This is a genomic window from Streptomyces sp. NPDC058619, from assembly GCF_042717785.1.
Classification (GTDB): domain Bacteria; phylum Actinomycetota; class Actinomycetes; order Streptomycetales; family Streptomycetaceae; genus Streptomyces.
The window spans coordinates 1-57,671 of record NZ_JBHXQN010000007.1; the positions used below are offsets into that span (position 1 = coordinate 1).

At 70.7% G+C, this 57,671-nt stretch carries 48 protein-coding genes and 3 pseudogenes (1 of these 51 running past the window's edge); 29 read left to right on the forward strand and 22 right to left on the reverse strand.

Annotation, left to right across the window (positions count from 1 at the left end):
- Window positions 1-88 (forward strand): annotated as a pseudogene (locus ACFWTC_RS09365) (transposase); the annotation flags it as partial.
- A 188-nt stretch (window positions 89-276) separates the two neighbouring features.
- On the opposite strand, the gene ACFWTC_RS09370 reads toward ACFWTC_RS09365, so the two are convergent.
- From ACFWTC_RS09370 to ACFWTC_RS09385, 4 genes are all read right to left on the reverse strand, one after another.
- On the reverse strand, window positions 277-1,551 hold the full coding sequence (locus tag ACFWTC_RS09370) for a HesA/MoeB/ThiF family protein (protein ID WP_384074126.1): 1,275 nt from the start codon (window positions 1,549-1,551) through the stop codon (window positions 277-279).
- Window positions 1,545-2,162, reverse strand: coding sequence for a hypothetical protein (locus ACFWTC_RS09375; RefSeq protein ID WP_384026451.1), 618 nt, complete (start codon window positions 2,160-2,162; stop codon window positions 1,545-1,547). The genes ACFWTC_RS09370 and ACFWTC_RS09375 overlap by 7 nt, the downstream gene beginning before the upstream one ends.
- Window positions 2,159-2,440: a hypothetical protein gene (locus ACFWTC_RS09380; RefSeq protein ID WP_384026454.1), complete on the reverse strand. Its 282-nt coding sequence runs from the start codon at window positions 2,438-2,440 to the stop codon at window positions 2,159-2,161. The genes ACFWTC_RS09375 and ACFWTC_RS09380 overlap by 4 nt, the downstream gene beginning before the upstream one ends.
- A gap of 80 nt (window positions 2,441-2,520) precedes the next feature.
- Window positions 2,521-3,147, reverse strand: coding sequence for a hypothetical protein (locus ACFWTC_RS09385; RefSeq protein ID WP_384026457.1), 627 nt, complete (start codon window positions 3,145-3,147; stop codon window positions 2,521-2,523).
- A 582-nt stretch (window positions 3,148-3,729) separates the two neighbouring features.
- Between ACFWTC_RS09385 and ACFWTC_RS09390 the strand changes: the two genes are divergently transcribed.
- Together ACFWTC_RS09390 and ACFWTC_RS09395 are read left to right on the forward strand one after the other, a co-directional pair.
- Window positions 3,730-4,785: a hypothetical protein gene (locus tag ACFWTC_RS09390; RefSeq protein WP_384026460.1), complete on the forward strand. Its 1,056-nt coding sequence runs from the start codon at window positions 3,730-3,732 to the stop codon at window positions 4,783-4,785.
- Window positions 4,786-5,096: 311 nt separating this feature from the next.
- Window positions 5,097-5,288 (forward strand): annotated as a pseudogene (locus ACFWTC_RS09395) (CorA family divalent cation transporter); the annotation flags it as partial.
- 52 nt (window positions 5,289-5,340) lie between these two features.
- On the opposite strand, the gene ACFWTC_RS09400 reads toward ACFWTC_RS09395, so the two are convergent.
- The 4 genes from ACFWTC_RS09400 to ACFWTC_RS09415 all read right to left on the reverse strand — a co-directional run bounded on the left by ACFWTC_RS09400 (window position 5,341) and on the right by ACFWTC_RS09415 (window position 8,758).
- A complete protein-coding gene (locus tag ACFWTC_RS09400; protein ID WP_384026463.1) occupies window positions 5,341-6,522 on the reverse strand; it encodes an amidohydrolase family protein in 1,182 nt (393 codons plus the stop codon).
- 13 nt (window positions 6,523-6,535) lie between these two features.
- Complete coding sequence (locus ACFWTC_RS09405) at window positions 6,536-7,675, reverse strand: MAB_1171c family putative transporter (protein WP_384026466.1); 1,140 nt, start codon at window positions 7,673-7,675, stop codon at window positions 6,536-6,538.
- Window positions 7,672-8,187 carry a hypothetical protein gene (locus tag ACFWTC_RS09410; RefSeq protein ID WP_243339093.1) on the reverse strand — a complete coding sequence of 172 codons (516 nt, stop codon included), beginning with the start codon at window positions 8,185-8,187 and terminating at the stop codon, window positions 7,672-7,674. Before ACFWTC_RS09410 ends, ACFWTC_RS09405 begins: the two co-directional genes overlap by 4 nt.
- Window positions 8,188-8,248: 61 nt before the next feature.
- A complete protein-coding gene (locus tag ACFWTC_RS09415) occupies window positions 8,249-8,758 on the reverse strand; it encodes a helix-turn-helix domain-containing protein (RefSeq protein WP_384074129.1) in 510 nt (169 codons plus the stop codon).
- 284 nt (window positions 8,759-9,042) lie between these two features.
- On the opposite strand from ACFWTC_RS09415, the gene ACFWTC_RS09420 reads away from it, so the two are divergent.
- The 13 genes from ACFWTC_RS09420 to ACFWTC_RS09480 all read left to right on the forward strand — a co-directional run bounded on the left by ACFWTC_RS09420 (window position 9,043) and on the right by ACFWTC_RS09480 (window position 23,586).
- Window positions 9,043-9,516, forward strand: coding sequence for a GntR family transcriptional regulator (locus tag ACFWTC_RS09420; RefSeq protein WP_384026469.1), 474 nt, complete (start codon window positions 9,043-9,045; stop codon window positions 9,514-9,516).
- A 259-nt stretch (window positions 9,517-9,775) separates the two neighbouring features.
- A complete protein-coding gene (locus tag ACFWTC_RS09425; RefSeq protein WP_107069644.1) occupies window positions 9,776-9,895 on the forward strand; it encodes a keywimysin-related RiPP in 120 nt (39 codons plus the stop codon).
- A 181-nt stretch (window positions 9,896-10,076) separates the two neighbouring features.
- Complete coding sequence (locus tag ACFWTC_RS09430; protein ID WP_384074132.1) at window positions 10,077-11,693, forward strand: asparagine synthase-related protein; 1,617 nt, start codon at window positions 10,077-10,079, stop codon at window positions 11,691-11,693.
- Window positions 11,694-11,703: 10 nt separating this feature from the next.
- On the forward strand, window positions 11,704-11,955 hold the full coding sequence (locus ACFWTC_RS09435; RefSeq protein WP_384026475.1) for a lasso peptide biosynthesis PqqD family chaperone: 252 nt from the start codon (window positions 11,704-11,706) through the stop codon (window positions 11,953-11,955).
- Window positions 11,952-12,392, forward strand: a complete 441-nt coding sequence (locus ACFWTC_RS09440) for a lasso peptide biosynthesis B2 protein (protein ID WP_384026477.1) — start codon at window positions 11,952-11,954, stop codon at window positions 12,390-12,392. Before ACFWTC_RS09435 ends, ACFWTC_RS09440 begins: the two co-directional genes overlap by 4 nt.
- Complete coding sequence (locus ACFWTC_RS09445) at window positions 12,389-14,266, forward strand: ABC transporter ATP-binding protein (RefSeq protein ID WP_384026481.1); 1,878 nt, start codon at window positions 12,389-12,391, stop codon at window positions 14,264-14,266. Before ACFWTC_RS09440 ends, ACFWTC_RS09445 begins: the two co-directional genes overlap by 4 nt.
- Window positions 14,263-14,583 (forward strand): response regulator transcription factor, encoded by a 321-nt coding sequence (locus tag ACFWTC_RS09450; RefSeq protein WP_384026484.1) that lies wholly within the window; start codon window positions 14,263-14,265, stop codon window positions 14,581-14,583. The genes ACFWTC_RS09445 and ACFWTC_RS09450 overlap by 4 nt, the downstream gene beginning before the upstream one ends.
- Before the next feature lie 165 nt (window positions 14,584-14,748).
- Window positions 14,749-14,934, forward strand: a complete 186-nt coding sequence (locus ACFWTC_RS09455; protein WP_243339085.1) for an FDLD family class I lanthipeptide — start codon at window positions 14,749-14,751, stop codon at window positions 14,932-14,934.
- A gap of 140 nt (window positions 14,935-15,074) precedes the next feature.
- Window positions 15,075-16,373, forward strand: coding sequence for a lanthionine synthetase C family protein (locus ACFWTC_RS09460; protein ID WP_384026487.1), 1,299 nt, complete (start codon window positions 15,075-15,077; stop codon window positions 16,371-16,373).
- A 5-nt stretch (window positions 16,374-16,378) separates the two neighbouring features.
- Entirely contained in the window at window positions 16,379-19,513 is a 3,135-nt protein-coding gene (locus ACFWTC_RS09465; protein ID WP_384026667.1) for a lantibiotic dehydratase, read from the forward strand.
- Window positions 19,510-21,294 (forward strand): ABC transporter ATP-binding protein, encoded by a 1,785-nt coding sequence (locus ACFWTC_RS09470; protein ID WP_383921206.1) that lies wholly within the window; start codon window positions 19,510-19,512, stop codon window positions 21,292-21,294. Before ACFWTC_RS09465 ends, ACFWTC_RS09470 begins: the two co-directional genes overlap by 4 nt.
- 10 nt (window positions 21,295-21,304) lie before the next feature.
- Entirely contained in the window at window positions 21,305-22,270 is a 966-nt protein-coding gene (locus tag ACFWTC_RS09475) for an LLM class flavin-dependent oxidoreductase (RefSeq protein ID WP_384026489.1), read from the forward strand.
- A 74-nt stretch (window positions 22,271-22,344) separates the two neighbouring features.
- Window positions 22,345-23,586, forward strand: coding sequence for an erythromycin esterase family protein (locus ACFWTC_RS09480; protein ID WP_383921210.1), 1,242 nt, complete (start codon window positions 22,345-22,347; stop codon window positions 23,584-23,586).
- 7 nt (window positions 23,587-23,593) lie between these two features.
- On the opposite strand, the gene ACFWTC_RS09485 is transcribed toward ACFWTC_RS09480, so the two are convergent.
- Together ACFWTC_RS09485 and ACFWTC_RS09490 are read right to left on the reverse strand one after the other, a co-directional pair.
- Window positions 23,594-24,127 carry a hypothetical protein gene (locus tag ACFWTC_RS09485; protein WP_384026492.1) on the reverse strand — a complete coding sequence of 178 codons (534 nt, stop codon included), beginning with the start codon at window positions 24,125-24,127 and terminating at the stop codon, window positions 23,594-23,596.
- Between the two features lie 364 nt (window positions 24,128-24,491).
- Window positions 24,492-25,709 (reverse strand): IS256 family transposase, encoded by a 1,218-nt coding sequence (locus ACFWTC_RS09490; protein ID WP_384026495.1) that lies wholly within the window; start codon window positions 25,707-25,709, stop codon window positions 24,492-24,494.
- Between the two features lie 294 nt (window positions 25,710-26,003).
- Between ACFWTC_RS09490 and ACFWTC_RS09495 the strand changes: the two are divergent.
- Window positions 26,004-26,186 (forward strand): annotated as a pseudogene (locus ACFWTC_RS09495) (CorA family divalent cation transporter); the annotation flags it as partial.
- A 123-nt stretch (window positions 26,187-26,309) separates the two neighbouring features.
- On the opposite strand, the gene ACFWTC_RS09500 reads toward ACFWTC_RS09495, so the two are convergent.
- The 5 genes from ACFWTC_RS09500 to ngcE form a co-directional block, all read right to left on the reverse strand.
- Window positions 26,310-26,813, reverse strand: coding sequence for a hypothetical protein (locus tag ACFWTC_RS09500; RefSeq protein WP_384026498.1), 504 nt, complete (start codon window positions 26,811-26,813; stop codon window positions 26,310-26,312).
- Window positions 26,810-31,429 (reverse strand): putative T7SS-secreted protein, encoded by a 4,620-nt coding sequence (locus tag ACFWTC_RS09505; RefSeq protein ID WP_384026501.1) that lies wholly within the window; start codon window positions 31,427-31,429, stop codon window positions 26,810-26,812. Before ACFWTC_RS09505 ends, ACFWTC_RS09500 begins: the two co-directional genes overlap by 4 nt.
- The gene (locus ACFWTC_RS09510) at window positions 31,430-32,074 is read right to left on the reverse strand and encodes a hypothetical protein (RefSeq protein WP_383932415.1); all 645 of its coding nucleotides are present in this window, start codon (window positions 32,072-32,074) and stop codon (window positions 31,430-31,432) included. It lies immediately after the preceding gene.
- Window positions 32,071-32,577, reverse strand: coding sequence for an SseB family protein (locus ACFWTC_RS09515; RefSeq protein WP_384026504.1), 507 nt, complete (start codon window positions 32,575-32,577; stop codon window positions 32,071-32,073). The genes ACFWTC_RS09510 and ACFWTC_RS09515 overlap by 4 nt, the downstream gene beginning before the upstream one ends.
- A 216-nt stretch (window positions 32,578-32,793) precedes the next feature.
- Window positions 32,794-34,089, reverse strand: coding sequence for an N-acetylglucosamine/diacetylchitobiose ABC transporter substrate-binding protein (gene ngcE, locus ACFWTC_RS09520; protein ID WP_384026506.1), 1,296 nt, complete (start codon window positions 34,087-34,089; stop codon window positions 32,794-32,796).
- Between the two features lie 347 nt (window positions 34,090-34,436).
- On the opposite strand from ngcE, the gene ACFWTC_RS09525 reads away from it, so the two are divergent.
- The 5 genes from ACFWTC_RS09525 to ACFWTC_RS09545 all read left to right on the forward strand — a co-directional run bounded on the left by ACFWTC_RS09525 (window position 34,437) and on the right by ACFWTC_RS09545 (window position 39,065).
- Window positions 34,437-35,027: a dienelactone hydrolase family protein gene (locus ACFWTC_RS09525; RefSeq protein ID WP_384026509.1), complete on the forward strand. Its 591-nt coding sequence runs from the start codon at window positions 34,437-34,439 to the stop codon at window positions 35,025-35,027.
- 826 nt (window positions 35,028-35,853) lie between these two features.
- Window positions 35,854-36,366 carry an XRE family transcriptional regulator gene (locus tag ACFWTC_RS09530; protein WP_383932420.1) on the forward strand — a complete coding sequence of 171 codons (513 nt, stop codon included), beginning with the start codon at window positions 35,854-35,856 and terminating at the stop codon, window positions 36,364-36,366.
- 198 nt (window positions 36,367-36,564) lie between these two features.
- A complete protein-coding gene (locus ACFWTC_RS09535) occupies window positions 36,565-37,257 on the forward strand; it encodes a hypothetical protein (RefSeq protein WP_383932422.1) in 693 nt (230 codons plus the stop codon).
- A 42-nt stretch (window positions 37,258-37,299) separates the two neighbouring features.
- Entirely contained in the window at window positions 37,300-38,472 is a 1,173-nt protein-coding gene (locus ACFWTC_RS09540) for an MAB_1171c family putative transporter (RefSeq protein ID WP_383932423.1), read from the forward strand.
- Complete coding sequence (locus ACFWTC_RS09545; RefSeq protein ID WP_383932425.1) at window positions 38,469-39,065, forward strand: hypothetical protein; 597 nt, start codon at window positions 38,469-38,471, stop codon at window positions 39,063-39,065. Before ACFWTC_RS09540 ends, ACFWTC_RS09545 begins: the two co-directional genes overlap by 4 nt.
- 384 nt (window positions 39,066-39,449) lie before the next feature.
- On the opposite strand, the gene ACFWTC_RS09550 is transcribed toward ACFWTC_RS09545, so the two are convergent.
- Window positions 39,450-39,983, reverse strand: coding sequence for an SMI1/KNR4 family protein (locus ACFWTC_RS09550; protein WP_384026512.1), 534 nt, complete (start codon window positions 39,981-39,983; stop codon window positions 39,450-39,452).
- A 631-nt stretch (window positions 39,984-40,614) separates the two neighbouring features.
- Complete coding sequence (locus tag ACFWTC_RS09555; RefSeq protein ID WP_384026515.1) at window positions 40,615-42,237, reverse strand: ATP-binding cassette domain-containing protein; 1,623 nt, start codon at window positions 42,235-42,237, stop codon at window positions 40,615-40,617.
- A gap of 360 nt (window positions 42,238-42,597) precedes the next feature.
- Here ACFWTC_RS09555 and ACFWTC_RS09560 point away from each other — a divergent pair, with 360 nt between their 5' ends.
- The gene (locus ACFWTC_RS09560) at window positions 42,598-42,858 is read left to right on the forward strand and encodes a hypothetical protein (RefSeq protein WP_384026517.1); all 261 of its coding nucleotides are present in this window, start codon (window positions 42,598-42,600) and stop codon (window positions 42,856-42,858) included.
- A gap of 81 nt (window positions 42,859-42,939) precedes the next feature.
- Here the strand turns inward: ACFWTC_RS09560 and ACFWTC_RS09565 are convergent, their stop codons facing one another.
- The 5 genes from ACFWTC_RS09565 to ACFWTC_RS09585 form a co-directional block, all read right to left on the reverse strand.
- Window positions 42,940-45,582 (reverse strand): SpoIIE family protein phosphatase, encoded by a 2,643-nt coding sequence (locus tag ACFWTC_RS09565; RefSeq protein WP_383925295.1) that lies wholly within the window; start codon window positions 45,580-45,582, stop codon window positions 42,940-42,942.
- Between the two features lie 206 nt (window positions 45,583-45,788).
- Window positions 45,789-47,642 (reverse strand): VanW family protein, encoded by a 1,854-nt coding sequence (locus ACFWTC_RS09570; protein ID WP_384026520.1) that lies wholly within the window; start codon window positions 47,640-47,642, stop codon window positions 45,789-45,791.
- 210 nt (window positions 47,643-47,852) lie between these two features.
- A complete protein-coding gene (locus ACFWTC_RS09575; RefSeq protein ID WP_383925300.1) occupies window positions 47,853-48,866 on the reverse strand; it encodes a TolB family protein in 1,014 nt (337 codons plus the stop codon).
- On the reverse strand, window positions 48,863-50,596 hold the full coding sequence (locus tag ACFWTC_RS09580) for an MFS transporter (protein ID WP_384026523.1): 1,734 nt from the start codon (window positions 50,594-50,596) through the stop codon (window positions 48,863-48,865). Before ACFWTC_RS09580 ends, ACFWTC_RS09575 begins: the two co-directional genes overlap by 4 nt.
- 189 nt (window positions 50,597-50,785) lie before the next feature.
- A complete protein-coding gene (locus ACFWTC_RS09585; RefSeq protein ID WP_384026525.1) occupies window positions 50,786-51,721 on the reverse strand; it encodes a glycosyltransferase in 936 nt (311 codons plus the stop codon).
- A gap of 507 nt (window positions 51,722-52,228) precedes the next feature.
- On the opposite strand from ACFWTC_RS09585, the gene ACFWTC_RS09590 reads away from it, so the two are divergent.
- From ACFWTC_RS09590 to ACFWTC_RS09615, 6 genes are all read left to right on the forward strand, one after another.
- Window positions 52,229-53,329, forward strand: a complete 1,101-nt coding sequence (locus ACFWTC_RS09590) for a Gfo/Idh/MocA family protein (protein WP_384026528.1) — start codon at window positions 52,229-52,231, stop codon at window positions 53,327-53,329.
- Between the two features lie 163 nt (window positions 53,330-53,492).
- Entirely contained in the window at window positions 53,493-54,500 is a 1,008-nt protein-coding gene (locus ACFWTC_RS09595) for an NAD-dependent epimerase/dehydratase family protein (RefSeq protein ID WP_384026531.1), read from the forward strand.
- Entirely contained in the window at window positions 54,497-55,702 is a 1,206-nt protein-coding gene (locus ACFWTC_RS09600; RefSeq protein WP_384026534.1) for a DegT/DnrJ/EryC1/StrS family aminotransferase, read from the forward strand. The genes ACFWTC_RS09595 and ACFWTC_RS09600 overlap by 4 nt, the downstream gene beginning before the upstream one ends.
- Complete coding sequence (locus ACFWTC_RS09605) at window positions 55,699-56,466, forward strand: NeuD/PglB/VioB family sugar acetyltransferase (RefSeq protein WP_384026536.1); 768 nt, start codon at window positions 55,699-55,701, stop codon at window positions 56,464-56,466. The genes ACFWTC_RS09600 and ACFWTC_RS09605 overlap by 4 nt, the downstream gene beginning before the upstream one ends.
- Entirely contained in the window at window positions 56,463-57,578 is a 1,116-nt protein-coding gene (locus tag ACFWTC_RS09610) for a DegT/DnrJ/EryC1/StrS family aminotransferase (protein ID WP_384026539.1), read from the forward strand. The genes ACFWTC_RS09605 and ACFWTC_RS09610 overlap by 4 nt, the downstream gene beginning before the upstream one ends.
- Window positions 57,579-57,604: 26 nt before the next feature.
- Window positions 57,605-57,671: the beginning of a DUF4082 domain-containing protein gene (locus ACFWTC_RS09615; RefSeq protein ID WP_383925321.1), read on the forward strand. 3,233 nt of this gene lie beyond the right edge of the window; 67 of the gene's 3,300 nt are visible here — the first part of the coding sequence; its start codon is at window positions 57,605-57,607; its stop codon lies off the right edge, out of view.

Genomic DNA, 57,671 nt, shown 5'->3' on the forward strand with positions numbered 1-57,671 from the left:
CATGATCCGCCGCTACGTCATCTGGCGAAACCGCCACGCCGACGACCGGCGCCTACGCGCCGTCGTCGACAGGGCAAACGTTGCCTGACGCGGCAGTAGGCGTCTGGATCGCGCCGGGTCCGGGGGTTCCTGCGTGCCGGACGATCACCGTGTCGTCGGTGTGGTGTCCCAGCAGGATGCCTCCGGTTTCCCTGGTGGAATCAGCTGTTCTGAGTTCGTCGCTGATGACCCGGGCAGCTTGCGGCGTGAGGTGTACAGCGGTAACGGGCTGCAGCATCATGCGGATTCGCAGGTGGCGCAGCCGGGGTGCGGAGGCGTGGCGGGGAGCCATCGGATCTCCCCGGTCCGGGTGAGGTCGAAGGGAGGTGCGCAGTCGGGTTGTCGGCGCAGGCTGACAATGCAGTGCTCGCCGGGAAGGCGCTGGTCGGGGTGCCCTTCGCGTTCGAGGAGGGTGGCGATGGCGATCTTCGCGGCCAGGTGACCGACAATGTGGAGGTCGGGACCGACCGCAGTCATCGGCCGGTGCGTGGTGCCGGTTCCGTATCCGGCGTCGAGTGCGGGTTCGGGGTCCATGCCGCCCTGTACGGCAAGAGCCTCGCGCCGACAGGTGAGGCATCCATGTTGGGGCCAGGGCCGCAGTCGGAGGACTTCGCCGATGGCTCCGTTCTGCAGGACGCAGGCCAGGACCGCGGTGATACCGGCGCGGCGCGCGAGGTGTCCCGTCACGCGACGCGCAGCAACGCCGTCGGCAGCGCAGACTACGAGGTCGCTGTCGTTGAGCAGCGGTCTGACCTGGTCTGCGTTGTCGACAATGTCGAGGGCGAGGGGCACGACCTTGGTGTCGGGGCGCAGGGGGGCAAGCTCTTCGGCGAGGGCGGTGACTTTGGGGCGGCCGACGTGACGGCGGGCAGTGGTGTGGCGTACGAGGTTGTGCCAGGAGAGCCGGTCCGGGTCGACGAGGGTGAGGCGTCCGATGCCGTAGCCCGCGAGGGCATGTGCGGTTGCAGATCCGATGCTGCCGGTGCCGACGAGCGTGACATGGGCGGCCTCGAGATCTTTGACAGGCCAGTGGTCCTGGAGCTGGCTGATGCCAGTGGTCTCGGGCTCGACAAGGGAGTTGAGGGGGTACGCGCCATCGCGCCCGACGCGCCAGGCCACAACGTCGGGCACGTCGTGCTCGGGAAAAGTGCCCTTCAGGTCCGGGGCGCAAGTCAGAGCGATGTACGGGTTGAGACCGGGGTTCTTGAACCCGCTGGTGAGGTGCTCCTGAAATGCGGACAAGGGGATGCCTGCGCCTAGCCTGCCGCTCAGCTGACGCCAGTAGAGGTGGAGCATGGGAGCTACTCGGTACCAGCAGCCTGCCAAGCTGCCGTCGCCAGCGGCGAGCAGGTTTGGGCCGGGTGTTGTGTCTACGGGGAGAACTGCGCCATCGCGGGTGGAGATTCCCCGGATAACGGCCAGATTCTCATGGTTGCGGCGCAGAGCTATCTGGCCCCAAGGTCCGGCCTCGCGGATGGTGACTGCCGCCTGGCGGGGAACGAGGATCAACACGAAGGCTCGCTCCGGGCGTCTTGGTCGTCCGGCGTCGTGCCAGGCGGAGCGGTCTGGCTGTCATGGCTAGCGCCAGCGGGGGGCGGGTTGGTAAGGAAGTGGTCGAAGCGGTCATCTTCGGCGATGCCGCATTCGGACATCTGCGGGATCACCCCGTGCTTCATCAGCGCGTACTCCACTCTCCAGGCGGCGGCTTTAATAAGCAGGTCGACGACGGACGCGCGGCCTGTCCACAGATCGTCGGAGCGCAGCAGACAGAGGGTGCCGTCGCCGTTGACGTGCCAGCGTGACTGCGTCCACTCGGCCAACTCAGGAAGCGGGTCGAGGGGAAGGATGTGGGGCGGCACCATGGGATAGGAATGCCGGTAGGCCATGAGAAAACGGAGCCCTGTGTCGCCCGTCCAGTTGGTCAGGTGTGCAGGCTGGGGCCGGTCAAACGGCCACAGGGGCAGTGTGCCCTGCCAGCTTCCGCCGCCTTCGGCGTCGTAGGCGAGGTCGGGGAAGGCGGCGGGGATCTCATGCTGGTCTCGTTCGAAGCGGCGTGGCTCGGCGGCCCACCACGGGATGGGCGCCGGCCGTATGGGCCTTTGAGGGCCGGGAGTGGCCGTCATCCCTGGGGTGCGTCCTTGATCGGCCGGGGGGTGATGAGCGCCGGTGCGCTGGTGATGAGGGCCGGGGCTGCGGTGATGGGGCTCGCGGGCTTGGACGGTGCGGGGAAGGAGTCGCCCAGGATCTCCTGCCACAGCCGAAGAGCATCGTCGGTGTTGCCTGCCGCGGCGGCCGCGCAGGCCCGGTCGGCGAGCTCGGCGGCTTCGGTGAGCGCAGTGTGCAAGGCGATGTAGTCGAGGTCGGGCTGGATCGCACCGCACAGGCCAGCGGGGTCGCTCACGCCCTCGTGGACACGTGCTGCGGCGGCGGTGAAAAAGATACGCAGCCCATTGGACCGGTTACCGGACGAGGGCATGCAGTTCAGGGCGAGGACTTCCATGACGAGTGACTTGACGCGGCCGGTGACCGGAACGTCGTGGCGCACTGCTTGAGGACGCGGACGAGCGGGCGGAAGTGCTCCCAGTCTCGCTGGCGTTTGGCCACGAGGTTGATCAGGTGCTCGGGATCGGCGGGTACCCAGGTCTGGGTGAGCTTCTCCGGGATGAGGAGGGTGCCGTCAGTCTGCCGGAGGGCAGGCATCACGTCGACGGTGAACCCTGACTCGTCCTTGGGGTCGTCGAGGAAGCACTTGACTGCGTGGTTCCTCGGCAGTGCCAGTCTGACTTCGTTGCCGTGAGTGCCGTTGGTCTTGCCCAGGAGTCGGTTGACCTGGCCGCGGGTGTGGTCCAGGGCATGTTCGGCACTCAGGCCGGCGCTACCCCAACCGGGGTGGTGGGAGGCGTCGTGGACAACGATGATGTCGACGTCGTGGATGGGCCTGAGCTGGGTGCTGCGGCTGAGGGACCCGGAACCGAACGCCTCGGCGACGTCGGGCTCGCTCTTCAGCGCCGCCTTGAACAGGTCACGCCGGTCTCGGGCGAGCCTGGTCTGGCCCACGTCCTCGTTGACGCTCTTCTGGAACTCGTCGAACGATTCGTCGATCCCCATACCTGCCTCCTCGGCCTTGCGGGTCCAGCCCGTGTTCCACACCGAGTTCGGCCGCCTGGTGGGGCAGGCTTCGTCCGTGTTCGGGAGGCATCGGGCCGCTCTCATCCAGCGTAGGCGTCGCCACTGACAACGCACCCAAGTGGACGATGCGCAATCGGGCGTCCGGGGCCGAGTAGACGGGGCCCGTTCTCGTTGGGCGGCCGGCGGGTGGAATGGCGACAGGGTCGGGAAAGCGCGTGAGCACCCAGGGCAGCGCCGCAGACGCTCCGCTTGGTGCCGGATGGGCTCGCGACCTCGAGGTAGGGACCGGTCGAGGGTGGGAACTCCCTTATCGGCGGAACCGAAACGCTATGCAGACCGGATCAGGTGTCCGACCAATCCGGGCGCGGCGCTGGACTGTCGCAGACCAAAGGGTCACTGCCTTCTTCTCCGCGTCCGGATACAGCAGGAAGGTGCCCGTTCTTGGGGGCACTTCAGGGACACTTCGGTCGACTGACGGCAGGTTCGATGGGAGCGGAAATGCGGGATAGCGGTCTGCGGCAGCTGAGACGTCTGCTGTTGTCACGAGAAGGCGGGGGAACAGTGCTGATGGCGGGCGCTACGGCGGTCGCCCTGGGCGTCGTGCCAACCATCCTCGAGCAGTGGACAAGCCAAGTCTGGATCTTCGGGCTGGTGTTCCTTGCCGGTCTGGCCACAGTGCTGATGGGCTGGCTGATGCATCGGCCGAGAGGGCTGGGAGTCGTTCTCTCGCTCTACCCTCCGGAGCGGACACAGCGCTCACGGGTCGGCGTGTTCAAGGCCGCGTCCCGAAGCGCCCACACCAACACTCTCGTGATCGACCGATCCGTACTCTGGCCCGCCGGACAGGGTGAACGTGTTCCAGCCTCCGTCGTCGACATCGCTGCCCGACTGATCGATGCCCAGGTCGAAGAGCTCAGGGAGACCAATCGGGACGAGTCTGACGTCGTACTGTATCCGCTTGCACACCTGAGTGACGGGTTCCTTCTCGGTCGGCGCCTCTCCGACGATCCCCAGCTGTCCCTGGGCCTGATGCACCTCTCACGCCGAAGGGGGCGTCCGGTGGTTCTGGGTATCCAGCTGGACTCCGAACTGCAGGGCCCTGTCTCTCCACGTCAGCAAAGCCTGATCTCCGCACATCTGGCCGACGCCGCCAATCCGGTGCCGCACCTCGTTGAGGTAGCCGCCACCCCAGGTCAGGCACCCCATCGCATTGCGCTCATCGTACGTTTGACTCCGTTGGACTCGATGGTCACCGAGGCACTTCAGGTTGTCACCACCGGCCGCCCCGCCCCGGATTCACCACGTGTCGGATACCAGCTCATGGGAAGCGGCCGGGAGCCGGATGTCGACGGCTTCGGCGCATACCTTGTCATTGAGATCGGCGCCTTGGGCCTACCGGACGACCCTGAAGTCTTCGTGGCGGTAACGATGCATATCAACCGTGCTTGGCGCGCAGCACGCCAGGAGTGGGCGACCCGCACCGGAACAGCGGCACCCGTCGAAGGACGGCTGTTCTTCCACGGCCCCCTTCCCATCGCTATGGCTCTGGGTTGGGTATGGAGTAGAGAGCCGATCGACATAGTTCATCACTCGGCATTCGAGCTGCCGCTGAGGTAGACAGCGCCACGCATGCCCTGCAGCCAGGAGGCGAAAGGATACACACCCGGGCGAGTTCGAGGAGCTTTGCCACATCAAGAGTCGCGCTGCGCAGTATGCGCAGGTGCAGCAGGGCAACGCCCGGCGAGCGGGTACACGCTGTGGGAGCAGTTGTCGCTGGGGAGAATCTGGGGGGAATGAAGCCGCACTGGGGAGCGCCTGGGGAGAATCGACCGCACAAAACGGCATCACCGTGAAAGCTCCAGAAACGAGCGAAGCCGCAGGTCAGTCCGCCTCCTACAGCGATCCGCGCAGGTCAGTTCGCTGAGGGCGAGGACTTCAAGAAGATCTCCAGTTGGGCGGCCATCCTCTTTGCACCCACCCTGGTCGGCACCATCTACGGCATGAACTTCGAGGTCATGCCGGAACTCCACTGGGCCGCGGGCTACCCCTTCGCGATCCTCCTGATGGCAGTGGTCTGCACAAGCCTGTATGTCATCTTCAAGAAGCGCGACTGGCTGTAGGAGTCAGTTGACCCTCACGCACCAACGGGGGGGCACCGGTAGCGGTAGTCCGTCAGGCATGCACACGGCCATCCGCCATCACCAGCCGAACGCGGCGTAGCGCCTGGAGATCGCTCAGGGGATCACCATCAACGACCAGGAGGTCCGCGCGGAGGCCGGGGAGCAGGCGCCCCGTGACCTTGCCCAGCCCGAGTGCCTCCGCCGCCTCGCAGGTGGCCAGGTCGACGATCTCCTGCGAGGTGCAGCCCAGATGGGCGAAGAACTCGAGACTGGACACGAAGTCATCGAAGACCGCCCGGCTCACGCCCGCGTCCGTGCCGGTGAGCAGCCGCACCCCGCGCTCGCGCATTCGGCGGATCCCGCCGAACATCTCCTCCGCGCGCTCATGTCCGAAGCGCTCGGCGAAGCCGCGCCAGTCGGGGCTGGCCGCCGGACAGACCCCGATGCCCCGGGCGGCGATCTCGTCGACGACGTCGTCGAGGAGCCGGAAGCCATCCTGGTCGATCCACGTGCAGTGCTCGATCGTGCTCACCCCGGCCTCCACCGCCGCGACGATGCCTGCGGTGCCGTGCGCATGCGCCGCCACCGGGAGGCCGGCACTCGCCGCCTCCTGCACGATGATCCGGAGCTCCTCGGCCGTGAACTGGGGCGCCCAGATCGGCGGCCCGCCCTTGGTGATGCCCCCGCCCGTGGCCATCACCTTGATGAGGTCCGTGCCCCGCTCCACGTTGCGGCGGACCAGCGCCCTGGCGGCGTCCTCGCCGGACACCTCTCCGCCCAGGAACCAGCAGTGTCCGCCGGGTCCCGTCACAGGAGTGCCGGCCGCCAGGACACGGGGTCCGGGCACCCGTCCCACCCTGACGGCGTCGCGGAACTCCGTCACCAGTCCGTTCCGGTCGCCGAGGTCCCGCACTGTGGTGACGCCGGCGTTCAGCAGACCGAGTGCCCGCTCCGCAATGCCTTTGGCCACCGTCGCATCGTCCGCCTCCCGCAGCGCCGCGACCGGATCGGGCCCCGCGTCCAGAACGAGGTGGACATGCGCGTCGACGAGCCCCGGCAACAGCGTGCCGTCGGGGTAGTCGTGACGGAGAGTGCGCGCGGGGGCACGGGACTCCACCTCGTGGCGCGGTCCGGTGTCCGCGATGACGCCGTTTCGCACCAGCACGGCGCCGTCCGCCAGGACCTGGCCGTGCGGTCCGATCACCACGCGCCGGGCCGAGATCAGGGTTTCCATCGCCACTCCTCGTTCAGAATTGCGCTGTCAGAGTTTCGGACAGCCGGATCAGTTGCCGTACATCACTCTCCAGACTGCCGGCGCCCTCGCCGGGCAGGGCGACCGGGACGGCCTGGGAGGGCGCATCCTCTCCGGAGGCGTACGCCCGCAACGCGGTCCTCAGATGGCGCGCCGCGACCTCGGGCGTGAGTGGTGCCTCGGCGTCGGCCGTGGCCGCCTCCAGCGCCAGATAGGGACTGATCCGGACGAGCCCGTCCCGGCACTCGATGACACGCCGGTAGTAGCGCCGGTGCACGCCCCGCGGACTCAGCGCGTCCCAGCGGCGACCGCCCCCGGTGCGTTCGAGTGCGTCCTCCGGGAACGCCAGGTGCAGAGCCTCCCAGAGGGGGGCCAGCCTGTGGTAGACGCGGCCGTGGTGCCACCACAGACGGATGCTGGCCCAGCGCGTCACCAGCCCCGGGTAGACCACGCCCGCTACGAAGAGGGGGATCGCGAGGTCGAGCAGGAGCTTCGCGCCGGTGATCACCGGGTGGGGCACACCGCCGCCTAGCAGGCGCACGAGCGTCAGGCACTCCCGTACCGCCGAGGCCAGCAGCATGCCGGCAAGCGCGGCGGCCACCATCCGCAGCCCGGTCGCCAACGGCCGGCTCGCCAGCCGCGCGTACCGCACTGTCCAGAACAGCGCCGCCGCCAGGGCATACGTGAGGTAGGCGCCGGCCGAGAGGTAGAAGACCGCGACACCGGGGACCCTCATGTCGGCCGTCGCGTACGTGTGGCCCCGCTCGGCGTGCGGCGTCACGGCCATGGCTGCCGAGGCGATCACCGCAGTCGCGGCGAACGGCACCGCATGCCACCGCACCCGCGTCCGGGCCGCGGCCGGTTCGGACGCCGAGTGGATGAAGAAGCACCCCAGGAAGTACACGGCTCCGAGCAGGCAGAGGTTCTGCAGCAGCTTCGCGGCGCCGTCCCCGGCGAGCCCGTCAACGAGGCGGATGACTACGGGCAGGCCGAACGGGAAGGAGAGACCCGCACTGAACATGCAAAGGAAAACCGCGCGCAGCAGCCGGTCAGAAGGATCGCGCACGACCTGCCGCCCCGTCCAGAGCAGCGAGCCGTACAGAACAACGGCGAGCACCAGGGACAGCACGGTCACAACCACCCCTGCCGGTCCGCGAGCGCCGTGTGCACCCGTCGGGCCGAGATGTCACCCGGCGCGCGGGGCGTGACCCTGTCCAGCACCGACGCCCACTCGAGGATGATCGTGGCGACGAGTTCCGCCTCCCGCTCCCTTTCCTCGGCGTAGGAGGTGCGCCGGAGCGCGCGGTTGATCACCTCGATCGAGAGGTCCGGCAGCACCTCCTGCCAGACGGCATCCTCGGACTCGTCGCTCCCGTGGTCCGCCAGGATGTGCCCGACCTCGTGGAGCACGATGTGGTCCTGGTGCGCCTGGCTCGTCTCCTTCTGGTAGAAGATGAAGTCCGCCTGCGCGCCGGCGATCCACAGACCGTACGGGCCGGGGACAGGCAGCGAGTACGGGACCAGCCGGATCGGCCGTCCGCGGTGTTCACCGAGGAGCCGGCACAGCTCGGGGACCCGCAGTGGAGCGGTGATGCCGAGTTCCCTGAGGATGCTCCGACATCGTTTGCGCAACGTACGTTCGGTCACGGGCCAACTCCGTTGGTGAATCTCCTGGGGCCTGGAAATTCCATCCAATGACGTCAGACCATCATGATCCAGGATGATTCAGGCCATCGTTTCGGCCGGGACCGCCCTCGGCCTGCTCCAGGCGGTAGACCACGTCCAGCAGATCCATCACCTGTTCGCGGTGCTTCTGCGACAACTGACCCGCCCGCATGGCCATCAGCTTCACGTCACTGCCCTGCGACGCCTCGTGCAGCCGCGCCTGCGCGGCGGCGAGGGCCGAGAGCTGCTCCTCGATGCGCGCGGTGGCCGAGTCGTCCACGAAATAGGCCGTGGAGACTCCGAAGAAACCTGCCAGCGCCTGCAGATGACGCAGCGTCGGATTGGTCTTCTTGCTCTTCCGCAGCTGCCAGATGTAGCTCTGAGAGATCGACACCCCGGTGTCCCTGATGGCGGAGGCCACCTGCTCGTTGCTGTACTCGTGGTCGGGATCCGGTCTGACGGTCTCGAAGAGCCGGTTCAGCTTGTCGGCGAAACCGTGTTCCGGCTCCTCTGGCATGACGCCCCCCTGGTCCGGCCAGCTCTGTTCTTCCACTCAGATGAATCGGTGCAACGCCCACTATCACCACACTGGTTGAAGAGCGTCAAGGTGCGGACTACGGTACAACTGCACCGGCCGTCAACCGACGTGAAAGAACGGTCTACCCAAGAATCGACATGGGTCGATGCCGGACCTGGGGGAAGCGACGAAGGCAGCCATCGGCTCCGCACCGACCACGCGGGAGTCGTCCCTCCGGCTGCCCCCGTCCCCCGCCCCGGCGAGCCGGCGGCGTGGCGCGAGTGCTTGAGCACAACGTGAGCCAGAAGGGGGAGCAGCACATGTCAACTGCGTCTGGAACGGGGAACATCCGACGCCACAGCAGTGCCGCCGAGATACCGCTCTACGCCCAGATCCGGGCGAAACTCAGGATGGACATCGCGTCGGGCCTCTACCCCCAGGGGGAGTACCTTCCGCCCGCCGACCAGCTCGGCAAGGAGTACGGCGCCAACAAGAACACGATCCTCCGGGCGCTGCGGATGCTGCGCAGCGAAGGCGTCGTGGACTTCGGGCGCGGGCGCGGTGCTGTCGTCCTGCCGACTTCCCTCCCGGTGGGCCTCGACGACATCTCCGACCAACTCCAGCGGGTCGTCAACCTCGCAGACGTCTCGGGTATCCCGCGCGCCGCCATCATCTCCGCCATCGAACGGATGCCCAGGATGGCCGCCCGCCATGGGAGGGCGGCGCGGCGCGGGCTGCCGGCGGTGCGCGGCCGCAGGCCGGGATGGAGCCAAGGAAGCTCAAGCGGAGAGTGACCAACAGGCCAAGAAGACCAGGCTGATCCCGCACGCCCGGACCGGCGGATCCATCTCACGCCGGTCCCTCTTCTGCCAGGTGGCGGCCCCTGACAAGAGGTGCCGGGCGGCCCGGCCGCCCCGATCGCGGACCGTGTCGGCCACCGGTTGCTCCTTGAGCGGCGGGTGGCCACCGGCCGAGGATCTTTCCAGGCGGCCACCGAAATCCCGGGAAACGGGGTCGTCTCGTCAGAAACCCACGCGAGAACGGATGAAAACCATGGCCAAGAAGGTCTACGAGGTTCCGGCGCTGTCCAAGGCCGGCGACTTCCGCAAGGACACCGGATTCCTGAAGCGCGGACCGCACGAGCCCAAGGTCCGTCTGCCCCTGGGCTGGTAGTCCGATGACAAGCCACGGCGAGGGATGGTTCGCGCTGTTTCCGGACTGTGAGGCCGCCCTCGCCGTGGCCTCCCGACTCGGGATACGCGGCGAACGCACCCTCACACACCCGTCAGGAAGACCGTTCGTGCTGGGCAGCTGGGCCACCTCCGTCCAGGCCCGAAACGACCAAGGACTCTTTGTGGCGCTCATCGGACACACTCCCGTCGGCGCACCCGAACTCACCGCGCACATCGCCGGGGTGCGCGAACCCGGCGCGGTCCACCGAGTCGCTGCTCGCCTCCCCGGCGACTTCCACGTCATCGCCGAGGCACACGGCGAGATCCACGTGCACGGCACCGCCTCGGGGATGCGACGTCTCTTCCACGCCACCGAGGACGGCATCACCGTCGCCGCCAACCGCGCCGACGTCCTGGCCCGGCTGTTCGACGCGCCCGTCGACGAGGACGCCCTCGCCCTGCGACTGCTGGACTCCGTCCCGCACCCGCTGGGTGACGTCCCCCTGTGGCGCGGTGTGCACTCCGTCGTCCCCGGCGAACTCCTGCGCTTCGGCCGCTCCGCCCCCCGGACGGTCCGCTGGTGGCAGCCCCCGCAGATACAAGTCCCGCTCGCCGAGGGGGCTGAGGCGCTCCGCACGGCGCTGGACGAGGCCGTACGCCTGCGGGTGGACATCGCCGGGAGCGTCAGCGCCGACCTCTCTGGCGGCCTCGACTCCACCACCGTCTGTGCCCTCGCCGCAGGCGTGAGCACCACACCGTTACCCGCGCTCACCATGCCCAGCAGGGATCCGGGCGACGACGACGTGCACTGGGCCCGACTCGCCGCCGCCGAGATCGACGGCCTGGAGCACATCCTGCTCGACATCGACGAGATCCCACTCTTCTACAGCGGTCTGCTGGACGTGCGCGGACCCGTCGACGAACCCCTCCCCACCATCCTCGACCAGCCGCGCCAGCTCGTCGGCCACGACCGGCTCCTTGCCGGCGGGTCGCGCCTCCATCTCACCGGCATGGGCGGCGACCACGTCCTGTGGGGGCATCCCGCGCACCACCGTGACCTGCTGACCACCCGCCCCCTCACGGCCCTGCGCAGCATCCGCGGCTATCGCGCCCAGAACCGCTGGTCGCTGCGCGAGACCCTGGCCGTCCTCGCCGACAGCCGCCCCTACGGCCGGTGGCTCGCGGACGCCGCCGACGACGTCACCGCCCCCCGACCCGCCCCGCACAGCCCGGACGTCTTCGGCTGGGACATCCCGCCCCGTCTGCCGGTCTGGGCCACCGCCGACGCCGCCGCCTCCGTACGCCGGAGCCTGCGGGAGGCCGCCCACACGGCACAGCCGCGCGGTACCACCCGCGCCCTCCACAACGAGCTCCACACCCTGCACCACGGCACGCGGGCCACCCGCGTCCTGCACCAGGTCGCGGAGCACAGCGGGCTGCCGCTGGCGAGCCCCTTCCTCGACGACCGTGTCGTCGAGGCGTGCTGGTCGGTCCGCTCCGAGGAGCGCGCCACACCCTGGGAGTTCAAACCGCTGCTCAAGCACGCGATGCGCGGCCGGATGCCCGACGCGCTGCTGCGCCGCACCACCAAGGGCGAGGCCTCGGCCGACGCCGCCAACGGACTGCGGGAGAACCGCGAACGCCTCGCCGAGCTGTGGCGGCACTCGCTGCTCGCCAAGGCCGGACTGGTCGACGCCGACAAGCTCCTGGACATCACCCTGCGGCCCTCGTCGCCCGAACTCCGGCACGGCGGCCTTGACGCCACTCTCGCCTGCGAGATCTGGCTCCGCACCATCTGAAGGGGAACCCATGCAACTGCGTGAGGACGTGTCCGTGGTGGACACCGACTACGGCAAGGTCCTGCTCGACGGCAGTACGGGTGAGTACTGGGAGCTCAATCCGACCGGCAGCTCGGTCCTGGCCAGCCTGCTCGACGGCACCCCGGCCGAGGACATCGCCGATGCCCTGTGCGCCCAGTTCGACGTCGACGCGGACCGGGCGCAGGCCGACGTGACCGCCCTGCTCTCCGCCCTGCGCAACGCCCGGCTGGTCAGGCCATGAGCTTCCATCCGGTCCCGGAGACCCACACCGGGACGTCGTTCGCTCAGCGCGCGGGGGCCCGCCTCGCCGTGGCGGTGGGCCGGCCCCTGCTGCTCCTGCCGCCGGCCCGGCTGGCGCGGGTGCTCGGCGTGGTGTCCCGCGGGGCCCGCCCGGCCGGCCATGAACGGGCCTACCGGGCCCGGCAGGCCGTCACCACGGTCAGCGCGGTCTGCGCCGGCCGTGAGGGCTGCCTGCCGCGCTCGGTCGCCACGGCCCTGCTCTGTCGAGCCCGCGGCGAGTGGCCCACGTGGTGCGTCGGCGTCCGCGCCGCTCCGCCCTTCGGCGCCCACGCCTGGGTCGAGGCGGAGGGTCGGCTGGTGGGCGAGGAACTGCCCGAGAGCTACTTCCGGAGGCTGATCACCGTGGGCTCCGGGAGCGAGGAGAGGAGCCCTTCATGACCGACCACTCGGATCCGTCCGGCGCGGCGACCGGAACCGGCCGGGGAACCGAGGGCGAGCCCGGGACCGTGGCGCGCCCGGGGGAGAACCCCGCCGACGGCGCCCGACCGGGCACCCGTGATCTGCTGCGCCTGCTGCGCGGCAGCGGCCGGACCGTGGGGGCCGCGCTCGCGCTGACCTTCGTCGGCACCGCCCTCGGACTGCTCCAGCCGCTGCTGACCATGCGTCTGATCGACCGGGTCTCCGCCGACCGGGCCGTAGCCGCGCTCGGCGTGACGCTGGCCGCTCTCTTCCTCGTCCAGGCCGCCCTCGAGGCGGCCGGTCAGTACCTGTTGGACGTGACCGGCGAGAGCGTGGTCCGGCGCCTGCGCCGCGGGCTTGTCGAACGGCTGTTGTTCGTCCGCCTCCGAGAACTCGACGGCCGGCGCGCCGGCGACCTGCTCTCCCGGGTCGGCACCGACACGACCATGCTGCGGGACATGGTCGCGGGCAGCTTCGTCCAGCTCGTGACCGTCACCATCACCGGAGTGGGCGCCGCCGGACTGATGCTGTGGATCGACCCCGTCATGTTCCTCGTGGTCGCCGGGACGCTGGTGGTCGCCGGCGTCCTCGTCGCGGGCGTGATGGCCGGCATCCGGACCAGTACCGAACAGGCCCTCGCCGGTGTCGGTGCCATGACCGCCGACCTCGAACGCGCCCTCGGCGGCATCAGGACCGTACGGGCGGCCCGCGCCGAACACCGGGAGGCCGAGCGCATCGGCGCGGACATCGACGCCGCTTTCACCGCCGGCGTCCGCTCCGCGAAGCTCGGCTCCGTCGTGGGGCCCGCCATGGAGATCGCGGTCAACGGCTCGTTCCTCCTCGTCCTGCTCGTCGGGGCGGTCCGGGTTTCCGACGGCTCCATGTCCGTCAGCGAACTCGTCGCGTTCCTGCTGTTCGCCACCTACCTGGTCATGCCGCTCGCAGGCCTCTTCAACGCGCTCAGCCTGATCCAGCGCGGCCTCGGCTCGCTCCGCCGGATCGAGGACGTCCTGCGCCTGCCCGTCGAGCAGGACCCGGAGGACGATACGCCCGTACCGCTTCCTGGCCCTGCCGCGTCACCCGCGCCCCCGCTCCTCGAACTGCGCCGAGTCTCCTTCGCGTACGACGACCGTCCTGTACTGCGCGACGTCTCGTTCTCCGTGCCGCGCACCGGGCTCATCGCCTTGGTGGGCCGGTCCGGCGCCGGCAAGACGACGATCGTCTCCCTCGCCGAGAAGTTCCACGAACCGGACGGCGGACACGTCCTCTTCGACGGCGCCGACGTCAGGGGCGTCGATCCGCGCGACCTCCGGGCCCGTATCGCCCTGGTCGAGCAACACGCGCCCCTGCTGTACGGAACCCTGCGGGACAATCTCGTCTACGCGAAACCCGGGGCGGATGAGAGAGAAATCCGGGAAGTGCTCCGGATGGTGAATCTCGAAGAACTCGTGGAACGTCTGGCGAACGGACTGGAGACAGAAGTGGGCGATCGGGGATTCAACCTCTCCGGCGGCGAACGCCAGCGCGTTGCCATCGCCCGCGCCCTGCTCGCCCGGCCCGAACTCGTACTCCTCGACGAACCCACGTCGCAACTCGACCCCATCAACGAACGGGAACTCACCGACGTCCTGCGGGACATCTCCCGGGAACGCGCCCTGCTCGTCGTCGCCCACCGCATGTCCACCGTCCGGGCGGCCGACCGGATCGTCGTCCTCGACGACGGCCGTGTCGACGCCGAGGGCACGCACGAACAACTGCTCGCTGAGAACCCGTTCTATCGCAGGCTGACCACCGACCACCTCACGCGGCCGCTCGGCCGGCCCGCCCCAGACAGGAGCGTCGCAGCACCGTGAGCCCCACCACTCCCCGCACCCCCACCGCACCCCACGCGACCGCCGGCGCCCGCGCGCCGGGCGCACCGCACTGGACACCGGCCCTGGAACGGGTCGGCCGACTCACCCCGCGCGAGCAGGAGACCTTCCTCCTGCTCGCCGAAGGGCTCTCCAACGAAACGATGGCCCAGAGGCTGCACGTGACCGAACGGACCGTGCGCGCACATGTCGCCGCGGTCATGGAGAAACTCGAACTCTCCTCACGCCTGACCGTCTGCCTGGCTTCGTACGTGTTCTCCACGGAGCGCGTGGACGCCGGGAACCGGCTTGGTCCGTAAAGAGTCCCGAAACGCTATCCGTTCGGAATCCGGGCCCACGGCAAATACTGTCGCCACGGCCAATGGAACGGACGCAAGGAGATCGACATGATTTCCCTGGCGCCGGAAAAACCTCCGGAGCCCCCGGCGAATCAATTCGCCGGGCGGAATGACGAAAGGAAAGACATGTCTGACGCATTCGACCTGGACGCCCGGATCTCCGCCCCTGCCGGCCCCGCCGGCGAGCAGGCGCCCCCGCCGTCCATCTCGGGGATCGCCACCCGCACCGTCTGCACCCGAGTGACCTGCCAAGCCAGCAAGACCTGTGTCTGCACCGCGATGTGCACGGTCTTCTGCGTGGGCGGCAAGTAGCCACGGGCCAACTCCCGACGGGTGCTGCCGTGGTCGAGACACGGCAGCACCCGTCGTCGCAGAGCGAGAGAAGCACGCCGAACAGACAGGGGCTGACCACGATGCACCTCACCCACCACGGTACCGAAACCTGGGCCCGCGTGGCAGACGACGACCTCGTGAGCCGCGCACGGACAGCCGTCCGGCAAGTTCTGAGGGAGACCGCCACCACCGCCCAGGTCGAGGACCTCGCGCTCCGCGCGGCCGAGCAGAGCGACACCGCCGGCGCCTGGTTTCCGCCCAGTCTCACCCACGGCCAGGCCGGTTCCGCGCTGCTCCACCTGTACGCCGCCCGGGCCGGGCTCGGCGACCTGGACACGGCCTCCGGCCACATACGCGAGGCGGTACTCTCCACCCAGACCGAACCTCTGCAGCACCACGGTCTGTTCGCCGGCACCAGCGGCCTCCTCCTCGCCCTCGCGGATGTCACCCGCGACGAACCCCGCTTCCGCCCCAGCCTCGACCGGCTGACGGACCAGCTCGCCGAGCAGGTCCTCGCCGCTCCCCCGCACCGCACCGAACGGGCCGTCAGCGACCTCGACTACGACCTCGTCACCGGCGCGGCCGGCACCCTCGCCCAGTTGAGCTCCGTCCCCGAGCCCTCTGAGCGGGTCGCCGAGGCCGCCGCCGTCCTCACCGACTACCTCATCTGGCTCACCGGACCCGCCGAGACCGAGGGCACCCCCCACCGCTGGCTCATCACGCCCGCGTACTACCCGCCCGTCGGCGACTACCTCGCCAAGTACCCGCACGGGTACCTCAACCTCGGTCTCTCGCACGGCGTCCCCGGCATCGCCGCGGCCCTCGCCGCCGCCTGGGCTGCGGGCAACCGCCGCCCGGGCCACTTCGAGGCCGTCACCGCCCTCAGCCGCTGGATCCGCGCACAGGCGGACACCGACGCGCACGGCCCCCTGTGGAGCGACGGCAAGCCCGTCGACGAACACGGCCACGAGATCTCCCCCGGATGCGTGCACGACCGGATCGCCTGGTGCTACGGCACCTTCGGCGTCGCCGGCGCCCTCCTCACGGTTGCCGAGGCCACCCGCGACGACGAACTGCGCGCCGAAGCCGTCACCGCCTTCGAGGGCGCACTCGCCCGCCTCGGGGGCCTCCGGCCACTGTCGCCGACCCTCTGCCACGGCCTCGCCGGACTGGTCATGCTGACACTAGAGTTCGCCCCCTGGAGCGCCGTCGCCCGCGAGCGGCTGCCGGAACTGGTCGGGGACCTCCTCAACCGCCACGAGCCGGACCGCCCGCTCGGTTTCGCCGACCTGGAGGAGCCCGGCAAACCCGTCGACGACCCGGGACTCCTCACCGGGGCCACCGGCGTCGCGCTCACGCTGCTCGCCGCCACCGGCGGCCGGCGGCCCGACTGGTTCCGCGCCTTCCTCGGCCGGTGACGGCCATGACACCGTACGAGCCCGTCGGCTTCTTCCTCCTGCGCTCCCCGACCCTGCCGGCCCGCACCTGGCTCGACGTGACCGCGGACCCCGACGACACCCCGCGGGCCCTCGTCGGCCTCGCCCGCCGTCCCGACGTCACGCGCGCTCTGCTCATCGCCAGCGAGGACATGACCGACAGCCTCGACCGGATCGGCGACCTCAGCGAGAAACGCCTACGCCGGCTGCACTCCGGGCTGCTGCGCTACATCACGCGCATGGCGACCCGGCCCACGCCGTTCGGGGCCTTCTCCGGTGTGGCGATGGGCGAGTTCGGCCCCGGTACCACCGCCCGGCTCGGCCGGCCCGAGGAACACCGGCTGCGCGTGCGCGCCGACATGGGCTGGCTACTCGGGCTGATCAAGCGCCTCGACGAATCCGACGACCTGCTTCGCAGGCTCCGGCTCGTGCTCAACCCGATGGCGGACACGGCCGGCGACCGCGTGGTCCTGCCGCAGGCCGACAAGTACGGCCGGCACGACGCCCGTAGCGTGCGCATCCGGGCCACACCCGCCGTCGAGCTCGTCATGCGGACCGCCGCCACCCCCGTCCCGTACGAGCGGATCACCGCCGAACTCGCCGCCGCCTTCCCCGAGGTCACGGCCGAGACGGTCGAGGGCCTGGTCCGGCAGATGTGGGACCTCGGCTTCCTCATCAGCGACCTGAGGCCCCCGCAGACCGCGGAGCGGCCCGAACACCACGTCCTGAAGAGGCTCACCGGCATCCCCGCCGCGCAGGAGACGGCCGACCTGCTCAGCACCATCGCCGACCTCGCCGACCGGGCGGACGACGTCGCCTCCCTGCGCCGGCTCGCCGCCGCACAGCACGACCTCGTCCCCGGACACGACGGCCGCTCCTACCAGGCCGATATGGCGCTGCATCTCGACGATCCCGTCCTGAACGCGTCCATCGGCGAGGCGGCGGCCGAGGCCGTCGGCGTTCTGGTGCGCCTGAGCGCCGCCCACGGCAGGCGCAACCACCTCACGCGCTACCGCGAGGAGTTCACCGAACGCTACGGCGAGGGCACCCGCATCCCGGTGCTAGGTCTGCTCAGCCCCGACACCGGACTCGACGCCCCGCCGACCTACACCAACCCGCCGCGCAGCATCGAACTGCCGACGGCGACGCCCGAGCACACCGCCCGGCTGGACGCCCTGCTCGTCGAGTTCGCCCAGCAGGCCTGGTGGGACAGGTCCCTGGAGGTCGAGCTGACCGACGCCTGGCTGGAGCGCCTCGCCCCGCGCGGGCCGGTGCCCGACCCGCCGCCCGCCATGGAGGTCTACCTCCAGCTGCACGCCGCCGACCGCGCCGCCCTCGACCGGGGGGACTGGCGGGCCGTCCTGCGCTACGACAGCCTCACCTACGGTGGCCGCACCTTCGGGCGTTTCAGCGAGCTGCTGGGCGAGCCCACCTCCGAGCGGCTGCGAGGATATGCCCGCGCCGAGGAGGCGCTCTTCCCCGACGTCGCCTACGCGGAGCTCGCGTTCCTGCCTCCGTACGGCCGTGCAGCCAACATCACCCTGCGCCCTGCCGTCCGGCCGTACGAGATCCCCGTCAACACCGCGCCGTCCGTCGGCCCGGACCAGGTCCTCCCGCTCGACGACATCCTCGTCGGCGTCAGCGGGGACCGGTTCCACCTGTGGTCCCGGAAACTCGACCGGGAGGTCGTGGTCGCCCAGCACCACATGCTCAGCCCGACGATGGCGCCGAACGTGGCCCGGTTCCTGCTCGAGGCCTCCCAGGACGGCTGCGTCATGCCCTCCGGCTTCCACTGGGGCCCCGCCGAAGCGGCCCCCTTCCTGCCGCGCGTCACCCGCGGGCAGATCGTCCTGCGCCCCGCGCAGTGGCGGCTCACCACGGGACCCGCGACCACGGACGCCGCGGGCGCGCACGGCAGGGCCGGTCTCGCGGCACCTGCGGCCGGCACACCGTCCGCGCATCCGCTCGACGACCTCGACGGCTGGCGCCGCCGCTGGAACGTGCCCCGTCACGTCTATCTCGTCGAATCCGACCAAAGGCTGCTGCTGGACCTCGACCACCCCGCCTGCCGCGCCGAAATCCGGGCGGAGCTGGACACGCGCGGCACCCTCGTCCTCCATGAGATGCTGCCGTCCTTCGACGGGATGTGGCTCCAGGACGCCGACGGTGAGCGCTATGCCGCCGAGGTCGTCGTGCCCGTACTCGCCCGCGACGCGGAACGCGTCACCCGCGCTCCCGTACCGCGGCAAGGCCGCGACGTGCCCGTGGAGCGTCATCTGCCCGGCGGCGCCTGGACGTTCCTCAAGGTCTACGCGGCCCCCGAGCGGCAGGACGAGATCATCTCCGGCCCGCTGCTCGACCTCGTCGCAGGACTGGGCCGCGAAGGGCTCCTGGACCGCTGGTTCTACATCCGCTACGCCGACCCCTTCCCGCACCTGCGCCTGCGGGTCCGCGGCACCGACGCCGACCGTACCCTCACCCAGGTCACCGCGTGGGGGCGCGATCTCGTCGCCCGCGGACTCGCCCTGGACATCGAACTCGCAGGCTACGCACCGGAGACAGCCCGCTACGGCGGCCCGGAGGTCTTCGACACGGCCGAGCGGCTCTTCGCGGCCAACAGCGAAGCCACCGCCCTGCTGCTGTCGCGACAGCTAGACATCAGGCCCGAGTTCCTCGCCGTCGCCGCTCTGGACACCCTCCACGCCCAGTGGGGCGTGCCGCCGGGCGGCGCGCTCACCCACCACACCGGCGGCCACGACGAGGACCACGTCCGGGACACCCGGACGCTGTTCCGCGAACACCGCGCCTACCTGTGCGAACTCCTCAGCCCGTGGGAACGCGACCCGCACGCCGAAGGGCGGGCCCACCGGCTGCTCCTCCAGGAGACGTTCGCCGCGCAGGCCCCCGCCGTCGCCGAGACGGCTGGAGCCGTCCGCGAGGCGGCCCGCCGTGGCCTCCTGGTCGGCTCCGAGGACGCCATCCTCGCCAGCCTCGCGCACATGCAGATCAACCGGCTCCTCCCGATCGACCTCCAACGGGAGGCCCGCAGCCACACCCTATGGGCCCATGTCCGGCGTGCCGTCCGGGGCCGCACGGCCGCGAAGGCGAGGGAGAGCCGATGATCTGGCTGCGCGTCAGCACGCTGTTCTGGCGACTCAGCCCGCTGCGGGTATCCGCCTTCACCGGCGTCTCCCTCCTCCTCGCCCTCATACCGGCCGCGCAGATCGGGCTGGTCGCCGCCGCCGTGCAAGGTGTGGCCGACGCCGTCACCGGCGACCGGGACGCCGGACGGGCCGCGCTCATGGCGGGCGCCGCCCTTCTCGGGGTGGGCCTCGCCAGCCATGTCCTGGGCACCTGCCTGCAATACCTCGACACCCTCCTGCGGCTCGAACTCACCGCTCGCATCGGCGAATGGGTGATGCGCAAGGGCACCATGCTCGACCTCCAGCAGTACGAGGATGCCGAGGTCTACGACACGATGCAGCGCGCCTTCCAGGAGAGCAGCGGAGGCCGCGTCTACCAGGTCTTCACCCAGCTCCTGGAGGTCGCGAGGGAGTTGGTCACCCTGGTGACCGTCAGCATGGTGCTCTTTTCCTGGAGCCCCTGGATCGCCCTGGTGATCCTGCTTTCGCCCATGCCGTCGGTCGTCTCGTACATGCTCTTCAGCCACAGGGCGTACGAGATCGAGTACGACCGGACCGCCGACCGGCGACGCGTGTACTACTACCAGCACCTCACCACCACCGACCACTCCTACAAGGAGGTCCGTCTCTTCCAGCTCGGCCCGCACCTGGTGGACCTCTACACCCGGCTCATCCGCGCCTTCTTCGACGTCGACCGCCGTCTCGCCCGCCGGCAGTCCGTGCTCGGCGGCGTCCTCGGTCTCCTCAGCGTCGCCGCCTCCTCCGGCGCCGTGCTCTGGGCGATCCACACCACCACCCACGCCGGGCAGGTCGGCCAGCTCGCCGGCTACCTTCAGGCCGTCGGTTCGATCCAGGTCTCCGCTCACGGCATGTTGCTCGGCATCGCCGCTCTCTACAAGGACAGCCTGTTCCTCGGCAATCTCTTCGACTTCCTCGCCCTGCCCGAGCGTCAGATCAAGGGCGGCACCCGCCCGTTCCCGGACACGCTCCGCAAAGGCATCGAGTTCCGCGACGTGCGCTTCGTCTACCCCGGCACCGGCCGCGTCGTCCTGGACGGCGTCAGCTTCACCCTGCCCGCGGGCGAATGCGTCGCGCTGGTGGGGCAGAACGGCTCCGGCAAGACGACGCTGGTCAAGCTGCTCACCCGGCTCTACGAGCCGACGAGCGGCCAGATCTTCGTCGACGACATCCCGATCGAGGAGTACGACCTCGACGACCTGCAACGTCACATCGGCGTCATCTTCCAGGACTTCATCCGCTACGAGCTGCCCGTCCGCGACAACATCGGCTTCGGCAGCGTCGAAGCCCGCGAGGACACCGGGCGCGTCGCCGAGGCGGCACGGGCCGCCGGCGCCGACGGGTTCGTCGAAGCGCTGCCCCGTGGCTACGACACGACGCTCGGCCGCCACTTCGAGGACGGCCACCAGCTGTCCGGCGGCCAGTGGCAGAAGATTGCCCTGAGCCGAGCTTTCATGCGCCGCGCTCCCGTCGTCGTCCTCGACGAGCCGACGGCGGCCATCGACGCGGAGGCGGAAGCGGAGATCTTCGGCCGGCTCAAGGACGTCGCCCGCGGTGCCACTTCCCTGGTCATCGCCCACCGCTTCGCCACCGTCCGGATGGCCGACCGGATCGTCGTCCTGGAGAACGGCAAGGTCATCGAGGACGGCGTGCACCAAGACCTCCTGAGGGCCGACGGCGTCTACGCCCGGCTCTTCCGTATCCAGGCTTCGGGCTACCTGACCGAAGCCGCGTCCCCCTGAAGGCCGAGTGATGCGCGTATCCGTCCTGTATCCCGCCATGCCGACGGACCCCCGGCACGTCGCCCCCTTCGCCGCGCTCGTCCGCGACGGAGGCGCGGCCCGCCTCTGGCAGGGCCAGTCCCTCTGCACCGACACCCAGCAGGTCTTCGCCTACCTGGCCGGCATGGGCTACCGCGTCCCGGTCGGGACCAGTGTCGCCCTCATGCCGCTGCGGCATCCGCTGGACGCGGCGATCCAGGCCCGGTCCCTGTCCGTCCTCACCGGACACCGCACGGTCATCGGCCTCGGTCCCGCGACCCCCGACGTCGTCGCCGGACTGCACGGAAAGCCGTACGACAGCCCACGCGATGCCTGTGTGGAATACCTGACCGAGGTGCGGCGCCTGATCGGGACCGAGGACGGAGCCGCCGGACCCGGCATCGGCGCCTCCATCGGTCTGCCGGGCCTGCCGCACCCGGGAGTGGAGACCGGGCTCGGTGTGCTCCGGCCGACGCTCGCGCGGGCCGCGGGCCGGGCGGCGGACGCGGCGATCAGCTGGATGACCCCGCCCGGCTACGTCCGCGACACCCTGCTGCCCGCCATGGCGAAGGGCGCGGCCGAGTCGGGCCGCCCGGTGCCCCGCATGGTCACCGTTGTGCACGCCGCCGTCGACCGCCCGGGACGCCACGCCTACCGGCTCGCCTTCGCAGCGGCCCACGTCCACCTCGCCGGGCCGCACTACTGCGACATGCTGCGCCGCGCCGGACTGCGCGTCCACCACAGCCGCCCGGGCCTCGGCGCCCGCGCCCTCGTCGACTCCGGAGTCTTCCTCTACGGCACGCCCGGGAACATCGCCGCGCAGCTGGCCGAATTCGATCGGGCGGGGGTGGACGAGGTTGTCGTCAACGTCGCGGGAGTGTATTCCGAGCATGGCCGACCGGACGCCGTACGGGACCTCCAGGAGATCCTCGCGGCCTGCCGGGAAGCGACGAACTGACCCATGAACGGGTGAGAGAGGCCGGGGCACGACCGCGTGCCGCCCTCCCGCACACGGTGAGGAGAGGCAAGACGGTGCCCGACGACATCGCCCGATGGCTGAACGAACACGCCAACCCGTTGAGTACCCTGACCCCCGGCGCGCCAGTGGAGGACCTGAAACCCCTGGGCGAGGCACTGCGGGGGACACGGATCGTCGGTCTGGGGGAATCCACCCACGGCACGGGCGAGTTCTTCCGGCTGAAGCACCGCATCGTGGAGTTCCTGGTCCGTGAGGAGGGGTTCACCACCCTCGCCATGGAGGCCAGCCAGTCCGCGGCCCGCGCACTCGACGCGTATGTACGGTACGGCACGGGCTCCCCCGAACGGCTTGTCGCCAGGCTGGGCTTCTGGACCTGGCGCACCCGCGAGATGGTCGACCTCGTCGAGTGGCTGCGCGCCCACAACCGCGACCTGCCCGAAGAGCGCCGGGTCCGCTTCGTGGGAACCGACCCCCAGCTCTGCGCCGACTCGGTCGAGGCCGTCGCCGCCTTTCTGCTCCGGGCTGCGCCCGATCAGGCCGGGCGCGTCAGCGCCCTGGACGTACTGGCCCGGGCCCGCCCGAGCACGCTTCCGGACCCGGACAAGGCCCTGATGCGACGCGCAGAGGAGATCGCCCGCCTCATCGCGGACCACGCTGAGCGGCCGGGTCCCGGCGATGACGCCGGCGAGGCCCTGGAACACGCGCGAATCCTCGTCCGCGCCGCCGACCTGGTGACCCGGCCCTTCGCAGCCTCGGCCGGCGAGGACGGCGTGCTCGCCGCACGTGACCGCTACATGGCCGAGGCCGTCGCACGGCTCGTGGACGACGACCCCGAGGCTCGCGTCATGGTCTGGGCACACAACGGGCACATCGCGAAGGGCACGTACGGGGACCAGGTGCCGGCCCTCGGCAGCAAACTCCGCGAACGCTACGGCGACACCTACTACGCGCTGGCCCTCCTCTTCGGCAAGGGCTCCTTCCTGGCCCGCCGCGGCAACGACCTTCAGCGCCCGCCGGCCCGCCACCGCATCGGCACCGGCCTCCGCTCCCTGGAGGCCAGACTCACGCACGCCGTACCCGGCGACTACTACGCGGACTTCCGCGCCGCGGGTTCCCCCGCCGACGCCGCGCCCTGGCTGCACGCCCCGCACGCACAGCGCAGCTTCGGCGCCAACGTCCAACGGTTCCTCTACCGCTTGAACACCGCCCCGCTCGTCCCGGCCGAGGACTATGACGGCATCGCGTTCGTAGCACGCTCGACCTGCTCCCACCTGCTGCCCCCGGCGGAGGACTGAGGTTCTCTCACGGCCACAGGTCGAGCGCGGCGTTCAGAGTCAGCTGCCACATCGGTTCGGCACCGGTGCCGAATGCCGCAGCGAGCCCGTACCCCACGGACGTGTCGTACGGGTCCCTGGCACGCTCGGACTCGCCCGCCGCCTCCCAGTCGGCCGACACGCGCCCGTCGCCGCTCGATGTGAAGACGCCGAGCAGCCGCTCGTCCCGCAGCAGCCGGCTGGTACCGAGGGAATCCGGAACCAGCAGATAGCTGCAATCCCGCGCCCCTGAGACGACCTCGACCCGGTACGAGCGCCGGGTCAGGAATCCCTTGGACGGCCGCAGGGTCTCCTCTGCACCGTCGACGAGCAGAGTGAGGTGCTCGGGGTCGCGCGTCCCGATCGGCACATGGCTCTCCGGCACTGTGTTCGGGGCCCGCCGGATGTCGACCGGCGGCAGACCGTCCCCGCTCACGCCCAGCGTCCCGGCCTCATGGTCGAGTTCGATCCGGACCGCGCCGAAGAGCGGATCGTCGGCGGGCACGTACGCGTACGGATTCATCGGGACCCTTGCCTCCTGTTCATCCTGGTGATCGTCTTCCCCCAGTCTCGTCCGGAGGCGGAGGGCCGGTTCCCTTTCCAGCCAGAGGCGGGCCGGTGGGCAGGGGCGGCGCCACGGCCTGGGCGTCGGGGAGCGCAGCGGTTGTTCCCCTGTGAACGAGCAGCCGTACCCAGCCACGAGCTACCGCCAAGCGAATGACGGTCACCTACTCCTGCCTCGCTGCCACTACGTCGCGTAGCCGGTCACGCCAGGCGGTTCGCGGTCCCGACCAGCGGCGATCCGTCTTCAGAGGCAGCCGCGGCTGGGGAGAATCTGGGGAGAATGAAGCCGCGTTGGGTCATGTCCCTTGGTGTGGTGTAACGGATCATTCGGCAGTGCCGGGCAGGCAGGTGGCGTTGTCTGAATAGAGGTTGTCCATGCTTTCGATGGAGAGGTAGCGCCGGGGAAAGGCGATCCACTCGTCGTGGAGCTCGACGAGGACGGCCGTGGCCAGGCGGGTGACGGCGGCGGTGTTCGGGAAGACCTGGACGACATCTGATCGTCGTTCGATCTCCCGGTTCAGACGTTCGAGCGGGTTGGTCGACTGGATTTTCTTCCAATGCTGGTTGGGGAAGTCCGCGAACGCGGTCAGGTCCTCCTTCGCCCCCAGCAGCATCTCCTTGACCTTGGGGAACTGGCGGCCGAGCATGTCCGCGACGGTATCGAGCTGGGCCCGGACCGCATCGGCGGTGGGCTGGGCGAAGACCGTGCGGATCGTGGCGGCGACCATCTCCGCGGACCCCTTCGGGATGACGGAGAACACGTTGCGCACGAAGTGAACGCGGCACCGTTGCCAGCCGGCCCCGATCATGACTTTGCGGATCGCTTTGACCAGGCCGCTGTGACTGTCGGAGATCACCAGGCGGACACCGTTCAGGCCGCGTTCACGCAGCGAGCGAAGAAACTCGGTCCAGAATGCCTCCGTCTCGCTGTCGCCGACCATGACACCGAGGACTTCACGGCCGCCGTCCTCGGTGACACCGGTCGCGATGACGACGGCCTGGGACACGATCTGATGGTCGACGCGGGCCTTGACGTAGGTGGCGTCGAGGAAGACGTACGGAAACCGGGTGTGATCAAGGGGACGGGCCCTGAACGCGTCGAGCAATTCGTCGAGGCCGGCGCAGATCCGGGAGACCTCGCTCTTCGATATGCCGGTATCCGAGCCGAGGGCTTTCACCAGGTCGTCGACCGAGCGGGTCGACACCCCGTGAACGTAGGCTTCCATGACGACCGCGTAAAGCGCCTGGTCGATGCGGCGTCGGCGTTCCAGCAGGCTGGGGAAGAAGCTCCCGGCCCGCAGCTTGGGGATCGCGAGTTCCAGGTCTCCGGCCTGCGTGGTCACGGTCTTCTCCCGGTGCCCGTTGCGCCAGGTGGTGCGGGTGTCGGTCCGCTCGCCCCACTCCGCACCGATCCGGGCGGTGGCCTCGGCCTCGATCAGTTCCTGGAGCAGCCTTTCGGCGACTTCGCGGACGAGTTCAAGACCATCCGCTGAACGTAGTGACTCGAGCAGGCGAAGTAGGTCATGCTGGGACAAGGCCACCGGGCACCCCCTTGGAACGAACTGGCAGTTCACCAAGGACAGTTGCACGGTGGCCTGCCCCGTTTCAGGGAGCATTCACCAGCAGTCGATGCACGCGAGGGCACACAAGCGGCGCACTTCCCAGCCAAGATCTGTTACACCACTCCGTGGGACGCCATCCCGCGTTGGGGAGCGGCTGGGGAGGATCGGCCGTACAAACGGGCAGCACGGTGAAAGGGACGGAAAGGCTGATCGCCGCAGATCAGAGGGTTTCTCCGGGCGCTTTCCGCAGGTCAGCGGCGTGAGGGTGACGACTTCAAGAAGATCTCCTCATGGGCCGCCATCCTCTTCGCCCCCACCCTGGTCGGCACGATCTACGGCATGAACTTCGAGACCATGCCAGAGCTGCAGTGGGTAGCCGGCTACCCCTTCGCGATCCTGCTGATGGCAATGGTCTGCGTCAGTTTGTACGTCATCTTCAAGCGTCGCGACTGGCTCCAAGCCCCGGCACGCTCATACAGGCCTCGGCTTCGCATCGACGCTACCCTCGTCAAGGCCGCTTTGGACGCATGGGGAAGTCGACGCAGCGGGGCCGTGACACTGCGGCGGCCCCGCAAGCAGTCACCTCGCCCTTACCGGCGCCCACAGGCTGACGCTCCATACGTCCCCGTGCCCTACGTGGTAGCCCCGCTCCTCCTCGTCGTCGTCCACGACGAGGACGGAAACGTTGGACGCGGCCGCCCGATATTCGAGGAAGCCGCCCTGGTCGGTCACCTTGAATTCCGGGGCTCCGGGGACACGGGCGAGCGCGTCCCGCACATCCTGCCAGGCTACGTAGCGGGGGAACTCGACGCCCATGGTCCGGGCCCATTCCTCCGCCATGTCGTAGCCGGATGCGAGCCGGTGCAACTCGATCGACCCACCGGACATCACCCACTCCTCGCCGGGGTTGAAGTAGAACTCGACGAATCCGTAGTCGCGGTGAAGTGATGCGCCACCCTCGTCGACGACATCGACGAAGCGGTGTGCGACGGCGCGGTCGACCTCGTCGAGGGTGGAGCCGATGCCGATCCCGTGCAGGCGTCCGGCCGCGATGAAGGAAGCAAGGAATTCGATGCCGGTCACGGCCAGTTCTCCAATTTGTCAATCAGGGCTTGCATTTCGGAGGAGCGATTCTGCTTGTTGCCCCAGTTGTGGTCGTCCATGTGCTCCTTCGCCGACTTGGCCTTGGCCAGAAGGTCCGCGCGCAGCTTCGGATCGTTGTTCACTGCGTCCACGGCTTGCTGGACGCTCTTGTCCGATGCCCAGCCGTCCTCGAGTCTGATGGGGGCACCCTGGATGTTGCCATCCCTGTCCACGGTGATGCTTACTTCGTGTTCCTTCCCCTTTTTCAGGGGGATGTGGATGTGCGCGCCCTTGGTGGCCCAGTCGGGGGCGACCGGAGAGACCCGGATCTTGCAGGGTTTGAGCCCTAGGGGGTCGGACCAGGTGTGTGGGTTGTGCACGTAGGTCGTCGGATTGGGTGCGGGGTCGAGACCGAGGGGATCGTTGCTGAGGTATCGGGCCGTCTCGGGGTCGTAGTGGCGGTGGAAGTTGTAGTGGAGTCCCGTCTCGGGGTCGAAGTACTGGCCCGGGAAACGCAACGGGGTGTACGCCGCGCTCGTGGTCGCCCATGTCGTCGTACCCCACAGCGTGCTGCGGGTCCGCCAGGCGAGGTCCCCCGACTCGTCGACAAGTTCGGTGGGCGCACCGACGAGGTCGGTCACGATGGCGTAGAAGCGTTCGTCCACGGTCTCCTGTGGCGTCTCTTTGCCGAGCATGCGTTCGGTCTGCGAGACAGGGCGTAGACCCATGTGCTCCCAGGTGAGGGCGATGGGCAAGGGCAGCGCGGCACCGTGGCTGATCTGCTCGCACAGCGTGGCGCCGTCCCAGGTGAAGGAGGTCTCCTCCAGCACGGTACTGCCGTCATCGGCGAGGCTTTGCTTGGCGATGCGGCGGCCGAGGGGATCGTAGAGGTACCGCCACACCGTGCCGTCCGGCGTGACTGTGGACACCAATCGGTCTTCCGCGTCCCAGGTGTAGCGCCAGGTGTCCGGCTTGTGGGAGAGCCTCGTCTTCTGCCGCAGCACGGTACGGCCTTGCGCATCGTGCTCATAGCGGACGTTACCGGCCCGCGTGAGGAGGGTGCCGGTGAAGGCCCGGGGCCCCGTGGCCTCCTGTCCGGGGTGGCTCGCGGGCCAGGCCGCGGCGGTCTGATTGCCTGCCGCGTCGTAGGCGTACGTTTCCGACCAGCCCGAGGCGTGCACGGCGGTGACCCGGCCCATCTCATCGAGGTCAAAGCGGCGGGTCCCGGAGAGCTGGTCCTCGACGCCGATCAGGTGGCCGTCCTCGCGGTAGGAGTACGTGCGGCGCTGGAGGTTGCGGCCCCGGCCGGATATCTGCTGATCGGCAAGACGTCCGCTCGCATCGAACCGATGGGCGAGACTCACCGTTTCGCCGATCCTGCGGATGAGTTCACGGCCGGCCGCGTCGCGCTCGAAGGCGATCGTACGGCCAGATGCCGTGAGCTCGACGGGGCGGCCAGCCCCGTCGTACGTCCGAGTGCTGACCGCACCGCTCGGGGTCGTCCGGCCGATGAGCTGGCCGAGCTCGTCGTAGTCGTATGCGAGCTCGCGACCGTTCACCGTCTCCGATTTCAGCCGTCCGTACCGGTCTCGCAGCCGCACCAGTGTGGCGTCGGCGTTCACCGCGACGGCGAGCTCGTCGAAGACGTCGTACTCGTAGGTGGTGACGGCACCCTCGCTGTCCTTGCGGAGGACCTGGCCCAGTTCGTTGCGATCGAAGCGGATGGTCTGACCGAGACCGTTTACACGCTCGACCAGCCGGCCGACCGCGTCGTACCGGTACCGCAAGGGCCGGTCGTCAAAGTCGACCTCGGACACGAGCCGGCCCGCGGCGTCGTACTCGTACTCCCAGGTCAGCCCGAGCGGGTTCGTCACACGGGTGAGCTGAAGGTTGATGTTGTGCTGGAACTCGTGCCGTACCCGGTCCGGTCCGGTCCGGGCCACCAGCAGGTCGAAGTCCGTGTACTCGTACCGGGTGGTCTGGCCCAAGGCGTCGGTATGGGTCAGGCAGTTGCCTTCGCCGTCGTACGTCCATGCCTGCCGACCGCCGTCCGGTTCGGTGCAGACGGCGATCTGGCTCTCTACGGTCCACTCGAAGCGGGTGACCGCCCCCAGCGGGTCGGCGATCGCAAGGGGACGGCCGAAAGCGTCGCGCTCGTAGCGTGTGACGGCGCTCAGAGGGTCGGTGACCTCGACCGGCAGCCCCGCGTCGTTGCAACGCAGGAGTGTGGTGGCACCAAGCGCGTCCGTCACCGAGGCGAGGTGTCCCGCATCGTCGTAGGTGAAGCGCGTGGTCGCCCCGGAGGCGTCGGTGTACGAGGTGCGGTTGCCGTGCTCGTCATAGGTCTGACGGATGACGGTGCCGTCGGCGTGTATCACGCGCACGGGCAGGCCGAGCTCGTTGTGCTCCGCGTACAGCTGCCGGCCGTCTGGGCGGACGACCTCCTTCAGCCGGCCCCCGTCGTCGTATGTGGAACGGGTGACGTGTCCGAGAGGGTCGGTCCGGGATAGCAGCCGGTGGTGGTGATCGTACGTGTAGCGGGTGACCGCTCCTGTCGGATCGATCTCCGCGACGACTTGGACCCGGTCGTTCACGAGGTACCGGGCGGTGTTGCCCAGCCCGTCGGTGATGGACGTCATACGCAGGCCGGTGGCCGGGTCGGAGCCGTCCCAAGTGAATCGGGATTCCATGTGGCCGTTGGTCCCTGCCTGGGCCGTACAGCGATGCTGGTCGTCGTAGACGTAGTCGAAGCGGCTGCCGTTCGTATCGGTCCACGAAGTGATCAGACCGTCGGCGTCGTAACCGAAGCGCAGCGGGCGGCCGGAGGAGTTCGTCACGTGCGTGAGGTGTCCGTCGGTGTATCCGTACCGGAGGATTTCCTGGTCGGTGCCGTCCCGAGCGGCTCCGGCGAGGTGCAGGGCGGTGACACGGCCGTTGGCGGTCGTCAGTTTCAGGTGGTAGCCGCCGTGGTGGACGACCGACGCCGGTGCCCCGGCCTCGTCGTAATCGAACGCGATCCAGCGGCCGCGGCGGTCGTCGATCTGCGTCAGGAGCGCCAGTTCGCCGTCACGTTCGGTGAAGTGCCGCACATAGCCGGTATCGGGGTCGGTGACGGTGTAATTGCCCTGATCACGGTCCAGCGGCCAGGGACGGCCGTGCGTCGGTAGTACGGGAACACCCGGTGCCGGATGCGGGTACGCGAGCAGGCTGCCGTCCTCGCAGACGAACACGACCCCTTCGGAGTCGATCTCCAGCCGCTGGTCGGCGGTCGACGACCAGGACGGGCCAAACCAGCGACCCGCGCGGTAGGACGACTCGAAGGTGCGCGCGAAGAGCAGGGGGAAGGAGCCCGGCAGTGCTATGTCCGTCTGCGGCAGGACCATCCGGCCGGTGGCCATGTCAACGGGGTCTCCGTCGCACGTGAGCTGTTTGCATTCCCGCCCCTTGCCGTCAGGATCGTCGTTGTGCCCGCCACGTCCCTTCCCATCCGGCACGTCGTCCAGGTGCTTGACGCGCGCCAGGGCTTTCAGTCCTCCGGCACCCTTGGTGCCGATGAGTTCGGGGAAGAGTCTGCCGAGGAACTCGCTCGGGTCTCCCTTGGCGGCGTCCCACGCGCTCTTCAGTGCCCGGTCCGGGTGTGCCGCGGTGGACGCCAGGCCGGCCAGGGTCATGTTGATGTTCTTGTAGTACTCAGCCGGGTGGGTGATGTTGTACGGGTCGAGCGGGCTGACCGCGCGGACGAAGTTGGTGATCCCGACGACGCCCTTGACCACACCACCTCCGAAGTGGAGCATCTCCACCCCCTGGCCCACGCCCCAGTCGGCCAGGTTGAGCTTGGCCCGGTCCGTGGCCGACGGCATCGCCGGCGCATGGGCGAGCGCGGCAGCGACCGCCTTGTTCGCCGTGTCGGCCGCCTCGTTGCGCTGACGACGGGCATCGTCCAGGACCTCCTGCGCCCGGTCCCGCCCGGCCTTGCCCGGATCGGTGAACGGGTCCGGCTTGGGCAGCGGATGGTCGCCCGTACGCGCGTCGTTGTAGGCGTCGACCTTCCTGTTGTAGGCGTCGACAGCGGTCTTCGAGGTTTCCTGCCCCTTCTTGTAAAGGGCGATGGCCTTCTTCGCCTTGCCCTGCGCCCACGTCACCGACGTGGCGTACGCCTCCAGGGCTTTGGCCGCGCCCTCGAAAGCATCCGCCGCGTGCAACCAGTCCGTGGGGAGCGTCTGGAACTTCTCCCGGAACGCGTTCGCCGCCTCACCCTTCCAGCGACTGGAGTCCAGGCCCTTCATGCCCTGACCCACTGAGTCGAAGGCGCTCTGGAAGTCCCGCAGGTTCTTGACGCTGGCGTTGATGTCACCGACGTTGCCGTGGATCAGCTCGTTGGCCTCCTCGGTCTGCCCGAGCTGCTGCTCGCCGACCTTCGCCCCCAGCGACGACGCCGTACGGTCACCCCAGTCCTCGACCGAGTCCGCCCAGTCCTCGGCACCGACGTATTCGAGACCGTCCCCGACGACGTCCGTGGCCTTGTCGATGCCCTCGCCGACGGCCCTCTTGCCCGCGTCCCAGCCCTCTTCGAGCTTGCCCAGACCCTTGTCGACCAGCCCCCCGAAGTCCACCATCTACTCGCTCCCCCACGTGGGCTGCTTCGCCCTGTCCACCGCTTCCTGCGTGGGATCCAGCGTCTCGCGCAGCTCCCGGTCCATCAGCTCGCGCTGCTCCCCGTCGAGCAGACCCGAGTTCTCCATCGAGTCCAGCAGACCGTCCTCCACGTCGTACGCGGTGTCCTGCCAGGTCTGCTTGACCTCCGCGTGGGCGTCGGAGAACGACTCGCCGCTCCAGTCCGCCCCGTCCCACTGGTGCTGGTCCCGGATCTCGTCCCAGTCCTTGGCCTTGACCTCGTCCTCCGACAGATGCGGGTTGCCGTTCACCCCGTTCACCGCGATCTTGAACGTGTCCTTCACGTACTGCTCCTGCTCGCTGATCGCACCCGCCGACAGGCCGACCGCCGACGCGAACCCGTTCCCGCGCATCATCAGGCCGCGCACGCCCCACTCCCAGCGCTCGCAGAACGTCTTGAACCCCGACGCCAGACCCTCGTGGCCCAACTGCATCCCGGACAGCGACAGATCCGAGAACCCACGACCCGTCGACGCCTCTCCGATCATGCCCAGGTCCTTCAGCTCGCCATGCGCCTTGTTGATGCCGCCGGCTATCAACTCCAGTGCACCCGGAGGCAGGTCGAGATCAGCATCAGCACCACTCACCGCGCGCCCCCGAGATCGACCACGGCCGACTCCGGCACCACACCGGCGACGGGCGGGAACAGCATCCCGTCATCGCCGCCGGCGTCCAGCGCCACACCCGCGGGCACCCCCAGCATCGGCACCATCACGTCCAACAGCCGTGCACCGAGAACCGTGCGGTACTCCCACTCCCGCTCCACCTCACCCTGCGCACGCGCGAACCTGGCCAGCGCCTCCTCGTCCGAGAACGCGCAGATCCACCGGACCCCGCCCTGCTCCGCCGTCCACAGGCTGCCGTACGGATCGAACGGCACCAGCACCGCCGTACGCCGGAACTCACCCAGCAGCACCGCGAACTCGCGCCGTGCCGCAGCCTCCCGGCCCTCGACGGGCGCGTTGGCCTTCGCTTCCGTCACGGCGGGCGCCACAACCGCGTCAGCCAGATCGGCCAGCCGCATGGGCTTCCCAGGCTGCGGGTTCGCTCCCCCTTGACCTTCCCCGTTCATCGTCACGACAGCGATCATCACATGTTCGGTTTTTCGACTGCAATCTCAGGTTGCGGCCCGGCGCGCCGCAGCGTGGGCCGCGGGCTACCCCTTCGCGATCCTGCTGATGGCGGTGGTCTGCGTCAGCCTCTACGTCGTCTTCAAGAAGCGAGACTGGCTGAAGGCGGGTCGACTCCGTGGATCCGCCGTGTGCTCGCGAAGGCTCCGAAAGGTTCCCTCCGGGGGTGGGGGACGTCAGGGGTGGCGGTACTTGGGGACCGTGGGGTCCTGTGCGGTGGCGTCGGCGGCCCGCTGGATCCGGGTGAGGGTCTCGGCCGGAGTGAGGCGGCCGGCCATCATCTCGCCGATCAGTCCCGCGATCACCTCGCGGTTGAGGGTCTGGTACCAGTCGGTGCGCGGCGCGACGGTGTGGGAGCCGGCCGCCGCGGCCATGGCGCTCGCCGACGCGAGCCCGGGCGGGAGGTCCATGCCCTCGGCCGCGCCGCGGACCGTCGTCAGGGAGGACGAGGTACGGGAGAAGTCGCGGGCGGACTCCCTGGTCAGCATCAGACGCAGGAGTTCCATGCCGCCCTCGGGGTTGGCCGAGTTCCGCGGGACTACGTAGGCCTCGCCGACCTGGGCCCAGATGGTCTCGAAGGGCATCGCGTCACCGGAGTCGAGACCCGGGGGCGGGGCCACCGCCATCCGGAAGCCCGGCGGGGTCGTCGCCGCCGCCTCCTTCTCCACCCAGGTGCCGTTGGGGATGAACAGTGCCTTGCCCTCCGTCCACGCGGTCTGCGACGCCGTGTGGTCGAGCTCGGGAGTGCCGGGCAGTACATAGCCCTTCGCGGTGAGCTCGTGGTAGGCCTCGAAGGCCTGCTGGACGGCCGGCTGCCGCCAGGCCTGCGGCTCCAGGTTCTCGATGGACTTCAGTACGTCGGGGCCGCCGATCTTCGCGATGAAGGGGTACAGAGTCCACTGCAGGTAGAAGGGGTACCGGCCCGGGTAGGTCCAGCCGGCGATGCCCTCCTTCGCGGCGGCCGCGCACAGCGCCAGCATCTCGTCCCAGGTCCTCGGAAGGCTCCAGCCGTGCCGTTCCAGGAGTTCTTCCGAGTACCAGAGGCCGAAGGCGGAGTAGGCGTAGTTCAGGGCCCACACCTCCTCGCCGCCGAACCGGCCCTTCTGTACGACGCCGTCGATCAGCGTCTCCCCGACCGTGAGGTCCGGGTCGTCGGCGGAGGGTGCGGCGAGCAGGGGCCGCAGGTCCGTCAGGGCCCCGGACGCGGCGAGCGCGGCCGTCGGCAGGGACTCGGGACCCGTGTTGTCGAGGAGGTCAGGCGGCGTGCCCCCGTCGAAGCGGGGCTGGATTGCGGCCCGGATGTCGGGGACGGCGGTGTGCGTGATCTCCGCCCCGGGGAAGGCCGCGCGGTAGCGGGCCTCGGCCTCGACGACGTACCGGTCGCCGAGGCCGCCGTCGAAGACGACGACGTCCAGGCCGGCGCGGGCGTCGACTCCGAAGGGACTGCCGGACTGCGTTTCCAATTCGTTCACCCTCAGCAAATCGATGCGTGTGCCGACCAATGCGGGCAACGCGATTATCGCGGCGTGCACAATTCAGCGGTCGGCAATTTACGAGGAATTCCAGTCCGGGCGGGTATGGGGTCGGCCATAGCGGGGCTACAGCGACGAGGACCCCTCGGCCGACCGAAAGAGCGGTGTTGAACTGTATCTATGATGTCGGTAGCGGGCGAGGTCGTCGGCAGGGGAAGTTTTACGGACGCCGACGGGGAAGAATTGGACGGAATGGCTTCGAAGGTCCACCGGTTTTATAGACAGGTCGGATTGGGGGCGGGATGCTGAGGCCTGAAATTTCGCCCCACCATTCGAGGCAGGTGTATGTGACCACAGTTCTGCAGTCCCACGTATTCAAAGTCGACGACACCGGGAACAGCCTCCCGTACCTGCTGCACCTGCCGTCCGGCTACCGCGAGGACGAGGCAGCGAAGTGGCCGTTGCTGCTGTTCCTGCACGGCGCCTCCGAGCGCGGCGACGACCCCATGGACCTCGTCGCGCACGGGCCGGTCAAGCAGTTGGCGCAGGGCGCCGAGCTGCCGTTCGTCGTGGTGGCCCCGCAGTGCCCGGCCTGCAGCACCTGGGCCCCGGAGATCAGCGGCGTACGCGCGCTCCTCGAAGAGGTCTTCGTGCGGTACCGCACGGACCCGGACCGTACCTACGTCACCGGGCTGAGCATGGGCGGGGCCGGGACCTGGGCGATCACCGCCCGCTACCCCGGGCGTTTCGCGGCGGCCGTCCCGATCTGCGGGTCGTGGATGCCCGAGGCCGCCGACCGGATCGGCGCCCTGCCCGTGTGGGCCTTCCACGGTGAGGACGACCTCAACATCCCGGTCGCCCACACCGACAAGGTCGTCGCCGCACTGCGCGAGCGCGGCAACGACGTCCGCTACACCCGCTATCCACCCATAGGGTGAGTTCGAACTCCTCGTCCATCCGGTAGAGGCAGGCGAAGAATCGGCAGGGGATGTCCTCGGCGGGCAGCCAGGTGAGGGAGCCGCCCAGTTCGGGATCCTCCTCCGGCGGGGGCTGGCGCCCGGGGATCCACGGCGCACCACGGCGTCGATGCTCTCCAGCGCGTCGGAGCCACTGACCCGGCCCCGTCGGCGCCGGGCCGTACCCCCGCCGATCTCGATCGCCGGCACCGGCTGATCCCGGCCATCAGCCGTAGACCGGTCTCCGCTTGCGCCTCCGCTTCTTCGAGAAGCGCGACTGGCCGTAGTCCGCGGCCCGGGTCGGCCCCTCTTGGACCCGGGGCGCGCCCCTCCGCTTCGACCCGCTCCTGGCGGCGGGGGTTCCCCGGTGCCGTGGGCTGGGCACCCCCGTGCCCCAGCCCACGGCCGAGGCCGCCCAGATCCCGGCGTTCGGGAAGGAAGTGCCCCCGAATACCGGTTTCACCGCGGGGGTCCGACGCCGTCGCGGCATCACCACTCTCCCGCGCGTCCTCTTCGCCCGCCAGCTTCGGTGCTCAGTACACTAGACGCGACTCGCCCTGTATCTGAGCACCAGTGCATCTAGCGGGCTAGATGACTGAAGGAACATACGTCGCCCCCCATGCGGCCTGTCAAGCGCCGCGTGGTGATCATCCGACGATGTGGCGTGGGTCACTTTCGATGAAGTCCGCTAGCCGGGTAGACGAGCTTGACCGCACTGTGTGATGAGAGCCGTCTAGGCCAGTAGATAATGCAGGTGGTGGTTCAGCATTCGACGAGATGCCAGGAGCAGACGGGAGCAGTGACGGTGATGGGCGAGGAAACCCCCACCGGCCGGCGGGACACCATGGGCGACCGCCTCGGCTTCTTGATCGAGACGATCCACCCGGTGAGCCGCGGTCCGTACACGTACCAGGAGATCGCCGAGGGCACCAGGCAGCTGCCCGGCCCGTCCGTCTCGCACGGCACGGTCCAGACCATCCGGCTGAACAGCAATCCGAACCCCGGCATCGACTCGATCCGCGCGATCGCCAACTTCTTCGGCGTCACCGTCGGATACCTCGCCGACGGCGAGAACGCCGAAGCGATCGAGCAGCGCATCGAGGAGAGGATCGCGCGACTGCGCGAGGAGACGGGCAAGGCCGCAGCAGCCGACGAGTTCGCCCAGGTCCTGGAGGACGAGCAGGTCAAGGCGGCGGCCTTCCGCCTCAGCGGACTGTCCGCCGGGTCCATGAGGTCCGTCACCGGCCTGATCAAGCAGCTCCGGAAGGCCGAGGGGCTTCCGGACGTGAATCCGCGCCGCCGCCGCCGCAAGGACGCGTGAGGGCGCGCAAGGACCCGTAGGAACGCGAACCGGACACGCTACCCGCGTGGGCGACGTCTTTCGGCCTGTCCGGACAACCCTTTCGGCCGCCCCCCACACTTCCGGTTACCCTCGAGGCGATCAGGTGTGCGAAGTGGGCGACGACATGCAGCGGTTGGGCCCCACGCCGGGGAGAGCCTCAGGGCGGGGAGGGCAACCATGCGGTGGTGGAAGCGCACTGATGCGGAGTGCGCCGCCGCCGCAGACCGACTCGTCATCCCGCAGCCGTTCGAGCTCGAGGCCTTCTGCGAAGGCATCGCCGAGCAGCGTGGCCGGCCACTGATCCTGCTGCCCCTCGACGGCCCTCCCGACCCGGCCCTGCCGTGCGGGATCTGGATCGGCCTGGAGGTCGCGGACCTCGTGTTCTACGACGCCGTCGCCGCCGAGATCCTCAAGGTGCAGATCGTCCTCCACGAGATCTCCCACATGCTGCTCGGGCACGTCGCCCCCGAGCTCGAAATATCGGAGCAGTCGTCGGAGCACGAACTCGCCCGCGCCTCCGAGCACTTTCAGCGCCTGCTGACACGCACGCACACGCCCGTCTCCGGTCTGGACCGTCCCGACCTTCCCGTCGCCTCGATCATCCGCGCCGAGGCGGCCCGGATCAGGAGCGTGGCCCGCACGAGCGAGCCGATCGACGAGGAACTCGGCCTCGACATCGACCGTCTGGCGCACCTCATGGGGCGGAGCAAGTTCGCGAGCCCGCAGGAGCGGCAGGCGGAGACCCTGGCCACGCTCATCCACGAGCGGGCCGGCCGCTACACGACGCAGTCCAACTCCGGCCAGGCCGAGGACCGTCTCGCGCGCCTGCACGACGCGCTCGGGCACCCCGTTCGAAACACCTGGTCATGAAGTGACAGCGTGAAGTGAAAGCCGTGAAGCGGAAGTCGTGAAGTGAAACGCATCGAAATCGCTGTCCTGATCATGCTGTGGGCGGTGACGGTCTGGCGGGTCCCCTCCGCCGTCCGCACCGTCAAGCAGCGAGCCCTGTGGACCGCGTTCGCCGCCCTGACCCTCTCCATGACGCTCCGCCTCCCCGGGGTGATGCTCGCCCTGGACGAGCGCGCCGGCGTCAACAACCTGTCCACGCTCGTCAAGCACTGCCTGGGCATGGTCGCCGCCGGCGCGGTGGTCGACTTCGTCGTCGCCGTCGCCAGGCCGGAGACCGGCCGCCGGCTGCGGGCCCGCCACTACGTCGCCCTCACGGCGATGGCCGTGATGGCGGTCCTCTTCGTCTTCTTCGTCCCGCGGCACCGTGAAGTGACCGACTTCTCCATGCAGAACGCGGGCAACGGCTGGGCCACGGCCTACTACCTCGTCTTCGTCGTCTACCTCGGCATCGCCATGGCCACCGCCACCTGGCTCTTCTGGGGCAGCGCGCGGCACGCCAGTGCCCGGTGGCTCCGTACCGGCGTACGCCTCATGGGCATCGGCACCGCCGTCGGCGTCCTCTACACCCTGCTGCGGTTCGGGTACATGACGAGCCGCCTCGCGGGCCTCACGGACAGCACCGGCGACATCGCGGTCGACCACGCCACCGACGCCCTGAAGTACATGGCGATCGGCTTCATCCTCGTCGGAAGCAGCATCCCCGCGTTCGGGGTGGCCTGGCGCACCGTCCAGGACGGCCGGCACCACAGGCAGCTCCAGCCGCTCTGGCAGGACCTGACCGCGGTCACCCCCGACATCGTCCTCAGGACCGGGCTCCTGCGCAGTCCGCGCCTGCGGCTGTACCGGAGGGTGATCGAGATCCGCGACGCCTCGCTGGCCCTCGACGCGTACGCCGACGAAGGCGTCCGCGAGCGCGCGCAGACCGCCGCGCGGCGGGCCGGATTCGACCCGCCGACGAGCCCGGCGGCCGAAGCGCTCTGGCTGCGGGCGGCGCGCGAGGCGAAGGCCCGCGGCGCCCTGCCCGTCAGCAGCACGCAGGAACCGGCCGCCGACGGGATCGACGACCTCGACTTCGCCGCCGAAGTCGGAAAGCTCCTCCAACTCGCCCGGATCTACCACTCCTCCGTGGCTGACGAGTTCCTCACCACCGCAACCAGCCAGGAGGCCACGGCGTGACGACCACGCTCACCCGCCCCGACGAGTCCCGGGCCGCGCGCCTGATCACCGACGGGCTCGATCCCAAGACCTGGATCATCGCCGACACCGTCCTCATCGGCTGGCACACCGGCCGCTTCGCCGGAATCGGGTGGGGTCTCCTCGGCTGCCTGTTCGCCGCGGTCATCCCGCTGGCCTTCATCAAGTACGGCATCCGCCGCGGCCGCTGGGCCGACCGGCACGTCGGCCAGAGGCAGCCGCGCATCGTCGTGATGACCTTCATCATATTCTCGGTGGCGACCGGCATCCTACTGTTGTGGGCCTTCGGAGCTCCCCGGAGCATGATCGCGCTGATCGCGGCCATGCTGGCCACCCTCGCCGTGCTCCTCGCCGTGACCCCCGCCTGGAAGATCAGCGTGCACGCCGCGGTGTCCTCCGGGAGCGTCGCCATGCTCGCCCTGACCTACGGACCCCGGGTCCTCCCCGCCTACGCGCTGGTCGCCGTCGTCGGCTGGTCCCGGGTCTCGCTGAAGGACCACACGCCCGCCCAGGTCCTCGCGGGCACCCTCGTGGGCGGCGCCGTCGCGGCCGGCACCTTCGCCCTGGTCCGATAGCCCGACCGGAGCCCACCGTACGAGGGCGCGCGCCCCGCGGGGCCCCCCGGGGGCGTGGCCGCCACTTGCCGCCTGCGGCCCCGGCCCCCTGTCGAGACGGGTCCCCGCGGTTCCTCGAATCGTCGTCCACGGCGTCCACGGTTTGCTGAACGCTCTTGTCCGATGCCCAGCCGTCCTCGACCGGTTCGTCGCTGCCCTGACCTAGGGGATGCGCTCGACTCCGCGCTACCGCAAGATCGGCGCGTGACGGAAGGCCGAACTTCCCGTCCCGGCCCGGACAGGCCGTCCCGCAGCTGCGCTTGTGGCCGCACTCCCTAACGGGCGCCCTCTCGACGGAGGGACCCAATCGCTGTTCCCAAGACGATCGAGCGATCGGCGCCTGGGTCATACCGCGTTGAGCTGACGATATTCATGTGTGGCGCGGGGGAACAGGGAGGACAGAATGTTCGACTGCAGCTCGCCATCGAGAGATGAGGCGAGGAATCGCGTGCAGGATACGGAGTAGTGCTCCCACCGGTCGCCACGTGCCTCGTTCAACATGACGGTCCATTGGTCCGGCTCAAGACCTGGACGAACAAGCCAGTAGAGACATTCTCCGTTGTCCGTGGTCGCCCAGGGGATGACTCGGGACCCGTCTACCTCCAGCTCCGGGGGCTTCTTCTCGAATTCCCACAGGTCTTCCAAGACTTCGGCTTGGTTCTTTGCCCATTCGATGAGGTCATAATTTTCGCTGGGGCAGCCGGGCTCCAGGAGGTAAAGATAGTCGTCCCAGTTGCTCCCGCCGTAGAGGCGAATGAGCTCCTTGTAGTCGGATGGAAGGTCGACCTCAAGGCTGCGCTCCACCTCACTCCAGTCCTTGTGACGGGGCACGTCCGGTGCCGGAGCGATTTCGAGGAGACGAGCAAGGGAACTGGTCATGGCGGGAGTCCTCCTCCTGAAGTCAACGAGTATGGGCGGCAGGGCAGCTACTGACCTTGAACTCGTGATGTCGGTGGTGTCTCGGAGACCGCTGGACTCTGGCCGTTCGAGATCAAGAGCGTGTCTGCAGCCAGCGACGTGCGGTGGCCAGGGTCACCTCGACGTCGTCGCTCCATGAACAGACTTCCAGCCACGACAGGTAGCCGCCTTGCGTGAAGACCAGGACCTCACCCGGGCACTCGCCCCCCTCCCCGCGTCGCGGTCAACCCGATGCCCTGCGCGTATCTCACGTTCCAGAGCTACTGGAGCTGAGCTGCCGCCGTAAGGCGAACGGCGCGAATATCACCCAATCAAGTTCAGTAGCGGAGAGCCCGGTGCCCATCCCCCAGGCGCTCAGGCTGCGGCTTCGCCAGGTTCCTCGTTCTCGTCCTCACCCCGACAACGGGCGGGAACAGCATCCCGTCGTCGCCGCCGGCATCCAGCGCCGCACCCGCGGGCACCCCCGGCATGGGCACCGTCACGTCCAGCAGGCACGCACCGTGCGGTACTCCCACTCCCGGTCCGAGTCGTGCTGCGCACGCGCGGAAGCCCGACAGTGCCTCCTCGTCCGAGAAGGCGCAGACCCACGGGGTCAGTGGGTGCGGGCCACCCGTCGCTCGTCCCACACCGGCTCGGCGGTCTCGCGGACGACGCCGTCCGCGCCGAAGACCAGGTACCGGTCGAAGGACGTGGCGAACCACCGGTCGTGCGTGACGGCCAGGACCGTGCCCTCGTACGCCTCCAGTCCCTCCTGCAGGGCCTGCGCCGACTCCAGGTCGAGGTTGTCCGTCGGCTCGTCGAGCAGCAGCATCGTGGTACCGGCCAGTTCCAGGAGGAGGATCTGGAAGCGGGCCTGCTGGCCGCCCGAGAGCTTGTCGAACGGCTGGTCGCCCTGGCGCTCCAGCTCGTACCGCCGCAGCACCGACATCGCCCGGCCCCGGTCCCGGGCGTGTTCCGTCCACAGGATGTCGACGAGCGAGCGGCCCAGCAGCTCCGGGTGGACGTGCGTCTGGGCGAAGTGGCCCGGCACGACCCGGGCGCCCAGTTTCCAGGCGCCACGGTGCCCGACCGACGGGTCCCCCGCGAGCAGCCGCAGGAAGTGTGATTTCCCGGAACCGTTGGAGCCGAGCACCGCGACCCTCTCCCCGTAGAAGACCTCCAGGTCGAACGGCCGCATCAGACCCGTCAGTTCGAGGTCCTCGACGGTGACGGCGCGCACCCCGGTGCGGCCCCCGCGCAGTCGCATGCTGATCTCCTGCTCGCGCGGCGGCTCCGGCGGCCGGCCCGCCTCCTCGAACTTGCGCAGCCGGGTCTGCGCCGCCTGGTAGCGCGAGGCCATCACGTCGCTGCGGGCGGCGTACTGCTGCATGTCCTGGACGAGCTTCTTCAGCTGTGCGTGCTTCTCGTCCCAGCGCCGCTTGAGCTCCTCGAAGCGTGCGAACCGCTCCCGCCGGGCCGCGTGGAAGGTGGTGAAGCCGCCGCCGTGCACCCACACCTCGGATCCGGCCGGGCTGGGCTCGACGGCCACGATCTTCTCGGCGGCGCGGGCGAGCAGCTCCCGGTCGTGCGAGACGAACAGCACGGTCTTGCGAGTCTCGGCCAGCTGCTCCTCCAGCCACCGTTTGCCGGGGACGTCCAGGTAGTTGTCCGGCTCGTCGAGCAGCAGCACCTCGTCGGGGCCGCGCAGCAGTGCCTCCAGGACCAGCCGCTTCTGCTCGCCGCCGCTGAGCGGCCGGACCTCGCGCCACTGGGCCTTCTCGTACGGGATGCCGAGCGCGGCGGTGGTGCACATGTCCCAGACGGTCTCGGCCTCGTACCCGCGGGCCTCGGCCCAGTCGCTCAGCGCCTGCGCGTACGCCATCTGGGCGGCCTCGTCGTCGACCGTCATGACGAGGCGCTCCGCCGCGTCGACCGCGCCGGCGGCCTTCCGGATCCGCGGCTGTGCCACGGACACCAGGAGGTCCCGTACGGTCCTCTCGTCGCGTACGGAACCGACGAACTGCGGCATCACGCCCAAGCCGCCGCCGGTGGTCACGGTGCCCGCGTGTGCCTTGAGTTCACCGGAGACCAGGCGCAGCAAGGTGGTCTTCCCGGACCCGTTCGCGCCGACGAGCGCCACGACCGCGCCTTCGCCCACCCGGAACGACACGTCCCCGAGGAGGACCCGCCCGTCCGGCAGGTAGTACCTCAGGTGCACGGCCTCCACATGTCCCATGCGGCGCCATTCTTCTTCCTGTCGTCATGATCGGCAACGCAATTTGTTCCGGCCGCGGGCGCCGGGCGCCGGTATGTGTCGCGGATTCGGACGGCCGGGGATCAATCCAGTCATTCGTGAATGGGTGGATGATTGCCGGAGGAGTCCGACCTGACATATTCGCAATCCCGCAGATCGCTCGTCCGCAGGCCGTTTCGGGGTCCGCCGAGCAGTCCGGGAGCCGGCGCGGAGACCCGCCTCCAGGCCGCGTTCGGCCCGGTCCACCAGGGTCCGACCCGCTTTCGGCGTGACCGCCGAGCAGCCGGTTCACCAGCCGGTTACCGGACAAGCAGGGTGAAACAGCGGGTTGACGGGCCTGGGGTGGCCTGGGACGTCTCGCTCCAGGAGAACATCCCCGAGGACCGTCTGGCCCGCGTGTACTCGTACGACGCGCTCGGGTCCTTCATCGCGCTGCCGATCGGGGAGATGGCCGCCGGTCCGCTGAGCGACCTGATCGGCAAGGAGACCACCCTGCTGGCGGGCGCCGCCCTGGTCACGTTGGCGACGGCCGCGGCCCTGTGCAGCCGCGACCTGAGGAACCTCGTCTCCAACCCGCCCGCCCCCGTCAAGCAGGCGGCCTGACGGGAGGCTCCCCGTCGACCCTCGCCCCGGCCGCCCCGCCCGTCCCAGCCGCCCCGGGTAGCAGGCCCGACCGCTGAGCGGTCAGATGGGGTCCACGTCCAGGAAGGCCGCGAGGGAGGGTTCCGCGGCGCCCGGGGAGCCGGGGAGGGCCTGTTCCGCCCAGATGACCTTGCCGTCGGGGGTGTACCGGGTGCCCCAGTGCTCGCTGAGCTGGGCGACCAGGAACAGTCCGCGGCCCCCCTCGTCCGTGGTCGCGGCGTACCGCAGGTGGGGGGCGGTACTGCTGCCGTCCCACACCTCGCAGGTCAGGCCCCGGTCGTGCAGCAGCCGTACCCGCACCGGGGCCCTGCCGTGGCGCAGGGCGTTGGTGACCAGTTCGCTGAGGATCAGTTCCGTGGCGAAGGCGAGTTCCGGCAGGCCCCACTCGTCGAGCTTCTTCGCGGCGGCGTTGCGCGTGGCGCCGACCGCGCTCGGCTCGAACGGGACGTCCCACTGCGCGACCCGGTCCGGGCCGAGGGTCCGCGTACGGGCGATGAGCAGCGCCACGTCGTCGGTCGGCCGCTCGGGCAGCAGGATGTCGAGGACGGCCCGGCAGCTCTCCTGCGGGTCTCGCTCGGGGTGGCTCAGCGCGGTGCGCAGCAGTTCCAGGCCCTCGCCGATGTCCCGGGTGCGCTCCTCGACCAGGCCGTCCGTGTAGAGGACGAGCTGGCTGCCCTCCGCCAGGTACAGCTCCGCCGTTTCGAACGGCATGCCTCCCAGCCCCAGCGGGGGGCCGGCCGGCAGGTCCACGATTTCCGTGGCGCCGTCGGGGGCGACGACGAGGGGCGGCAGGTGGCCGGCCCGCGCCATCGTGCAGCGCTGCGACACCGGGTCGTAGACGGCGTACAGGCAGGTGGCGCCGAGGACGCCGCCGCCCGTGTCGTCTCCGTCCCCGTCGTGGTCGATGCGCTGTACGAGGTCGTCCAGACGGGCGAGGATCTCGTCGGGGGGCAGGTCGAGGGAGGCGAAGTTGTGCACCGCCGTGCGCAGCCGGCCCATGGTGGCCGCGGCGTGCAGGCCGTGTCCGACGACGTCCCCGACGACCAGCGCGACCCGGCTGCCAGCGAGCGGGATCACGTCGAACCAGTCTCCGCCGACCCCGGACTGGGCGGGCAGGTAGAAATGCGCCACGTCGACGGCGCTCTGCTCGGGCAGGGCGCGCGGCAGCAGGCTGCGCTGGAGCGTTTCGGCGAGGGCGTGCTCGCGGGTGTAGCGGCGGGCGTTGTCCATGCTGATCGCCGCGCGGGCGACGAGTTCCTCGGCCAGCGACAGCTCGTCCTCGTCGAAGGGCTCGGGCTTCTCCGACCGCCAGAAGTTGACCACGCCGAGGACGACGCCCCGGGCCGTGAGCGGGGCCGCGATGAGCGAGTGGATGCCGTAGTCGATGATGGCCCGGGCGCGCGGCGGGTCCTGGGCCTGCCAGCCCGGCGCGTCCTCCAGGCGGGTGACCAGCTCGGCCTGGCCGGTGCCGAAGCCGCGTGCCTGGGGGGTGGACGGCAGGAAGTCGATCAGCCGGCCGCGGGGGTAGAGGGGGTGGTCGGCGCGGATGCCGCTGACCGCCGTGCGCCGCATGTCGGCGCCCGGGGCGGGCTCGTCGCCGTCGAGCACCTGGTCGGCGAGGTCGACCGTCACGAAGTCCGCGAACCGGGGTACGGCCACGGCGGCGAGCTCCTCGGCCGTGCGGACCACGTCGAGGCTGGTGCCGATGTCGCCGCCGGCGTCGTACAGGAGCTTGAGCCGCTTGCGGGCCGTCTCGGCCCGGCTGGTCAGGACCTGCATCTCGGTGGAGTCGCGGATGGTGACGGCGGTGCCCTCCGGGCGGCCGCGGGGGTGGGTGAGCCGCTGGTTGACGACGAGCAGCCGGTCCCCGGTCTCCAGGACCTCGTCGGTGGCGACCCGGCCGGACAGCAGCAGGTCGGCCATCCGGCGGTCGAGGCACGGCACGTTCCCGATGTAGCGGCCCTCGGCGTCGTCCGGCAGGCCGAGGAGCCGTTTGGCCTCGTCGTTCGCCAGCAGGAGCCGTCCGTCACCGTCGGTGATCAGCACCCCTTCGCGGACGGCATGGAGCACCGCGTCGTGATGCTCGTACATGCGGGTCATCTCCTGCGTGCCGAGCCCGTGGGTCTGGCGGCGCAGCCGTCGGCTGATGAGCGCCGTGCCGCCGGTGGCCAGGGCCAGGCCGGTCGCGATGGCCAGGAGGATGACCGGGAGCTGCCGGTCGACGACCCCGGTCACGTTCTTCACGGTCAGGCCGGCGGAGACCAGGCCGATGACGCGGCCGTCGGAGGCGGTGACCGGCACGACGGCCTGGATCTCCTTGCCGAGGGGGCCCTGCACGCTCTCCGTGTGGACCCGTCCGGCGAGGGAGGGCTCGATGGAGCCGACGAACCGTTTTCCGATGCGGTCCGGCTGGGGATGGGAGTAGCGGATGCCGTTGGTGTCCATCACCACGATGAAGTCGACCCCGGCGGCCTTGCGCGTCTCCTCGGCGACGGGCTGCAGGATGGCGGCGGGGTCGGACGTCCGCAGAGCGGCCGGCAGGCCCAGGGAGTGGGCGAAGGTTTCCGCGACGGAGACCGACCGGTTGCGCGCCTCACGGTCGATGTCGTGTCGCGACTGCAACACGAGGGCCAGGAGGGCTCCGGCGGCGAGCAACACCACGATCGCCACCTGGAGGACGAACACCTGGCCGGCGACGCTTCGGAACCTGATGCCTAGGGGTGACCGCACCGACGTGCCCGGCACGGGAGGCGAGGAAGGGTCACGATCCCAGTTGTAGCACTTCCGGGCGCCCGCGGCCCCCGGCACGCACAATTCACACCCTGGCGGTTACCCGCCGTCCCCCGCCGGCCGGACGGCGGGCCGCCGGCGTCACGCGTACGGGACCCGCGTCACGCGGTACGGGGGCTGCCGGCGGCCAGGGCGGTGGCGGGCCGCGCCTGAGCGGACTCCGGGGCGGCGGGGGCCTGCGGGGCCTGCGGGCTCTGCGGGGCCGCGGGCGCCTGGGGGCTCTGCGGGGCCTCCGTGGCCGGCGGGGTGCAGGTGACCTCGTCGCGGGGCGTGTAGTGGGTCTTGAACTCCTCGCGCCGGACTTCCTTGCCGCCCTGTACGAACACGCGCCCGACGGACACGTCGAAGCCTTCCAGCGGAGTCTGCACCTCGCACGTCGGTCCGCTGCCCGTCCGCTTGGCGGGCGGCGTGACGTTGGTGCGCGGCCCCTTGGTCGCGCGCACCTCGTCGTACTTCTTCGTGCCGAGCAGGCTGATGGTCAGGGACGTGTCGGTGGATTCGGCCTGGATGTAGAGGGGGTGGCCGGTGTCGTTGATCCAGCGCAGGTCGAGGGTGCCCCAGGCGACCGTGGCCTCCCGGCCCTCGGGGTAGCGCTCGATGTAGAACGAGTGGGCGCCGTGCTCGACGGGCTTGACGCCCGCGAAGAACATGGCGTTGTACATGGTGGTGGCGACCGCCGAGACGCCGCCGCCGGGCGACTTCACGTACTGGCCGTCGTTGATCATGATGCCGTCGACGAAGCCGTTCTCCGGGGTGCGCTCCCCGACCGTCCGGTTGAAGCTCCACTCCTTGCCCGGCATGACCACGGATCCGTTGATGAGCTCCACGGCGCGGCCGATGTTGGTGGTGCGGTACGGGGCGGCCGGGAAGGACACGGTGAAGGAGGAGACCTTCTCCTTGATGCCGAGGCGCCGGGCGTCGGCGGGGGTGAGGTCCGGCTTGACGGCGACGGTGGCGACCTCGGCGCTGCGGGCGGCTCCCGCGCGGGTCAGCAGTGGCATGACCGCCTGGCCGAGCGCCGCGTCGGTGACCTTGCGGCCCGTCCGGCCCTCGTCCTCGACGATCACGCGGCCGTCGGCGGCGAGGCCGAGGTCGGCGTCGCGCGGGACCCCGGTGGCCTCCTTGACCGGGCGGGCCACCGCGGCGTCGGCGAGGAGGCCCTTGGCGTCGAGGTCGGGCACGAGGCGGCCCTGGCCGTCGGCCTTCATCGCGAGGTGCTCGCCGAGGACCGCGGGGCTTATGGAGATGCGCTTGCCCGCGACGCCGAGGGTGACCGGTCCCGACATGGCCGGCTGCGCGAACTGCCGCATCGCCCGGTCGGTCTCCTCGGCCCCTGTGCGCGGCCTGGTGCTCTCGACCGCCAGCACGACGGGGCCGCTGCCCGGTTTCAGGTACGCGTCACGGAGGGTGTCGTAGGCGCGGTCCTCGATCAGGTCGACGCCCGGCTGCGGGGTGACGGCCTTCGCCGCGCCCTTCTCGAACGCGATCACCCCGTCGCGGACCTGCTGCCTGGTGGTGTCGGCGAGGCGGTCGACGGCGGCCCGGCCGGTCCGCTCGTCGGTGCGGATCACGGGCGGGACGTCCCGGTCGCCGGAGGCGAAGAGCCTGCCGATGACGGTGACGGGGCCGTGTCCGGCGGGAGCGGCCTCCGCCACGGTCGCGGCTGCGTCGAAGGCCAGCCCGAGCGCGGCCGGGTCGGCCTTCTCGACGCGGTCGCCTATCTTCATCGCGACCGGCGCCGCGGCGGCGGGCCCGAGCTCCCGCTCCAGCGTCCGCCGGGCCTCAGCCCGGTCCATGCCGCCGATGTCCACGCCGAGGACCCGCGTGCCCGGGTCGACGTCGACGCCGGCCACGAGCCCGGTGACGTAGAGGCCGCCCAGTCCGAGTACGACGGCTCCACCCGCCACCGGCAGGGCGATCCGCCAGTTACCGGTCCAGCTGCCCGCGCGTCCCATGTCACTCCCTGTGGCGCCGACCGTGCGACGGAGGGCGCAGACCTCAGAGGAGGCCGATATACGACAATTCCGAAAATAATGATCCCCGCTGGGCCATGGCTTTGGGGATGAATGTGCGGATTGTCACGAAGGGGGCGTGCCGGGTTGCGGCGGTGGCGTTCCGCGGGGGCTGCGCCCGTTCCCCGGGGCGCCGCCGGAGGGGGGCCCGGGTCAGCGCAGGCGGGTCGGGGAGGACGCACCGGGGGTCAGGAGGCGCGGGGCCCCGGTGCCGTCGGCCGGGACGGTCCACAGGTCCGTGCTGTCGACGACGCCGTCGGTGGGCAGGGCGTAGGCGAGGGTGCGGTCGTCGAGCCAGACGGCCTGGTCGTCCACACTGCGCTTCTCCGCGAGCGGCACCTCGCGCAGGGTGCGCAGGTCCAGGACGTGCTCGCGCCACAGGGACGCGCCGCGCGTCACGCGCTTCTTGTACGCGACGCGGGTCTCGTCCGGGGAGAGGGACGGGCACTCGACGTTCGGGGCGAGCGTGGTGACCGCACGCCGGGAGACCGAGCCCTTGACCAGGTGGGTCTGGCCGGCGGTGCCGAGGGTCGCGTAGAAGGTGTCGTCGTCCGCGGCGAAGGTCACGCCCCAGAAGTTGACGTCGGCTGCGCCGTAGGACCGGCCGTCCATGGAGATGGAGAACTTCTCCAGGTCGGGTTCGAGGGCCTGGGTACGGGTGTCCACGATCGAGGTACGGGTGGAGAAGAAGGCGGCGCCGTACGACTCGCCGGAGACGAAGACGGTCCAGGCGGCGAACCGGCCGCTCGGGGACACGCGGGCCCGGCTGGGGGTGCCCGCGAGGGGGAACGCGCGCAGCGCGCGCAGTTCGGCGTCGACGATGACGGCCCGGTTCTCCTGGGCGAGCGCGCCCGGGGTGGAGCTGAGGCAGACCCCGGTGCCGGCGGCGGCGTGGAAGCGCTGGCAGGTGAGCCCGGAGGCGGTACGAGCGGCCCCCGGCGCGTCGGCCGGGACCGAGGCGAGGGCTCCGCGGTGCGGGCCCTGGGCGGTGTTCAGGAAGGCCAGCCGGTCCCGCTGGGTCAGCGTGACCTCGCCCGCGGCGACCGCGGGGCCGCCCTCCCGGGGCTGATCGGCGCGGGCGGCGGCCCGCAGCACGAGCGCGGCGGCGACACCGCCGAGGAGCAGTACCGCCAGGGCGAGCACGAGCAGGCGGCGGGAGAGCGTCATCGGGTTCCTCGCGGGCGTCGGGTCGGATCGGCGGCGGCACGGTCGTGGAGCGTCCGTTCGTCCGGGACGGGGGCGGGCGCCAGGGCGGGCTCTGGGCGACCGGCGACCGCACCCGGAGGCGCCACGTCCCGGGCACCGGAGGCGGGCGGGCCGCCTCCGGTGCCCGGGGCGGTGCCGTCCGGAGCGGTGGGGCGGAGCACGTAGGCGGCGACGGCGGCGCAGCACAGCAGGCCCGCCGTGGCGGCGGCCAGCGCGGAACCGGCCCCCCACAGGGTCCAGGCGCCGCCGAAGGCCAGCGAGCAGCCGAAGCGGGCGAGCGCCTGGCCGGTGCCGACGAGGGCCATGCCGGTGGCCCTCAGGCGCGCGGGCACGGTGGCACCGACGGCGGCCGGCAGGACGCCGTCGGTGGCGGCGTAGAACATGCCGTGCAGCGCCAGGACGACGTAGGGCAGGGCGGGCCAGTCGGGGGCCCACAGCAGCAGCCCGTACCCGGCCAGCAGGAGGGCGTGGCCGGTGAGGAACACGGTGCGCCGCCCGATCCGGTCGGCGAGGGCGCCGGCGGGCACGGCCAGCAGCAGGAACACGGCGGCGGTGCCCAGCGGCAGCAGCGGGAACCACTGCTCGCCGATGCCGGCGCGGTCCTGGAGCAGCAGGTACACGAAGGCGTCGCTGACGGTGGTCAGGCCCAGCAGGGCGGCGCAGAGCGCCAGGGCACGCAACCGGGGCAGCCGCAGCAGGGCCAGGGCCTCGCGCACGCTCACGGCGTCCGCCCGCCCGCCGGCCGCACCCCCGACCGCCCGGCCCGGAGCCGGTACGGGGCCTGCGGCCGGTTGGTCGTCGGCCGGTATGAGGTCTTCGGCCGGTTCGGCGTCCGGCGCCGGTGCGGGGTTCCCCGCCGCAGCGGGGCCTGCGGCCGGTACCGGGTTCGCGGCCGGTACGGGGTCCTCGATCGGGGCGTTTTCGGGCCCCGCGCACGCCGTGGGCGGCCTCGGGGCGGGCCTTCGCGCGGTGGCGCCACCGGCGGCTGCGGTGCGTCGGGGCGGGCGGGGCGCGCCGGGGCCGACCGGACCGCTTGCGCCCGCGGCGGCGCTGCTGCTGCCCGGTACGAACAGCACGAGTACCACCACGCCCAGTACCGCGACGCAGGCGCTCACCCCGAACACGGCGTCGTAGCCCCCGACCGCCGCGTTCAGGATGAAGAAGGCGGCGAGGGGCCCGAGCAGCGCCCCCGTAGTGTCCATGGCCCGATGCACGCCGAAGGCGCGGCCCTGTAACTCCGCTGGCGTGCACAGGGATATCAGCGCGTCGCGCGGCGCGGTCCGCAGGCCCTTGCCGGTGCGCTCCAGCGCGAGGACCACGCCCACCGGCCCCAGGCTGTGCGCGAGCAGCAGCAGCGGCTTGCAGACGGCGGACAGGCCGTACCCGATCCCGGCGATCAGCTTGTGGTTGCGGACCCGGTCGGCGAGGTGCCCGCCGGTCAGCTGCACCAGCGCGCCGACCCCGTTGTAGACGCCGTCGAGGGCGCCGAAGCCGAGCGGGCTCAGCCCCAGTCCCGCTATCAGGTACAGCGGCAGGACCGCGGTGACCATCTCGGAGGAGATGTCGGTGATCAGGCTGACCGTGCCCAGCGCGAGGACGGCCGGGGCGACGGCCCCGGCGCGGAGGCGTCCCCGTCCCCGCGCGGGCTTCGCGCCGGCGGGCGCGGGCGCGGAACGGTCCGCGAGGTACATGTTCTGGAGCTCCCGATGACGACGGTCTCGGACACGCGTACGCGAACGCGCGAGTGGAACCATAGTGGTTGTACAGGGCAACAGAGGTGCGTACGAGGCGATTCGGCCGGGCGGCGACCGGGTACGGCCCGACCCTGGCCGGACCCGGACCCGGACCCGGACCCCGACGCTCCGCGGTGCGCCGCGTCCTCAGCCCCGGCGGCTGCTCTCGTCCCGCAGCCAGGTGGAGAAATCGCGGTTCCGGATGGCCTTGCGCGAGCCCCGGCGGGCGGCGAGGGCCGCCACGACGAACACCACCACCCCGGGCAGCAGCCGCGGCTGGGCACGCAGCAGGGCGCGCAGGTCGGCCGTACTGGTGCGCGCGGAGGGAGCCGAGGGCGCGGACAGCGGCTCCGGCCCGGACGGCGCGCCCTGGCCGGACGGCCCGCCCGCCGGTCGCGATGCCTGGAAGTGCTCCACCTCGGCGGACGAAGTCGCCGCGCGGATACGGCGCTTGATGAGGTCGGACCACGTGCGCGGCGGATGGACGACGACCCGTGCCGACTCCACCACCCGCCGCTCTCCCGGCCCGAAGGCGAGGGACGCGGCCAGGTCGTCGGCCATCAGCGGGGGCAGGGCCGCGATCCGCGCGTGCCCCGGCTCGGACACCGCGATGACCCCCCGCCCGAACAGTCCCTCACGGACCGCGGGGAGCCGCTGCCACACCCGGTAGTACGCGCGCACCGGCCAGGCGCAGCCGGTCAGCGGTACCTCACGCGCGGGCGCGGCCGCGAGGAGGCCCGGGCTCGCGGCGAGCGCGGCGGTCAACTCCCGTACGTCGGCGGCCCCGACGACGACGTCGGCGTCCACGTAGAGCCGCGGGAATCCCCGCGCGTGCTCGTCCCCGATCCGGAGTGCGGTGTGTTTGGAAGGAGTCGGGATCTCGACGACCCGCACCCGGGGGCCGCGTGCGCCCGCCACCCGCGCGGTGTCGTCCGTACAGCCGTTGCAGACGACGACGATGTCGGTCTCCTCGGACCCGGGAACCCGCGTGGAGGGGTCCGCCGAGGCGTCTGCCAGGAGGGCGTCGAGGAGCCGGCCGATGACCCGGCCCTCGTTGTGGGCCGGGATCACGATGCTGGTCACCCGCGAAGTATGCACGCCCGGGACCCTGCACCGAGCGTTTCCCTCAACTCTCCCCGGGCGTAGGCCCGGTGGTCTAGATTGAGCGAGGCCGACCGGATCGGGCGCGCTTCGGCGATGCCGGAACCGATCCGGAACGGACGGAACACGCAGGACGGTTCACGCACCACACGCACGACGGTCCACGCACCACACACACGCGACAGATCACGCAGGGCACAGCAGGACACGTACGACACGTACGACACGCAAAACGGTACGGGCGCGCCGCTTGGGGGAACAGGCGGCGCGCACGGCGGCCGGACCGGCGAGGGGTGCCGGACGGCCGGGGGGCGGAAGCACGCGGAACACGTAGGGCATCGGTTGTGGGGGGCCATCACCGTTGAACGGGCACGCACGGTCGCGCACACGCGTCCGGCCTGCCGTCGACGGCACCTCCTTCCCACGCACGCGTCCCGGCCATGAGTTGGCGACACGCCGGTCGGCGTGCGCGGAGGGAAGGGGAACGCTGTGAAGGACTCCGCCAAGGACGCGGGACGGGACGCCGGCGCCGCCGGACGGGAGCCCGCCGGGCCGTTAGGCGTCGCCGTGGTCGGCGCCGGGTACTGGGGACCCAACCTCGTCCGCAACTTCCAGTCGAGTCCGGAGTTCCGGCTCCGCTGGCTCTGCGACCTGGACGAGGACCGGGCCCGGAAGGTGCTCGGCGGGTACTCCACCGTGCAGGCGACCTCGGACTACGCGGCGGTCCTCGCCGACCCGGCCGTCGACGCCGTCGCCGTGGCCACCCCGGCCGGCACCCACCTGGACGTGGCACTGGCCGCCCTGCGCGCCGGCAAGCACGTCCTCGTGGAGAAGCCCCTCGCCGCCACGTACGAGGACGGGCTGCGGCTGGTGAACGAGGCCGAGGAACGCGGCCTCACCCTGATGTGCGACCACACGTACTGCTACACCCCCGCGGTGGGGCGGATCCGCGAGATGGTCCGCTCCGGCGAACTCGGCGACATCCAGTTCTTCGACTCGGTCCGGATCAACCTGGGGCTGGTCCAGAAGGACGTCGACGTCCTGTGGGACCTGGCCCCCCACGACCTCTCGGTCCTCGACTTCATCCTCCCGGACCACGTCCGGCCGGTCGCCGTCGCCGCGCACGGAGCCGATCCCATCGGGGCCGGGCAGTCCTGCGTGGCCTATCTGACGCTCCAGCTCAACAACGGGGCCATCGCCCACGTGCACGTCAACTGGCTGTCCCCGACGAAGGTGCGCACCACCATGGTCGGCGGATCCAAGCGCACCCTGGTGTGGGACGACCTCAACCCCACCCAGCGCGTGGCCGTGTTCGACCGGGGCGTGGATCTGACCGCCCCGCAGGAGATCGGCGCGGACGAGCGCCGCGACATGCTCGTGTCCTACCGGTCCGGCGACATGGTGGCGCCCGCACTCGGCGAGAAGGAGGCCCTGCGCAGCATGGTCGAGGAGTTCGCCGCCGCGATCCGCAACGGGCGCCCGGCGCTGACCGACGGCCGGGCGGGACTGCAGATGCTGGACATCCTGGAAGCAGCCTCCCGGAGCCTGGAGTTCCGCGGCGCGGTCGTCGGACTGCGCACCGGGCGCTGACCGTTCGTACGGCCTTCACACCGGGCGCAACACCGGCCATCGCGCCCGACACAGCACCGGAAGCAACACCGGCCGTCGCCATGGCCGCGGCGCCGGCCGGCCCGGACACGGCCCGGCCGGGCACCACAGGGAACACCACGACCGACTCAGTAGGGGCAGGGCGTTGAGCAGCGTACGAGGCAAGAGGATTCTGGTCACCGGCGGGGCGGGCACCATCGGCTCGCACCTGGTGGACCTCCTGGTGGACAACGGGGCACGCGAGATCGTGGTGCTCGACAACTTCGTGCGGGGGCGGACCGCCAACCTGGCCCGCGCCCTGCCGAGCGGCGTGGTGGACGTCGTCGAGGGCGACATCCGCGACGTGGCCGCGGTGCGCAAGGCGACGGAGGGCGCCGACCTGGTGTTCCACCTCGCCGCGATCCGGATCACCCAGTGCGCGGAAGAGCCGCGGCTGGCGAACGAGGTCATGGTCGACGGCACGTTCAACGTGCTGGAGGCGGCGGCCGCGGCCGGCGTGGGCAAGGTGATCGCCTCGTCCTCCGCCTCGGTGTACGGCCTGGCCGAGACCTTCCCGACCACCGAGCGCCACCACCCGTACGACAACGACACCTTCTACGGCGCGGCGAAGGCCTTCAACGAGGGGGTGCTGCGCAGCTTCCACTCGATGTACGGGCTGGACTACGTCGCGCTGCGCTACTTCAACGTGTACGGCCCCCGGATGGACATCCACGGGCTGTACACCGAGGTGCTCATCCGCTGGATGGAGCGGATCGCCGCCGGCGAGCCGCCGCTGATCCTCGGCGACGGTACCCAGACCATGGACTTCGTGCACGTCCGGGACATCGCCCGGGCCAACCTGCTGGCCGCGGAGTCGGACCTGACCGACGAGGTGTTCAACGTCGCGAGCGGGACCGAGACCAGCCTCCTCGACCTCGCGCTCGGCCTGCTGGAGGCGATGGGCGCGGACGGCCTGGTGCCGGAGCACGGGCCCGCGCGCGCGGTGAACGGCGTCACCCGCCGGCTCGCCGACACCTCGCGCGCCACGGAGCGCCTCGGCTTCACGGCGGAGATCGACCTGCGCGGCGGGCTGCGCGACCTGGTGGACTGGTGGCGGGCCGAGCGCGCCGCCGACGCGGCCGCGGGCACCTCCGCCGCCGGGTCGGGCCGATGAGCGCCCCGGACACGGCCCCCGCCACCCCGGACACGGCCGCCCCGGACGCCACCCCGGACACGGCCGCCCCGGACCGGATCCCCGTCATGGTGCCGTGGCTGGGCGAGGAGGAGGCGAAGGCCGCCGCTGACGCGGTGCTCTCCGGCTGGGTCGCCCAGGGGCCCAGGGTCGCAGCCTTCGAGCGGGCCTTCGCCGAGCGGGTGGGCGCCGAGCACGGCATCGCGGTGAGTTCGTGCACCAGCGCCCTGCATCTGGCGCTGATCGCCCTGGACCTCGGTCCGGGCGACGAGGTGGTCGTGCCCTCGCTGTCGTTCATCGCCACCGCCAACGCCGTCCGCTACGTGGGGGCCGAGCCGGTCTTCGCGGACGTCGAGGAGGCCACCGGCAACCTGACGCCCGCCACCGTCGACGCGGTCCGCACCCCCCGGACCCGGGCGGTGCTCGCCGTCCACCAGGGCGGTGTGCCCGCCGACGTGCACGCGCTGCGCGCGGCGTGCGCCGACTGGGGGGTCCCGCTGGTGGAGGACGCCGCCTGTGGCATCGGCGCGACCGTCGGCGGCAAGTCCGTCGGCCACGGCGCCCTGCTCGCGGCCTGGTCCTTCCACCCCCGCAAGGTGATCACCACCGGCGAGGGCGGCATGGTGACCACGGACGACGCCCGGTGGGCGGAGCGGCTGCGCCGGCTGCGCGAGCACGGCATGAACGTGTCCGCCGCGCAGCGGCACGCGAGCAGCAAGCCGATCGCCGAGAGCTACCTGGAGGTCGGCTACAACTACCGGATGACCGACATCCAGGCCGCGGTCGGCCTGGTCCAGCTGGGCAGGCTCGACGCGATCGTGGCCCGGCGGCGGGAGCTGGCCGCCCGGTACGCGGAGCTGCTGCGCGACGTACCGGGCCTGCGTCCGGTCCGGGACCCGGCGCACGGGGAGGGCAACTTCCAGTCGTACTGGGTGCTGCTGGCACAGGACTTCCCGGTCGGCCGGGACGCGCTGCTGGCCGCGCTGTCCGAGGCCGGGATCTCCGCCCGGCGCGGGATCATGGCCTCGCACCTGGAGCCGGCGTACTCCGGGCAGGGCGCGGCGCCGCTGCCGGTGACCGAGCGGATCAGCCTCGGCTCGCTGATCCTGCCGCTGTTCCACACGATGACGGAGGTCCAGCAGGACCGGGTGGTGGCGGTGCTCCGCGAACAGGCGGGCGGGTGAACGGGCCCCGGGTCACCGAGGACCTGCTGATCGTCGGCGCGGGCGGGTTCGCGCGGGAGACCGCGCAGGCCGTACGGGACGTGGCCGACGCCGACCTGGCGTACGGATCCGCCCCGCGCTGGCGGCTCCTGGGGCACCTCGACGACGACCCCGCGCTGGACGGCGCGGAGGTGGACGGGGTGCCGGTGCTCGGCGGCTGCGACCGGGTGCACGAGCTGCGTTCGGCCCGGGTGGTGGTCTGCGTCGGCAGTCCGCGCGACTACGCCGTGCGGGCGCGCCTGGTGCGGCGGCTGGGGCTGACCGTGAACCGGTACGCGACGGTGGTCCACCCCACGGCGGTGGTGTCCCGGTCCTCGGTGCTCGGGGCGGGCTCGGTGCTGCTCGCGCACAGCGTGCTGACCGCCCGCGTACGGGTCGGGTCGCACGTGGCGGTGATGCCGCAGGTGGTCCTCACCCACGACGACGCGGTCGGGGACTTCGCCACGCTGGCCTCGGGGGTCCGCCTCGGCGGCGGGGTGCGGGTGGGGCGCGGGGCGTACGTGGGCGCGGGCGCGCTGGTCCGCGAGTACACGACGGTCGGCGCGTGGTCGCTGACCGGGATGGGAAGTACGGTCCTGGCCGACGTGCCGCCCGGCGAGGTGTGGGCCGGCAGCCCCGCCCGCCGGCTGCGCGGGGCGGGGGGTCCGGCGCTCGACGAGCTGCGGGCCGGCGGGGAGGAGACCGGCCGGCGGCCGGAGACACGGATGGGGAGTCCAGTCACATGAACCAGATACCGCTCGTCGACCTGAAGGCGGCCCACGCCGAGGTCGCCGCGGAGGTGCGCGCCGGCTTCGACCGCGTGCTGGCCGGCACCGCCTTCATCGGCGGTGAGGAGGTCCGCGCGTTCGAGCGCGAGTACGCCGCGTTCGCCGGGGTCGGGCACTGCGTGGGCGTCGCCAACGGCACCGACGCCCTCGAACTGGCGCTGCGCGCCGCCGGGGTGGGTGTCGGCGACGAGGTGGTGCTGCCCGCGAACACCTTCATCGCCACGGCGGGCGCCGTCGCCCGCATCGGCGCGCGGCCGGTGCCGGCCGACTGCCTGCCCGACACCCTGCTGCTGGATCCCGCGGCCGCGCTCGACGCGGTCGGGCCGGCCACGCGCGCCGTGGTCCCGGTGCACCTGTACGGGCAGTGCGCCGACACCGCGGCGCTCGCCGCGGGGCTGCCGGCGCACGTCAGGCTCGTCGAGGACGCCGCGCAGAGCCAGGGCGCGACCCGCGACGGCCGCTCCGCGGGCAGCGGCACCATCGCGGCGACGAGCTTCTACCCGGGCAAGAACCTCGGCGCGTACGGCGACGCCGGCGCGGTGGTGACCGACGACGAGGAGGCGGCGGACCTGGTACGGGCGTTCGCCAACCACGGCGGGGTCGCCAAGTACCGGCACGACGTGGCCGGTTTCAACAGCCGGCTCGACGGACTGCAGGCCGTGGTCCTGCGGGCGAAGCTGGCCCGGCTCGCCGACGGCAACGCGGCCCGCCGGGCCGCCGCCGCCCGGTACGACGCGCTGCTGGGCGGCCTGGCGGCCACCGGGCGCGTGACCCTGCCGGTCACCGCGGGCGGCAACGTCCACGTGTGGCACCTGTACGTCGTACGGGTCGACGGCGCGGACCGCGACGCCGTCGTCGGCAAGCTCAACGCGGAGGGGATCGGCGCCGGCGTGCACTATCCGGCACCCGTCCACCTCACCCCGGCCTTCCGGCACCTCGGCCACGTCCGGGGCGACTTCCCGCACGCCGAGCGGGCCGCGGACCGGATGCTCTCCCTGCCGCTCTTCCCGCAGATCACCGCCGCTCAACAGCAGCGGGTCGTGGACGCGCTCACCAACGCCCTGCGCTGACGCAACCAAAAGGTACAGAGGTACAGATGAACAGACGGACAAGGCTGCTCCGGTACGGTCTCTTCACCGTGGTCGCGACCCTGATGGCCACGG

What these genes read in the sequence shown, in the direction of transcription:
- ACFWTC_RS09445 (WP_384026481.1), top strand. Translation starts at nt 12,389, where the DNA reads ATGACCGACCACTCGGATCCGTCCGGCGCGGCGACCGGAACCGGCCGG.
- ACFWTC_RS09575 (WP_383925300.1), bottom strand. Translation starts at nt 48,866, where the DNA reads ATGACGCTCTCCCGCCGCCTGCTCGTGCTCGCCCTGGCGGTACTGCTC.
- ACFWTC_RS09600 (WP_384026534.1), top strand. Translation starts at nt 54,497, where the DNA reads ATGAGCGCCCCGGACACGGCCCCCGCCACCCCGGACACGGCCGCCCCG.
- ACFWTC_RS09530 (WP_383932420.1), top strand. Translation starts at nt 35,854, where the DNA reads ATGGGCGAGGAAACCCCCACCGGCCGGCGGGACACCATGGGCGACCGC.
- ACFWTC_RS09610 (WP_384026539.1), top strand. Translation starts at nt 56,463, where the DNA reads ATGAACCAGATACCGCTCGTCGACCTGAAGGCGGCCCACGCCGAGGTC.
- ACFWTC_RS09375 (WP_384026451.1), bottom strand. Translation starts at nt 2,162, where the DNA reads ATGACGGCCACTCCCGGCCCTCAAAGGCCCATACGGCCGGCGCCCATC.
- ACFWTC_RS09435 (WP_384026475.1), top strand. Translation starts at nt 11,704, where the DNA reads ATGCAACTGCGTGAGGACGTGTCCGTGGTGGACACCGACTACGGCAAG.
- ACFWTC_RS09580 (WP_384026523.1), bottom strand. Translation starts at nt 50,596, where the DNA reads ATGTACCTCGCGGACCGTTCCGCGCCCGCGCCCGCCGGCGCGAAGCCC.
- ACFWTC_RS09425 (WP_107069644.1), top strand. Translation starts at nt 9,776, where the DNA reads ATGGCCAAGAAGGTCTACGAGGTTCCGGCGCTGTCCAAGGCCGGCGAC.
- ACFWTC_RS09440 (WP_384026477.1), top strand. Translation starts at nt 11,952, where the DNA reads ATGAGCTTCCATCCGGTCCCGGAGACCCACACCGGGACGTCGTTCGCT.
- ACFWTC_RS09570 (WP_384026520.1), bottom strand. Translation starts at nt 47,642, where the DNA reads ATGGGACGCGCGGGCAGCTGGACCGGTAACTGGCGGATCGCCCTGCCG.
- ACFWTC_RS09400 (WP_384026463.1), bottom strand. Translation starts at nt 6,522, where the DNA reads ATGGAAACCCTGATCTCGGCCCGGCGCGTGGTGATCGGACCGCACGGC.
- ACFWTC_RS09555 (WP_384026515.1), bottom strand. Translation starts at nt 42,237, where the DNA reads ATGGGACATGTGGAGGCCGTGCACCTGAGGTACTACCTGCCGGACGGG.
- ACFWTC_RS09385 (WP_384026457.1), bottom strand. Translation starts at nt 3,147, where the DNA reads ATGGGGATCGACGAATCGTTCGACGAGTTCCAGAAGAGCGTCAACGAG.
- ACFWTC_RS09455 (WP_243339085.1), top strand. Translation starts at nt 14,749, where the DNA reads ATGTCTGACGCATTCGACCTGGACGCCCGGATCTCCGCCCCTGCCGGC.
- ACFWTC_RS09465 (WP_384026667.1), top strand. Translation starts at nt 16,379, where the DNA reads ATGACACCGTACGAGCCCGTCGGCTTCTTCCTCCTGCGCTCCCCGACC.
- ACFWTC_RS09515 (WP_384026504.1), bottom strand. Translation starts at nt 32,577, where the DNA reads ATGATCGCTGTCGTGACGATGAACGGGGAAGGTCAAGGGGGAGCGAAC.
- ACFWTC_RS09535 (WP_383932422.1), top strand. Translation starts at nt 36,565, where the DNA reads ATGCGGTGGTGGAAGCGCACTGATGCGGAGTGCGCCGCCGCCGCAGAC.
- ACFWTC_RS09485 (WP_384026492.1), bottom strand. Translation starts at nt 24,127, where the DNA reads ATGAATCCGTACGCGTACGTGCCCGCCGACGATCCGCTCTTCGGCGCG.
- ACFWTC_RS09470 (WP_383921206.1), top strand. Translation starts at nt 19,510, where the DNA reads ATGATCTGGCTGCGCGTCAGCACGCTGTTCTGGCGACTCAGCCCGCTG.
- ACFWTC_RS09505 (WP_384026501.1), bottom strand. Translation starts at nt 31,429, where the DNA reads ATGGTGGACTTCGGGGGGCTGGTCGACAAGGGTCTGGGCAAGCTCGAA.
- ACFWTC_RS09475 (WP_384026489.1), top strand. Translation starts at nt 21,305, where the DNA reads ATGCGCGTATCCGTCCTGTATCCCGCCATGCCGACGGACCCCCGGCAC.
- ACFWTC_RS09550 (WP_384026512.1), bottom strand. Translation starts at nt 39,983, where the DNA reads ATGACCAGTTCCCTTGCTCGTCTCCTCGAAATCGCTCCGGCACCGGAC.
- ACFWTC_RS09420 (WP_384026469.1), top strand. Translation starts at nt 9,043, where the DNA reads ATGTCAACTGCGTCTGGAACGGGGAACATCCGACGCCACAGCAGTGCC.